55 protein-coding genes are annotated in these 55625 nt (G+C 68.3%); 21 read left to right on the plus strand and 34 right to left on the minus strand.

The window, feature by feature from the left end; all coding sequences use genetic code 11:
* Positions 1-22: 22 nt before the first annotated feature.
* From AC3A6G_RS09685 to lexA, 9 genes are all read right to left on the minus strand, one after another.
* Positions 23-1294 carry an acyl-CoA dehydrogenase family protein gene (locus AC3A6G_RS09685; RefSeq protein ID WP_487859291.1) on the minus strand — a complete coding sequence of 424 codons (1272 nt, stop codon included), beginning with the start codon at positions 1292-1294 and terminating at the stop codon, positions 23-25.
* A gap of 35 nt (positions 1295-1329) precedes the next feature.
* A complete protein-coding gene (locus AC3A6G_RS09690) occupies positions 1330-2436 on the minus strand; it encodes a phosphotransferase (RefSeq protein WP_487859290.1) in 1107 nt (368 codons plus the stop codon).
* 1 nt (position 2437) lies between these two features.
* Positions 2438-3157 (minus strand): Crp/Fnr family transcriptional regulator, encoded by a 720-nt coding sequence (locus AC3A6G_RS09695; RefSeq protein WP_487859289.1) that lies wholly within the window; start codon positions 3155-3157, stop codon positions 2438-2440.
* Positions 3158-3214: 57 nt separating this feature from the next.
* The gene (locus AC3A6G_RS09700; protein ID WP_487859288.1) at positions 3215-3994 is read right to left on the minus strand and encodes an oxepin-CoA hydrolase, alternative type; all 780 of its coding nucleotides are present in this window, start codon (positions 3992-3994) and stop codon (positions 3215-3217) included.
* Between the two features lie 48 nt (positions 3995-4042).
* Entirely contained in the window at positions 4043-5563 is a 1521-nt protein-coding gene (locus AC3A6G_RS09705) for a 3-hydroxyacyl-CoA dehydrogenase (protein ID WP_487859287.1), read from the minus strand.
* Positions 5564-5693: 130 nt separating this feature from the next.
* Positions 5694-6851, minus strand: coding sequence for an MFS transporter (locus AC3A6G_RS09710; protein WP_487859286.1), 1158 nt, complete (start codon positions 6849-6851; stop codon positions 5694-5696).
* 16 nt (positions 6852-6867) lie between these two features.
* A complete protein-coding gene (locus tag AC3A6G_RS09715; protein ID WP_487859285.1) occupies positions 6868-7875 on the minus strand; it encodes a D-2-hydroxyacid dehydrogenase family protein in 1008 nt (335 codons plus the stop codon).
* A gap of 92 nt (positions 7876-7967) precedes the next feature.
* Positions 7968-8339, minus strand: coding sequence for a hypothetical protein (locus tag AC3A6G_RS09720; RefSeq protein ID WP_487859284.1), 372 nt, complete (start codon positions 8337-8339; stop codon positions 7968-7970).
* Positions 8340-8483: 144 nt separating this feature from the next.
* Positions 8484-9167: a transcriptional repressor LexA gene (gene lexA, locus AC3A6G_RS09725; RefSeq protein ID WP_487859283.1), complete on the minus strand. Its 684-nt coding sequence runs from the start codon at positions 9165-9167 to the stop codon at positions 8484-8486.
* A 71-nt stretch (positions 9168-9238) separates the two neighbouring features.
* On the opposite strand from lexA, the gene AC3A6G_RS09730 reads away from it, so the two are divergent.
* Positions 9239-10246 (plus strand): asparaginase, encoded by a 1008-nt coding sequence (locus tag AC3A6G_RS09730; protein ID WP_487859282.1) that lies wholly within the window; start codon positions 9239-9241, stop codon positions 10244-10246.
* A 21-nt stretch (positions 10247-10267) separates the two neighbouring features.
* Here AC3A6G_RS09730 and adk read toward each other — a convergent pair whose 3' ends face one another.
* The 6 genes from adk to AC3A6G_RS09760 all read right to left on the minus strand — a co-directional run bounded on the left by adk (position 10268) and on the right by AC3A6G_RS09760 (position 14073).
* Positions 10268-10924, minus strand: coding sequence for an adenylate kinase (gene adk, locus AC3A6G_RS09735; protein WP_487859281.1), 657 nt, complete (start codon positions 10922-10924; stop codon positions 10268-10270).
* A 131-nt stretch (positions 10925-11055) separates the two neighbouring features.
* Positions 11056-11823 carry a 3-deoxy-manno-octulosonate cytidylyltransferase gene (gene kdsB / locus AC3A6G_RS09740; protein ID WP_487859280.1) on the minus strand — a complete coding sequence of 256 codons (768 nt, stop codon included), beginning with the start codon at positions 11821-11823 and terminating at the stop codon, positions 11056-11058.
* A complete protein-coding gene (locus tag AC3A6G_RS09745; RefSeq protein WP_487859279.1) occupies positions 11820-12002 on the minus strand; it encodes a Trm112 family protein in 183 nt (60 codons plus the stop codon). The genes kdsB and AC3A6G_RS09745 overlap by 4 nt, the downstream gene beginning before the upstream one ends.
* Positions 11983-12999, minus strand: coding sequence for a tetraacyldisaccharide 4'-kinase (gene lpxK / locus AC3A6G_RS09750; protein WP_487859278.1), 1017 nt, complete (start codon positions 12997-12999; stop codon positions 11983-11985). The genes AC3A6G_RS09745 and lpxK overlap by 20 nt, the downstream gene beginning before the upstream one ends.
* Before the next feature lie 10 nt (positions 13000-13009).
* Complete coding sequence (locus tag AC3A6G_RS09755; protein ID WP_487859358.1) at positions 13010-13426, minus strand: ExbD/TolR family protein; 417 nt, start codon at positions 13424-13426, stop codon at positions 13010-13012.
* Positions 13427-13440: 14 nt separating this feature from the next.
* Positions 13441-14073, minus strand: a complete 633-nt coding sequence (locus AC3A6G_RS09760; RefSeq protein ID WP_487859277.1) for a MotA/TolQ/ExbB proton channel family protein — start codon at positions 14071-14073, stop codon at positions 13441-13443.
* A 313-nt stretch (positions 14074-14386) separates the two neighbouring features.
* Between AC3A6G_RS09760 and xseA the strand changes: the two genes are divergently transcribed.
* Together xseA and AC3A6G_RS09770 are read left to right on the plus strand one after the other, a co-directional pair.
* On the plus strand, positions 14387-15697 hold the full coding sequence (gene xseA, locus AC3A6G_RS09765) for an exodeoxyribonuclease VII large subunit (protein ID WP_487859357.1): 1311 nt from the start codon (positions 14387-14389) through the stop codon (positions 15695-15697).
* A 49-nt stretch (positions 15698-15746) separates the two neighbouring features.
* A complete protein-coding gene (locus AC3A6G_RS09770; RefSeq protein WP_487859276.1) occupies positions 15747-16328 on the plus strand; it encodes a superoxide dismutase in 582 nt (193 codons plus the stop codon).
* Between the two features lie 82 nt (positions 16329-16410).
* On the opposite strand, the gene AC3A6G_RS09775 is transcribed toward AC3A6G_RS09770, so the two are convergent.
* On the minus strand, positions 16411-16872 hold the full coding sequence (locus AC3A6G_RS09775; protein ID WP_487859275.1) for a DUF192 domain-containing protein: 462 nt from the start codon (positions 16870-16872) through the stop codon (positions 16411-16413).
* 150 nt (positions 16873-17022) lie between these two features.
* Entirely contained in the window at positions 17023-17346 is a 324-nt protein-coding gene (locus tag AC3A6G_RS09780; protein WP_487859274.1) for a cell envelope biogenesis protein TolA, read from the minus strand.
* A 219-nt stretch (positions 17347-17565) separates the two neighbouring features.
* Here AC3A6G_RS09780 and icd point away from each other — a divergent pair, with 219 nt between their 5' ends.
* The 6 genes from icd (at position 17566) to AC3A6G_RS09810 (ending at position 25594) form a co-directional block, all read left to right on the plus strand.
* A complete protein-coding gene (gene icd, locus AC3A6G_RS09785) occupies positions 17566-18825 on the plus strand; it encodes an NADP-dependent isocitrate dehydrogenase (protein WP_487859273.1) in 1260 nt (419 codons plus the stop codon).
* A gap of 154 nt (positions 18826-18979) precedes the next feature.
* On the plus strand, positions 18980-19339 hold the full coding sequence (gene clpS / locus AC3A6G_RS09790) for an ATP-dependent Clp protease adapter ClpS (protein ID WP_487859272.1): 360 nt from the start codon (positions 18980-18982) through the stop codon (positions 19337-19339).
* 67 nt (positions 19340-19406) lie between these two features.
* The gene (gene clpA, locus AC3A6G_RS09795; protein ID WP_487859271.1) at positions 19407-21728 is read left to right on the plus strand and encodes an ATP-dependent Clp protease ATP-binding subunit ClpA; all 2322 of its coding nucleotides are present in this window, start codon (positions 19407-19409) and stop codon (positions 21726-21728) included.
* Positions 21729-21851: 123 nt separating this feature from the next.
* Entirely contained in the window at positions 21852-23297 is a 1446-nt protein-coding gene (gene cls, locus AC3A6G_RS09800; RefSeq protein WP_487859270.1) for a cardiolipin synthase, read from the plus strand.
* Positions 23298-24740 carry an exodeoxyribonuclease I gene (sbcB, locus tag AC3A6G_RS09805; protein WP_487859269.1) on the plus strand — a complete coding sequence of 481 codons (1443 nt, stop codon included), beginning with the start codon at positions 23298-23300 and terminating at the stop codon, positions 24738-24740.
* Positions 24741-24754: 14 nt separating this feature from the next.
* Positions 24755-25594 carry an NAD-dependent protein deacetylase gene (locus AC3A6G_RS09810; protein ID WP_487859268.1) on the plus strand — a complete coding sequence of 280 codons (840 nt, stop codon included), beginning with the start codon at positions 24755-24757 and terminating at the stop codon, positions 25592-25594.
* A 52-nt stretch (positions 25595-25646) separates the two neighbouring features.
* Here the strand turns inward: AC3A6G_RS09810 and AC3A6G_RS09815 are convergent, their stop codons facing one another.
* The 12 genes from AC3A6G_RS09815 to AC3A6G_RS09870 form a co-directional block, all read right to left on the minus strand.
* Positions 25647-27884 (minus strand): NADP-dependent isocitrate dehydrogenase, encoded by a 2238-nt coding sequence (locus AC3A6G_RS09815; protein ID WP_487859267.1) that lies wholly within the window; start codon positions 27882-27884, stop codon positions 25647-25649.
* Between the two features lie 198 nt (positions 27885-28082).
* Complete coding sequence (locus AC3A6G_RS09820; RefSeq protein WP_487859266.1) at positions 28083-29375, minus strand: amidohydrolase family protein; 1293 nt, start codon at positions 29373-29375, stop codon at positions 28083-28085.
* A gap of 32 nt (positions 29376-29407) precedes the next feature.
* Positions 29408-30331 (minus strand): ABC transporter permease, encoded by a 924-nt coding sequence (locus tag AC3A6G_RS09825; RefSeq protein WP_487859265.1) that lies wholly within the window; start codon positions 30329-30331, stop codon positions 29408-29410.
* Positions 30328-31392, minus strand: coding sequence for an ABC transporter permease (locus AC3A6G_RS09830; protein WP_487859356.1), 1065 nt, complete (start codon positions 31390-31392; stop codon positions 30328-30330). The genes AC3A6G_RS09825 and AC3A6G_RS09830 overlap by 4 nt, the downstream gene beginning before the upstream one ends.
* Complete coding sequence (locus tag AC3A6G_RS09835; protein WP_487859264.1) at positions 31392-32987, minus strand: ABC transporter ATP-binding protein; 1596 nt, start codon at positions 32985-32987, stop codon at positions 31392-31394. The genes AC3A6G_RS09830 and AC3A6G_RS09835 overlap by 1 nt, the downstream gene beginning before the upstream one ends.
* On the minus strand, positions 32978-33934 hold the full coding sequence (locus AC3A6G_RS09840; protein ID WP_487859263.1) for a 5'-methylthioadenosine/S-adenosylhomocysteine nucleosidase: 957 nt from the start codon (positions 33932-33934) through the stop codon (positions 32978-32980). Before AC3A6G_RS09840 ends, AC3A6G_RS09835 begins: the two co-directional genes overlap by 10 nt.
* The gene (locus AC3A6G_RS09845; RefSeq protein ID WP_487859262.1) at positions 33931-34935 is read right to left on the minus strand and encodes a BMP family protein; all 1005 of its coding nucleotides are present in this window, start codon (positions 34933-34935) and stop codon (positions 33931-33933) included. The genes AC3A6G_RS09840 and AC3A6G_RS09845 overlap by 4 nt, the downstream gene beginning before the upstream one ends.
* A gap of 165 nt (positions 34936-35100) precedes the next feature.
* Positions 35101-35730, minus strand: a complete 630-nt coding sequence (gene upp, locus AC3A6G_RS09850; RefSeq protein WP_487859261.1) for a uracil phosphoribosyltransferase — start codon at positions 35728-35730, stop codon at positions 35101-35103.
* Between the two features lie 37 nt (positions 35731-35767).
* On the minus strand, positions 35768-37186 hold the full coding sequence (locus AC3A6G_RS09855) for a URC4/urg3 family protein (RefSeq protein WP_487859260.1): 1419 nt from the start codon (positions 37184-37186) through the stop codon (positions 35768-35770).
* Positions 37183-38526, minus strand: coding sequence for a GTP cyclohydrolase II (locus AC3A6G_RS09860; protein WP_487859259.1), 1344 nt, complete (start codon positions 38524-38526; stop codon positions 37183-37185). The genes AC3A6G_RS09855 and AC3A6G_RS09860 overlap by 4 nt, the downstream gene beginning before the upstream one ends.
* A 100-nt stretch (positions 38527-38626) precedes the next feature.
* Positions 38627-39094, minus strand: coding sequence for a DUF6152 family protein (locus AC3A6G_RS09865; protein ID WP_487873605.1), 468 nt, complete (start codon positions 39092-39094; stop codon positions 38627-38629).
* A gap of 16 nt (positions 39095-39110) precedes the next feature.
* Complete coding sequence (locus AC3A6G_RS09870) at positions 39111-39530, minus strand: hypothetical protein (RefSeq protein WP_487859355.1); 420 nt, start codon at positions 39528-39530, stop codon at positions 39111-39113.
* A gap of 179 nt (positions 39531-39709) precedes the next feature.
* On the opposite strand from AC3A6G_RS09870, the gene AC3A6G_RS09875 reads away from it, so the two are divergent.
* Positions 39710-40291, plus strand: a complete 582-nt coding sequence (locus tag AC3A6G_RS09875) for a sigma-70 family RNA polymerase sigma factor (RefSeq protein ID WP_487859257.1) — start codon at positions 39710-39712, stop codon at positions 40289-40291.
* On the plus strand, positions 40288-40929 hold the full coding sequence (locus AC3A6G_RS09880) for an NrsF family protein (RefSeq protein ID WP_487859256.1): 642 nt from the start codon (positions 40288-40290) through the stop codon (positions 40927-40929). Before AC3A6G_RS09875 ends, AC3A6G_RS09880 begins: the two co-directional genes overlap by 4 nt.
* A gap of 36 nt (positions 40930-40965) precedes the next feature.
* Here the strand turns inward: AC3A6G_RS09880 and AC3A6G_RS09885 are convergent, their stop codons facing one another.
* A complete protein-coding gene (locus tag AC3A6G_RS09885; protein ID WP_487873606.1) occupies positions 40966-42471 on the minus strand; it encodes a helicase HerA-like domain-containing protein in 1506 nt (501 codons plus the stop codon).
* 117 nt (positions 42472-42588) lie between these two features.
* On the opposite strand from AC3A6G_RS09885, the gene AC3A6G_RS09890 reads away from it, so the two are divergent.
* Genes AC3A6G_RS09890 through fabG form a run of 10 tightly spaced genes read left to right on the plus strand, consistent with a single transcriptional unit; the run spans position 42589 to position 52087 of the window.
* The gene (locus AC3A6G_RS09890; RefSeq protein ID WP_012747776.1) at positions 42589-42900 is read left to right on the plus strand and encodes a phosphopantetheine-binding protein; all 312 of its coding nucleotides are present in this window, start codon (positions 42589-42591) and stop codon (positions 42898-42900) included.
* Positions 42901-42903: 3 nt separating this feature from the next.
* Positions 42904-43545, plus strand: coding sequence for a COG4648 family protein (locus AC3A6G_RS09895; RefSeq protein WP_487859254.1), 642 nt, complete (start codon positions 42904-42906; stop codon positions 43543-43545).
* Positions 43546-43560: 15 nt separating this feature from the next.
* Positions 43561-45270: an ApeI family dehydratase gene (locus AC3A6G_RS09900; RefSeq protein WP_487859253.1), complete on the plus strand. Its 1710-nt coding sequence runs from the start codon at positions 43561-43563 to the stop codon at positions 45268-45270.
* Positions 45270-46268, plus strand: coding sequence for a lysophospholipid acyltransferase family protein (locus AC3A6G_RS09905; protein WP_487859252.1), 999 nt, complete (start codon positions 45270-45272; stop codon positions 46266-46268). Before AC3A6G_RS09900 ends, AC3A6G_RS09905 begins: the two co-directional genes overlap by 1 nt.
* A complete protein-coding gene (locus AC3A6G_RS09910; RefSeq protein WP_487859251.1) occupies positions 46240-46878 on the plus strand; it encodes a LolA-related protein in 639 nt (212 codons plus the stop codon). Before AC3A6G_RS09905 ends, AC3A6G_RS09910 begins: the two co-directional genes overlap by 29 nt.
* The gene (locus tag AC3A6G_RS09915; protein WP_487859250.1) at positions 46875-49277 is read left to right on the plus strand and encodes an MMPL family transporter; all 2403 of its coding nucleotides are present in this window, start codon (positions 46875-46877) and stop codon (positions 49275-49277) included. The genes AC3A6G_RS09910 and AC3A6G_RS09915 overlap by 4 nt, the downstream gene beginning before the upstream one ends.
* Complete coding sequence (locus AC3A6G_RS09920; RefSeq protein ID WP_487859249.1) at positions 49277-50116, plus strand: polysaccharide deacetylase family protein; 840 nt, start codon at positions 49277-49279, stop codon at positions 50114-50116. Before AC3A6G_RS09915 ends, AC3A6G_RS09920 begins: the two co-directional genes overlap by 1 nt.
* Complete coding sequence (locus AC3A6G_RS09925; protein WP_487859248.1) at positions 50113-50889, plus strand: class I SAM-dependent methyltransferase; 777 nt, start codon at positions 50113-50115, stop codon at positions 50887-50889. Before AC3A6G_RS09920 ends, AC3A6G_RS09925 begins: the two co-directional genes overlap by 4 nt.
* Positions 50886-51359 carry a hotdog family protein gene (locus tag AC3A6G_RS09930; protein ID WP_487859247.1) on the plus strand — a complete coding sequence of 158 codons (474 nt, stop codon included), beginning with the start codon at positions 50886-50888 and terminating at the stop codon, positions 51357-51359. The genes AC3A6G_RS09925 and AC3A6G_RS09930 overlap by 4 nt, the downstream gene beginning before the upstream one ends.
* Entirely contained in the window at positions 51356-52087 is a 732-nt protein-coding gene (gene fabG, locus AC3A6G_RS09935; protein ID WP_487859246.1) for a 3-oxoacyl-ACP reductase FabG, read from the plus strand. The genes AC3A6G_RS09930 and fabG overlap by 4 nt, the downstream gene beginning before the upstream one ends.
* A gap of 25 nt (positions 52088-52112) precedes the next feature.
* On the opposite strand, the gene AC3A6G_RS09940 is transcribed toward fabG, so the two are convergent.
* From AC3A6G_RS09940 to AC3A6G_RS09955, 4 genes are read right to left on the minus strand one after another with little or no spacing between them, the layout of a single operon-like run.
* A complete protein-coding gene (locus AC3A6G_RS09940; protein WP_487859245.1) occupies positions 52113-52889 on the minus strand; it encodes a glycosyltransferase family 2 protein in 777 nt (258 codons plus the stop codon).
* Positions 52856-53659: a lysophospholipid acyltransferase family protein gene (locus tag AC3A6G_RS09945; protein WP_487859244.1), complete on the minus strand. Its 804-nt coding sequence runs from the start codon at positions 53657-53659 to the stop codon at positions 52856-52858. The genes AC3A6G_RS09940 and AC3A6G_RS09945 overlap by 34 nt, the downstream gene beginning before the upstream one ends.
* 34 nt (positions 53660-53693) lie before the next feature.
* Positions 53694-54725: a chorismate transformation FkbO/Hyg5 family protein gene (locus tag AC3A6G_RS09950; RefSeq protein WP_487859243.1), complete on the minus strand. Its 1032-nt coding sequence runs from the start codon at positions 54723-54725 to the stop codon at positions 53694-53696.
* Between the two features lie 2 nt (positions 54726-54727).
* Positions 54728-55522 carry a class I SAM-dependent methyltransferase gene (locus AC3A6G_RS09955; RefSeq protein ID WP_487859242.1) on the minus strand — a complete coding sequence of 265 codons (795 nt, stop codon included), beginning with the start codon at positions 55520-55522 and terminating at the stop codon, positions 54728-54730.
* Between the last annotated feature and the right edge of the window lie 103 nt (positions 55523-55625).

Raw genomic sequence — 55625 nt, forward strand, 5'->3', positions numbered from 1 at the left:
GGTGGCATGCAGAAGCAGAAGATCAGAAGCGCGTGACGGGCGCCTCGGCTTCGGTCTTGGCTGCCGAGTACTTGCCCAGTTCCCACTTCGCGATCGCATTGCGGTGCACTTCGTCGGGACCGTCGGCAAAGCGCAGCGTGCGTGCGCCGGCATAGGCGTAGGCGAGCGGGAAGTCGTCGCACATGCCGCCGCCGCCGTGCACCTGCATGGCCCAGTCGATCACCTGGCAGGCCATGCTCGGCGCCACCACCTTGATCATCGCGATCTCGTTCTTCGCGACCTTGTTGCCGGCCACGTCCATGAGCCAGGCGGCCTTCAGCGTCAGCAGGCGAGCCATGTCGATCTTGCAGCGTGCTTCGGCGATGCGCTCCTGCGTCACGGTCTGCGAGGCGACGGTCTTGCCGAAGGCCACGCGTGAGGAGGCGCGCTTGCACATCAGCTCGAGCGCGCGTTCGGCCAGGCCGATCAGGCGCATGCAGTGGTGGATGCGTCCGGGGCCGAGGCGTCCCTGTGCGATCTCGAAGCCGCGGCCTTCGCCCAGCAGGATGTTGTCGACGGGCACTCGCACGTTCTCGAAGTACATCTCGACGTGGCCGTGCGGTGCGTCGTCATAGCCCATCACGTTGAGCGGACGCACGATGCGGATGCCCTTCGTGTCGGCCGGCACGATGACCATGCTCTGCTGCGAATGCCGCGGCGCGTCGGGATCGCTCTTGCCCATGGTGATGAAGACCGCGCAGCGCGGATCGGCCGCGCCCGAGATCCACCACTTGTGGCCGTTGATCACGTACTCGTTGCCCTGTCGCTCGATGCGCGTCGAGATGTTGGTGGCGTCGCTGGAAGCGACTTCGGGCTCGGTCATCGCGAAGGCCGAGCGGATCTGGCCCTCGAGCAGCGGCTTGAGCCAACGCGCCTTGATGGCGTCGGAGCCGTAGCGGGCGATCGTCTCCATGTTGCCGGTGTCGGGCGCCGAGCAGTTGAAGACTTCCGATGCCCATTGCACGCGGCCCATCAGCTCGGCCAGCGGCGCGTATTCCTGGTTCGTGAGCCCCGCGCCTTCGTAGCCCGAGGCTGCGGCGCTGTCGACCGGCAGGAAGAGGTTCCACAGGCCCTGGGCCTTGGCCTTGTCCTTGAGCTTCTCAACGGTGTTGAGTGCCGTCCAGCGCTTGCCGGCCGCCGTGTTCGCGGCCAGCTCGGCCGCGTACTCGGCTTCGGCCGGAAAGATGTAGTCGTCCATGAACGCGCTGACGCGTTTCTGCAGTTCTTTGGTTTTGGCCGAGTATTCGAAGTCCATCTCTGTCTCCTTGGGTGATGGGTGATGTGGGACAGCTAGGCCTTTTGGGCAAACTGCCAGGCCATTTCGGCCATGGGACGAGCGCCGCGGGCCGATGCCACGGCTTGCTCGCTCGATGCGGTGCCGGCCTCGACCCGTTTGGCAATGCCTTGCAGGATCGCAGCCATGCGGAACAGGTTGTAGGCCAGGTAGAAGTTCCAGTCGGGCGCCAGCGCTTCGGGCGTGCCGATGCGCGTGCGCTCGCAGTAGCGGCGGATGTATTCGCTCTCGGTGGGAATGCCGAGCGCGGCCACGTCCACGCCGCCGATGCCGCGGCCGGTGGTGGGCGGCATGTGCCACGACATGCAGTGGTAGCTGAAGTCGGCCAGCGGATGGCCCAGCGTCGAGAGCTCCCAGTCGAGCACCGCGATGATCCGCGGCTCGGTGGGGTGGAACATCACGTTGTCGAGGCGGTAGTCGCCATGGACGATCGAGATCTTGCTTTCGTCGCGCGCGCTCGCCGGCATGTGCGCAGGCAGCCAGTCGATGAGCCGCTCCATGGCCTCGATGGGCCGCGAGAGTTCGCCGGCACCGTCTGCCGAAGCCTTGTACTGCTTGCTCCAGCGGCCGATCTGGCGTTCGAAGTAGTTGCCGGGCTTGCCGTAGTCGGCGAGTCCGCGCTCGGCGAACTTCACCGTGTGCAGCGCCGCGATCACGCGGTTCATCTCGTCGTAGATCGCCGCGCGTCCGGCGTTGTCCATGCCGGGAAGCGACTGGTCCCAGAGCACGCGGCCCTGCATGAATTCCATCACGTAGAAGGCGCGGCCGATGATGGCTTCGTCTTCGCACAGGCAGTGCATGCGCGGCACGGGCACGTCGGTGCCGGCCAGGCCGCTCATGACCTTGAATTCGCGCTCCACCGCATGCGCCGAAGGCAGCAGCTTGGCGACGGGACCGGGCTTGGCGCGCATGACGTAGCTGCGCTTCGGCGTGACGAGCTTGTAGGTCGGGTTGGATTGCCCACCCTTGAACATCTCGACCGTGAGCGGCCCCTCGAAGCCCTCGAGGTGCACTGCGAGCCAGGCCGCAAGGACCTCGACGTCGAAGGCATGCTGCGCCGAGACCGCGCGGGTGCCGATGAAACTGGAGAAATCCTGGCTCATGTCAATGATCTGCTTCCGAGATGCGCATCAAGGCTGCGCGGTCCAGCACCACGAGGCCGCCTGGCTCGATCCGGATCGTGCCCTCGCGCTCCATGGTCTTGAGTTCCTGGTTGACGCGCTGGCGCGAGGCGCCGAGCAGCTGCGCGAGCTCTTCCTGTGCCAGGTGCAGGCCAATGCGCGTCTGGCTGCCGTCGTCGAGGTTCGGCACGCCGTAGCTGCGCACCAGATGGATCAGCTGCTTCGCGAGCCGCGCGCGCAAGGGCAGGGTGTTGAGGTCTTCCACCAGCCCGAACAGCGTGCGGATGCGGCGCGCCTGCAGCCGCATCAGCGCCTCGTACAGCTCGACGTGGGTCGCGAGGATCTTCTGGAAATCGGCGCGCGCCACGCACAGCACCGTGCTGTCGCCATGCGCATAGGCGTCGTGCGTGCGCCGGTCCCCATCGAACATCGCCACGTCGCCGAACCAGATGCCCGGCTCGACGTAGGTCAGCGTCACCTGCTTGCCCGAGACCGCCGTCGAGCTGACGCGCACGGCACCCTTGGCACAGGCGATCCAGTGATCGGGCGGGTCGCCGCGGGCAGCGATCAGGTCGCCGTCCTTGAAGCGTTTGACGAAAGCGCATCGAAGAATGTCGTGCCGTAGCGATGGTGAGAGAGAAGAAAACCAGCGACCACTGTTGATCGCTTCACGTTCTTCGATGGTAAGAATGGGGTCGTCCATTGGTCTGTCCTGTCGGCGACTGAAAGGCTGGAAGGTGTCACGGGAGCGACGGCGCGCTTATCCGTACTGCGGAGGCTTCTTCTCGAGGAAGGCGGCAATGCCGATCCCGGCATTCGGATGATGGAGGTTGCGCACGAAGTGGTCGCGCTCCTGCGAGAGCTGCGACGCGAAGCTGGCGCCCCGCGCCTCGCTGAGCAGTTCCTTGATGCTCGCCAGCGCATTCGGTGCGTGCGCGTTGAGCCGCGCCGCCAGCGCCAGCGCGCCGGCAAGCGCCTGGCCGTTCTCGCTCAGTTCGTTGACGAGGCCGAGCGCATGCAGCCGCGGCGCGGCGATGCGTTCGCCGCACATCAGCCATTCGCTGGCAAGCTGGCGCGGCAGGGCTTGCGCCAGCTCCCAGCTCAGGCCCGCCACGGGAGACAGCGCCAGGTTGCTGTACGACGATGCGAAGACCGCATCGCGCGCGGCCACGATGAAATCGCAGGCCAGCGCCAGCGAGAAGCCTGCACCTGCCGCCGCACCTTCGACGGCCGCAATGATCGGCTTGGGAAAGGCGCGGATCGAGTCGATCCAGTTGTGCAGGCCCTCGACGCTTTCGGCCTGCACCAAGGGATCGCGCTGGCGGTTGTCGGCCAGGCGCTGCAGCGAGCCGCCGGCGCAAAACCAAGCGCCCTGGCCCACGAGCACCACGCTGCGGACCTCGTCGCTGCTCTCCGCGCCGTTGAGCGCCTCGACGCCGGCGGCGTAGATCTCGGGGGCCAGTGCATTGCGCTGGGTCGGGTTGGCGATGGTCAGCACCATGGTGCGTCCCTCGCTGGTGCTTTTCAGTTCGGCGGGCATGGCGGCGGTGCTTTCGTGGAGGATGGTCGGTTCGGCGGCTGACTACTCTTACTCTTCTTCGTGCAGCAGGCTCAGGCCGAGTGCACCACGGCGGCGCAGCCACGGGCTCGGGCGGTAGCGCGGGTCGCCATAGACGGTCTGCAGGTTGAACAACACTTCGAGCATGTTGGTCGGCCCGTGCAGGTTGCCCATGGCGAGCGGTCCGCGCGGGTAGCCGAGGCCGAGCTGGACCGCGGTTTCGAGATCGGCCGGCGAACACACGCGCTGCTGGCACATGTCGGCGGCGATGTTCACGATGGTGCCGACCACCCGTTGGGTGACGAAGCCGCCGCTGTCGCGGATCACGCTGACGGCCTTGCCGTCGCGCGCGAAGAGCGCATGCGCTGCATCGCGCATGTCGCGCCGCGTGGCCGGGTTGGTGGCCAGCACGCGGCGTCGCGTGGCGGCGTCGTCGACCAGCATGTCGATGCCGACGGTGCGCGTGGCGTCCAGGCGCTCGACGGCGGCGATCGTGGTCACGTCGAAGCCGAGCGGCGCCACGAGGATCAGCGAGCCCGGTGCCGCCGTGGCGCCGCTGTCGATCTGCGCGCCCAGCGTGTTGATCAGGCGCAGCAGTTCGGCACGGCGTGCGGCACGCGGCGAGACCCAGACCGAAGGCAAGGTGCCCACGCTCGGCGGCAGTGGTTCGGCGTCCTGCTGCTGGGCCCCGTCGGCGTAGCGATAGAAGCCCTCGCCGGTCTTGCGCCCGAGCACGCCGGCCGCGAGGCGCTGCGCGGTGATCACGCTGGGCCGGAAGCGCGGCTCCTCGTAGTACTGGTGGTAGATCGACTCCATCACCGGGTGCGACACGTCGAGCGCGGTCAAGTCCATCAGCTCAAAGGGGCCGAGGCGGAAGCCCGCCTGGTCCTTGAGGATGCGGTCGACCGTGGCGAAGTCGGCCACGCCTTCGCCGACGATGCGCAGCGCCTCGGTGCCGTAGCCGCGGCCGGCGTGGTTGACGATGAAGCCGGGCGTGTCCTGTGCCTGCACGGCGCTGTGGCCCATCTGTGCGGCGTAGCCCGCCAGCCGCTTGCAGGTGTCGGGTGATGTGCGGAAGCCGGCCACGACCTCGACCACCTTCATCAGCGGCACGGGGTTGAAGAAATGGAAGCCCGCCATCCGCTCGGGATGCGCGAGCCCGGCGGCGATCGCCGTGACCGAGAGCGACGAGGTATTGGTGGCGAGCGTGGCCGCAGGCGTGACGATCGCCTCGAGTTCGCGGAACAGCTTGCGCTTGACTTCGAGGTCTTCGACCACCGCTTCGATCACGAGGTCGCAGCCGGCCAGGGCGGCGATCGAATCGACCGCCTTGACGCGCGCAAGCTGCGCGTCGCGCGTCGGCACGTCGATCCTGCCTTTCTCGTGCAGCTTGTTCCATTGGGCCGCAAGGGCTTCGCGCCCGCGCTCCGCGGCGCCCGCGAAACTGTCGAGCAGCAGTACCTCGCTGCCGGCCTGGGCGGCGATCTGGGCGATGCCCCGCCCCATTGCGCCGGCGCCGACGACGCCGATCCGGGTGTAGTTGACTGTCATTGGAGAAGGATTTTCACTGGTTGAGAAATTCGGGCCGGCGGGCGGCTGCCCCGACCGCGGTGTTTCGAGCAGACTGCGATTTTGCCGCCATGGCCGGAACGGGCGCTGCGGGTTTCTCGCAGCAGGCGCGTCAGGCCGCCCGGCCGCTGCGGTCGATGGCCACGCTCGCGCCGATGGCGACCAGCAGCAGCGCAAGGCCGACCCAGTTCATCCATGCCGATGCGTCGTTGGCCAGCAGCCATCCGCCGAGCGCGGCACCGACGGCCTGGCCCGTGTAGATGCCCGAGCTGTTCAGCGCCACCGAGCCGGGCGCGAGCGCTGGCGCCAGGCTCACCAGCCGAGCCTGCTGCGCCGAATTGGTGGCGAAGCATCCGAGCCCCCAGGGCACGATCACCGCGGCCAGCCAGGGCAGGGTGGGCGCCCAGGGCCAGAGGAACAGACTCAGCGCGATCAGCGAACTCGTCAACAGCACCATGCGGCCTGCACCGACGCGGTCGATGAAGCGGCTCACGACCATGTTGCCCAGCACGCCGAAAACGCCGAACAGGCCCCACACCAGGCTCAACGTGGTGGGGTCTGCGCCGAAGTCCTGCTTAAGGACCGGGCCGAAGTAGCTGGACAGGACGAACTGGCCGGCACCCTGCAGCGCCGTGACCGCGACGATGCCCATCAGCACCGGGCTGCGCAGCACGCGCGACCATGCGGCCTTGGACAGTGCTGCGGGATGGATCCCCTGCGGCAGCGTCAGCCAGACCCAGGCTGCGCTCGCGACGCTCAGCACCGCGATGGCCACGAAAGCCATGCGCCATCCAAAGTGCCCCCCGATCAGCGCACCGATCGGGAGGCCCAGCACCGAGGCCAGCGACCAACCGAGAAAGACGAAGGTCACCGCACGCCCGCGCTGTTCCGGTGCCACCAGCAAGCCGGCACAGGCGGCGGCTTGCGGCGTGAAGACCGCTGGCGCGATCACCGTGAGCATGCGCACCGGCAGCAGGGCGCCGAAGCTGGGCATCGCGGCCGCAATGGCGTGCCATGCCGCGTACCAGAGGAGCGAAAGCGCGAGCAGCTGGCGGCGGTCCCAGCCCGCGACCGCGGCCGCCAGCAGCGGCGCGCCGATGCACATCACGATGGCCGCGACCGTGATGAGCTGCCCTGCCGTCGCGACGGAGACCGCGAGCGATGCGCTGATCTCGTTGAGCGTGCCGGGCACCACCATCACGCCCGTGCCAATCACGAAGTTGCCGGCCAGCAGCGCCCAGAGCGCACCCCGGGACGCCGACCGGCTCACGGAGCCGTCTCCGGACTCACCGGCGGACCTGCAGGGCGCCGGGATTCACGATGTTGGTGGGGTTGCCCTTGATGAAGCTCACGACGTTGTCGAAGGCCTGCCCGAAATAGCTCTCGTAGCTTTCCTGCTCGACATAGCCGATGTGCGGTGTGCAGATGCAGTTTTCGAGGCGCAGCAGTGCGTGGCCCTGCAACGGCGGTTCGCTCTCGAACACGTCGATCGCCGCGAGGCCCGGCCGGCCGCGGTTCAAGGCGGCGAGCAGCGCATCGGCCTCGACCAGTTCGGCCCGCGAGGTGTTGACGAAGAGCGCTGTCGGCTTCATGCGCGAGAGGTCCTCGAGCGTGACGAGGCCCACGGTCTCTTCGTTGAGCCGCAGGTGCACCGACAGCACGTCGGCCGCGGCAAAGAACTCCTGGCGGTTCTGCGCCACCTGGAAGCCGTCGGAACGCGCCTTGGCGCAGCTCGCCTCGCGGCCCCAGATCACGACCTGCATGCCGAACGCCTGGCCGTAGCGCGCCACCAGTTGGCCGATGCGACCATAGCCCCAGATGCAGAGCGTCTTGCCCTTGAGCACCGAGCCGAGCCCGAAGTTGGGCGGCATCGACGCCGACTTGAGACCCGACTGCTGCCACGCGCCGTGCTTGAGGTTGCTGATGTACTGCGGCAGCCGGCGCATGGCCGCCATGATCAGCGCCCAGGTGAGTTCGGCGGGCGCCTGCGGCGAGCCGCTGCCCTCGGCCACAGCCACGCCGCGCTCGGTGCAGGCCGCGACGTCGATGTGGCCGCCGACGCGGCCGGTCTGGGAAATGAGTTTGAGCCGGGGCAGCTTCTCGATCAGCTGCCGCGAGATGTGGGTGCGCTCCCGGATCAGCACGATCACGTCGGCGTCTTTCAGGCGCACCGAGAGCTGGCCGATGCCTTTCACGGTGTTGGTGTAGACCTTGGCGGCGTAGGCGTCGAGCTTGGCGGCGCAGCGCAGCTTGCGCACGGCGTCCTGGTAATCGTCGAGGATCACAATATTCATGGCGTGCAATTGTGCCTCGCAGCACTGGCACGGCGCGCGCCTGAACGTTTGGATACCCGGCCCCGGGGAAAGTCACCGGGGCGTGCACGGGCTCAGTGCAGGTGCGCGGACCGCGGTGCGGCACTCACGGCTTCCATGGCCTCGAGCGCGGCGAGCCGGTCGAGCTCGGCGCAGACATCGGCCATACGCCCCGAAATCACCATCCGGTTGGTGCTGCGTTTTTCGCCCTGGTGATCGACCACGCGGATCACGCGCAGCGGCCGTGCAGGCGCGGCAGCGGCCTTGGGTGCCGCCTGGGCATGGGGCCGGGCCGCGCAGGCAGGGCGAACGACGAGGCCGCCATGCAAGCCTGCGGACGCAGCACGGCCATCGCGGTGGCGGGCACTGCGCGCGGGCAGCAACCGGCTGGCCAGCGACTGCAGCGGCATCCAAAGGTCAACGATAGCGAGAAGGGCGATTCCCATGTGAACTCCAAGAAGGTTTGAGGTTGAACACAGGCAGGATTGCTTTCGCCGGACGCAACAGGGTGATGGCGCCAGTTGCGCCATACGCCCGCCACCTGTTGCGGCTGGATGGATGGTTTCGGTTGTCAGCAGCCGGTTTGGCGGCTACATCAGCATGGTGTTGCGGATCAGGCCCACGGCAAGGCCCTCGATCTCGAACGGCTCGCCGGGCTGGACCACGATGGTCGGATAGTCGGGGTTTTCAGCGTGCAGCTCGATCACCTGCTTGTTGCGCTTGAGGCGCTTGACAGTGACTTCGTCGCCGAGGCGGGCCACCACGATCTGGCCGTTGCGGGCTTCCTTGGTGGCTTGCACCGCGAGCAGGTCGCCGTCCATGATGCCGGCGTCGCGCATCGACATGCCGCGCACCTTGAGCAGGTAGTCGGGCTGCTGCTGGAACAGGGTGTTTTCGACGTAGTAGGTCTGGTCGACGTGCTCCTGCGCGAGGATCGGCGAGCCCGCGGCCACGCGGCCGATGAGCGGCAGCGCGAGCTGCGCCATGCCGGGCAGCGAGAGCGAGAACTGCCCGCCTTCGCGGTGCCGGGTCTCGTTGAGCGAGCGCAGCGCGTCGCCCTTGAGCCGGATGCCGCGCGAGGTGCCGCTGACGAGTTCGATCACGCCCTTGCGGGCCAGCGCCTGCAGATGCTCCTCGGCCGCGTTCGCGGATTTGAAGCCGAGTTCGTTGGCGATCTCGGCGCGCGTGGGTGGCGCGCCAGTGCGTGCGATGGCGCTCTGGATCAAGTCCAGGATCTGTTGCTGGCGGGCGGTAAGCTTCACGGCAAACTGCATAGTGGTTCCTTGCGGCACTGGCTAGATATCCAGTAACTGTATTTTTAACCAGTTTTTAAAAGTTGGCAAGCATGGTGAATTCATCAGGTCCTGGTGTGCGGCGTATCGTGGTGTTGGGCACGGGCGGCACCATCGCAGGCCGCGCCGCCGATGACGGCGACAACATCGGTTACACCGCGGGCGAGGTCGTGGTGGCCGATCTGCTTGGCGGCATCGGTGCCCCCGCGGGCTTTGCGCTCGTGGCCGAGCAGGTTGCCCAGCTCGACAGCAAGGACATGGGCTTTGACGTCTGGCTGCAACTCGCCGAGCGCTGCGCTGTGTGGCTCGCCGAGCCTGACGTGGCGGGCGTGGTGGTCACCCATGGCACCGACACCATCGAGGAGACGGCCTTCTTCCTCCACTCGGTGCTCGCGCCGGCCAAGCCGATCGTGTTGACCTGCGCCATGCGCCCGGCAAGCTCCCTCTCGCCCGATGGCCCGCAGAACCTGCGCGATGCCGTCGCGGTCGCCGGCGCGACGGGCGCGAAAGGGACGACTGTGGTCTGTGCCGGCACGGTGCATGGTGCGCTCGACGTCCAGAAGGTGCACACGTACCGTCCTGATGCGTTTGCATCGGGCGACGCCGGCCCGGTCGCCTACGTGGAAGAGGGTGTGGTTCGGCGCCTGCGGGACTGGCCCGGCGCCGTGCCGGGCGGCGCTGGCGTAGGGCTGCGCGCGGTCGCGGGAGCGGTCGCGGCGGCAGGGTGGCCGCGGGTCGAGATCGTCATGAGCCATGCCGGCGCCAGCGGCGCGCTGATCGACCTGCTGTGCCAGGAGCGCGCCGGCGGCGTCGCCGAGCCGGTCCGCGGACTGGTCGTGGCGGCCACCGGCAATGGCACACTGCACCAGACGCTCGAGGCTGCTGCCGTGCGCGCGGAACAGGCTGGTATCCCGGTGTTGCGCGCCACGCGTTGCGCGAGCGGCCGCATTCTGCCGCGGCCCGACGACCGGCTGCGCGATGCGGGCGCGCTGACGCCGGTCAAGGCGCGCGTTGCGTTGATGCTCGAACTGCTGGGAAGGGGAAAAGAAGACGCCGCCTGAACCGCAGCGCCGGCGCGGCGCTCAGCTGCTCAGGGCCGCCAATGCGCGCTGCGTGATCTCGTCGACCGTACCGACGCCCTTGATGGCGCGGTACTTGGGCGCATTGGCCGGGTCGGCCTTGGCCCATGCGGAGTAGTAGTCGACCAGCGGACGGGTCTGCTCGCTGTAGACCTCGAGGCGCTTGCGAACGGTTTCTTCCTCGTCGTCCTTGCGCTGGATCAGGTCTTCGCCCGTGACGTCGTCCTTGCCTTCGACCTTCGGCGGATTGAACTTGACGTGGTAGGTGCGGCCCGACGCAGGATGCGAGCGTCGGCCGCTCATGCGTTCGATGATGTCGCTGAACGGCACGTCGATCTCGAGCACGTAGTCGAGCTTGACGCCGGCCGCCTTCATGGCGTCCGCCTGGGGGATCGTGCGTGGGAAACCGTCGAACAGGAACCCGTCGGCGCAGTCGGGTTGCCCGATGCGTTCCTTCACGAGATTGATGATCAGGTCGTCGCTCACGAGGCCACCCGATTCCATGATCGACTTGGCTTGTTGTCCGAGCGGGGTGCCCGCCTTGACCGCCGCGCGCAGCATGTCGCCGGTGGAAATCTGGGGAATGCCGTACTTCTGGCAGATGAAAGTGGCTTGCGTGCCTTTGCCCGCCCCGGGCGCGCCCAGCAAAATTAGTCTCATGATGTCCTCGGACGGTTCTTAGATTTTGTGTCGCACCCCATGCGGCCCGAGGGCCGCCCAAGGCGGAATTGCTTCGAGGATAGCATGCGAGGACGGGCGAAATTCCCGCTGCCGCCCTCTGTGCGGGGGCTTCAGCGCACGCTCGCGAAGACCGCGCGGACGCGCGCGAGGTCTTCGGGTGTGTCGACGCCGGGGCCCGGCGCAGTCTGGCTCACATGCACCGCGATGCGGTGACCGTGCCAGAGCGCACGCAACTGTTCGAGCGCCTCGGTGGCCTCGATCGGCGCCGGCGGCAGCGACGGAAAACGCCGCACGAAACCGGCACGGTAGCCATAGATGCCGATGTGGCGCAGCGGCGCGGGCGAGGGCAGCACACCGGGTGCCGCGCCGCCGGCCGAGCCATCGCGCCACCAGGGGATTGGCGCCCGGCTGAAATAGAGCGCGTGGCCTTCGGCGTTGAGCACGGCCTTGACCACGTTTGGATTCACGAAGTCGGCCACCGACTCGATGGCGTGCACTGCGGTGCTCATCGCGGCGCCGGGGTGGGCCGACAGCGTGGCGGCCACGGCATCGATCAGCGCCGGATCGATCAGCGGTTCGTCGCCCTGGACATTGACCACGATGTCGTCGCCGTCGAGCCCAAGCTGTTCGCAAGCCTCGGCCAGGCGGTCGCTGCCGCTCGCATGGTCCTGCCGCGTGAGCACGGCCTCGACCCCATGTTCCCGGCAGGCATCGACGATGGACCCATGGTCCGCTGCGACCACCACGCGCGCCGCGCCCGACGCGGCGGCGCGCAGGGCCACGCGAACGACCATGGGCAGGCCGGCGATGTCGGCCAGCGGTTTGTCGGGCAGCCGCGTCGACGCCAGGCGCGCCGGCACCAGGACGGTGAAGCTCACCGCCCCAGCTCTTCGTCGGACAGGGTGCGCGCCTCGTTCTCGAGCAGCACGGGAATGCCGTCGCGCACCGGGTAGGCGAGGCGGGCGCTGCGCGAGCAGAGCTCCTGCTTCTCGGCGTTCCAGGTCAGCGGGCCCTTGGTGACGGGGCAGACGAGCAGTTCAAGCAGCTTGGTGTCCATCGAGCGATGATAGCTTTGCGTCGAGCGCAGCGAAGAACGCGGCCGACGGCGCGAAGTCGAGCGGCACCGCGAGCGCTTCCGGGGCCTTGCGCCACAGCTTGACCGCGTCCTTCTCGGTGCAGAGCAGCCGCTGCCCGGCGAGCGCGGGCGTTTCCCAATCGGCAAAATCGTGGTGGTCGGGCAGTGCGATGGTCCGGGACAGCGTGAGCCCGCGTGCGCGCAGCATCTCGAAGAAGGCTTCGGGCCGCGCAATGGCTGCAAGCGCGATCACGGGATGGCCTGCGAGCGCAGCCAGCGGAATGCGTGTGCCGTCGCGCGCCACCGTGTCGGGCGCGAGCGCACGGGTCGCGGTGTAGCCGCCCGCGAAGGCAGGCTTCGCGCCGCTGTGGAGCACCAGGTCGCAGGCGCGCGGCCAGCGCTCGCGCAGCGGTCCGGCAGGAAGCCGCCAGCCGTTGCCGACGCCGCGGTCGTCGAACACGCAGATCTCGATGTCGCGGGCGAGCGCGAGGTGCTGCAGCCCGTCGTCGCTCACGATGACCTGCGTGGCCGGGTAGCGGGCGAGCAGGGCCCGCGCGGCCTCGATGCGGCGCCGCGCCACGAATACCGGCGCCCCGGTGGCGCGATGGATCAGTGCCGGCTCGTCACCCACTTCTGCAGGTGCGCTCTCGGCGAGCACCTCGCGGCAATCGGTGGTGCGGCGGCCATGGCCGCGCGAGATCACGCCCACGCGCAGGCCACGCGCCTGAAGATGCCGCACGATGGCCATCACCACCGGCGTCTTGCCGGCACCGCCCGCGATCACGTTGCCCACCACGATGACCGGCACGCCGGCGCGCTCGGATCGGAGCCATCCCAGCCGGTAGAGCGAACCGCGCAGCGCGAAGAGCGCTGCATACAGCAGCGACAGCGGCCACAGCAGGCAGGCCGGCAGGCCGCGTCGCAGCCAGGCCCGCTGCAGCCGGGAGGCCGATGCGTTGCGCGCCTCGGGCTGCTGCACTTGGCGGCCCTCAGTGCGTCGTCGACTGCGCGGCGAAGGTGATCTGCACCAGGCCCGCGCGGCGTGCGGCTTCCATCACCGTGATCACCGACTGGTGCGGGCTGCTCGCGTCCGCGCTGATGATGACGACGCTGTCCTTGCCGCCGGTCGCGGCTGCGGCCAGGGCGGCGGCCACGGCATCCACGCCGCGATCCGCCAGCGCGGTCTTGTTGATCGAATACCGGCCGTCGGCCGACACCGCAACGATCACTTCCTTCGGATAGTCGCGCTGGGCATCGACATCGGCCGTCGGCAGCCGCAGCTGCATCTCGGTGAATTTGCTGTAGGTGGTCGACAGCATCAGGAAGATCAGCACCACCAGCAGCACGTCGATGAACGGGATCAGGTTGATCTCCGGCTCGTCGCGCGCGCCGTGGCGAAACTGCATGCGGCCGGGGCGGCTCATCTGCGCAGGGCGCTCAGATGGCGCGCGAAGCGTTCGCCCGACAGTTCGAGGTGCAGCAGGTATTCGTCGACCCGGGTGCGGAAGTAGCGCCAGAAGATCAGCGTCGGAATGGCCACGATCAGGCCGAACGCCGTGTTGTAGAGCGCGATCGAGATGCCGTGGGCGAGCTGTGCGGGATTGCCCGAACCCACCGCGCCGCTGCCGGGCGACTGCGAGCCGAAGATCTCGATCATGCCGATGACCGTGCCGAGCAGGCCGAGCAGCGGCGCCGCCGACGCAATGGTGGCCAGCGCCGGCAGGTAGCGTTCGAGCCGGTGCGCCACGGTGCGGCCCGACGCCTCCATGGCGGCGCGCAGGTCTTCCTCGGTGCACAGCGGGTTGGCATTGAGCGCCCGCAGGCCGGCGGCCAGCACCTGGCCGAGCATCGAATTCTGTTCGAGCCGGGTGACCACGTCGGGCCCCGGCACGGCGCCGTGCGAGACGGTGATGGCCTCGTCGAGCAGCTTGGGCGGCAGGACCTTCACGGTCTTGAGGTTCACGAAACGTTCGATCACCAGCGCGAGCGCAATGACGGAGCAGGCGAGCAATGGCCAGATCGGCCAGCCCGCGGCAACAATGATGGAAAACAAGAAAATCCTCCGGCCCGTAGACTGCAAATGCGCGGCGATTATCCCCCGAGCGCAGCCCGCTAAACGCGGCACGCTTCCTGTAAGCGAAGACGCACAGATTCTGTGGATAACTTTGTGACTAACCCATTGCGCAATGCGTCCGAACCCGCATGGGGCGGGCTTCTCATTAGATCGACTGAATTTTGAGCACTCCTTTTTTCAATGAAATCAAGGGCTTGCACGACAAACCGTGCTTTTGTTCCATGCCTGGTGCCGCCTGCCGGGGCCCGGCGGGCGACTGTGGAAGAGTGGCGACACGCCGCTCGTGCGCTTCGTGAGCTGGCGTGAGCCGGCTGCGGCGCCCGGGCCGCGCATCTGGGCCGTCGGTGCGCTCTGCCGTGCGGTGGCCGACGCGCTCGACGCGCGCTTCAATCCGGTCGCGGTTCGTGGCGAGATCTCGGGCTTCTCGCGCGCGTCGAGCGGCCACTGCTATTTCTCGTTGAAGGACGAATCGGGCCAACTGCGCTGCGCCATGTTCCGGCGTGCCGCAAGCCTGCTCGACTTCTCGCCGCGCGACGGCGATCAGGTCGAGGTGCGGGGCCGGCTCGCCGTCTACGAGCCGCGCGGCGACCTGCAACTTGTCGTCGAGAGCCTGCAGCGGGCGGGGCAGGGTGCGCTTTTCGAGCAGTTCCTGCAGCGCAAGGCCCGGCTCGAGGCCGAGGGGCTCTTCGACACGGCCCGCAAGCGGGCGCTGCCGCTGATGCCGCGTTCGGTCGGCCTCGTGACCTCGCTCGGCGCTGCGGCTTTGCACGACGTGGTCACGGCGCTGCGTCGCCGCGCGCCGCACATTCAGGTGGTCCTCGCGCCGGCGGCCGTGCAGGGTGCCGGCGCGCCGGCCGAACTGGTGCGCGCGCTGCAGTCGCTCTATGCGTTCACGCCCGCTGTCGACGTGATCCTGCTGGTGCGCGGCGGCGGATCGATCGAGGACCTCTGGGCTTTCAACGACGAGTCGCTGGCGCGTGCCATCGTCCAGAGCCCGGTGCCCCTGGTCTGCGGCGTGGGCCACGAAACCGACTTCACCATCGCCGATTTCTGCGCCGACCTGCGCGCGCCCACGCCCACGGCGGCCGCGGAACTCGTGAGCGCCCCGCAGGCCGTGTGGCTCGGCGCGCTCGACCTGCTCGACGAGCGCCTCGGCGATGCCCTCGGCACGCGGCTCGACGCACTCGGGCAACGGCTGGACCAGGCCGCGGCACGCCTGGGGCGGCCGTCGGGCATGGTGGCACGCCACCAGTTGCGGTTGGCTCACCATTCGCAGCGGCTGCGCTATGCGGCCATGTCCCGCATCGAGCGGCTCGGGCAAACGCCGCGCGCGATGGCGGCCGACTTTCCGCTGAAGCTCGTGCGCGTCATGGCCGAGCGCCGCGAACGGCTCGAAAGGGTTGCGGCGCGCCTTCGGCTGCTCGACCCGGCGCTCGTGCTGCAGCGCGGCTATGCCCTGCTCAGCGACGCCAGCGGCCGCACGGTCGTCAGCGCGAAGAATCTCCACGCCGGCGACGCGGTGTCGGCACGGCTCGCCGACGGTACGGTCGACCTGACCGTCGCACCCGACGAGACGGGAACGCGTCCGACGCCAGGCCGGTGATTACTTCCTAGAATCGTCGATTCCCACAACCAACCACGAGAAAAAAACCATGGAACATGTGCTCCCACCCCTGCCTTACGCCCTCGACGCGCTGGCACCCGAGTACTCGAAGGAAACGCTCGAGTACCACTACGGCAAGCACCACAACGCCTACGTGGTGAACCTCAACAACCTGCAGAAGGGCACCGAGTTCGAGTCGATGCCGCTCGAGGAGATCGTCAAGAAGTCGAGCGGCGGCATCTACAACAATGCCGCGCAGATCTGGAATCACACCTTCTTCTGGAACTGCATGAAGCCCCAGGGCGGCGGCACGCCCACGGGCGCGCTGGCCAAGGCGATCGACGCCAAGTGGGGCAGCTACGACGCGTTCAAGGAAGCCTTCGTCAAGTCGGCCGTGGGCAATTTCGGCTCTGGCTGGACCTGGCTGGTGAAGAAGGGCGACGGCTCGCTCGACATCGTGAACATGGGCGCCGCAGGCACGCCGCTGACCACGGGCGACACGCCGGTGCTCACGGTCGACGTCTGGGAGCACGCCTACTACATCGACTACCGCAACCTGCGCCCGAAGTTCGTCGAGACCTTCCTGGCGAAGCTGGTCAACTGGGACTTCGCAGCCAAGAACTTCGGCTGAGCAAACACGTACAGCTGAACGCAGAAAAAGCCCGGGCGGTCGCCTGGGCTTTTTTCTGCCTGCGTCCGGTTGATCGTTCCCGTCAGCGCCGGGCCGCAGCGAACAGCTCGCCGCCGAGCTTGGCGCCTTTCTTGATGTTCTTCTTGGCGAACCAGCCCTGGTTCATTTCGAGCACGTAGCGCACGGGCTCTTCGGAGCAATGCGATTGTTCGGTCATCGGCTGCATGTCGACCAGATTGACGATGCGGCCATCGTCGGCCACGAACGCCGCGGTCAACGGCAGCAGCGTGTTGCGCATCCAGAAGCACTGGGTGGCTGGCTGGTCGAAGACGAAGATCATCCCTTCGGACTGCGGCATCTCCTTGCGGAACATCAGGCCGATCTCGCGTTGGCGAGGGGTCTGCGCCACTTGCGCGTCAATCTTGTAGAGCCCCACCGAGAGCTGCGTGCGCTGGAGGTCGGTCTGGGGTTGTTGCTGGGCATGCGCGGCGCCGGCAAGGAACATGGCGGCAAGCAGGAGCAGGGCGGCGAAACGCTGAAACATCGAGAGCCTCTCTGGCGGGGACGGGGTTCGGGGCAGGGCAACAAAAATGCCAGCCGATGCGGGCGATGCCGGTGCGCTAGAAAGCTTACACCTTCTTCGAAGGCAAAAAAAAGCGCCCCGTCGGAGCGCTTCTTCTGCAGGGACGGGCCCTTACTTGGGCGTGCTGCCCTGGTTCGACTTGCGCTTCACGCTGCCGTCTTTATTGCGGCGGCGGTCGTCGCGCGTTGCAGCGCGCTTCTCGCCAGCCACTGCGGCCTTGTCGGCACCAAAGGTGCCGCCTTCGGGCGTCTTGGCGATGTCGCCGGCGGGAGCTGCCACTTGACCGGCGGGGCGGCTTTCCTTGGTGGCTTCGGCACGGGCTTGCGGCTTGCTGCCGGTGGCGTTCCCTTGCTCGGGCGTGGCGCCGGTGGGGTTCTGGGCGTAAGCGCCAGCGGCGAACAGGCCTGCAATCATGACTGCGAGAATTTTGCTCATTGATGATTCCTCTATTCGAGAATTGGTTGGAAACGCCCCCCGGCTGGCAGAAGGTCAGTCCCTAACGAGGCCGCGGTCTCATCGGTTGACAAATGTCAGCGTACGGGTTGCGTCTAAAATGTACCGTGATTTGTTCGCTAGCTGTACAGCGATTCCTTTCGCTGTCTGAATTCGCAGACGGTCGTCCGAACTACGTCACTCCCGGAGTCATTTCCCCTCATGTCCAGCTACCAGCACATCAAAGTCCCGGCCGAAGGCCAGAAGATCACGGTCAACGCCGACAACTCGCTCAATGTGCCTGACCAGCCGATCATTCCCTTCATCGAAGGCGACGGCACGGGCATGGACATCACCCCGGTGATGCTCAAGGTGGTGGACGCTGCCGTGGCCAAGGCCTACGGCGGCAAGAAGAAGATCCACTGGATGGAGGTCTTCGCCGGCGAGAAGTCGACCAAGGTCTACGGTCCCGACGTCTGGCTGCCCGAAGAAACGCTGCACGCCGTGCGCGACTACGTCGTCTCGATCAAGGGCCCGCTGACCACGCCCGTGGGCGGCGGCATCCGCTCGCTGAACGTTGCACTGCGCCAGGAACTCGACCTGTACGTCTGCCTGCGCCCGATCCAGTACTTCGAGGGCGTGCCCAGCCCGGTGCGCGAGCCGCACAAGACCAACATGGTCATCTTCCGCGAGAACTCGGAAGACATCTACGCCGGCATCGAGTTCGAAGCCGAGAGCGACAAGGCCAAGAAGCTCATCAAGTTCCTGCAGGACGAGATGGGCGTCAAGAAGATCCGTTTCCCCAATACCTCCGGCATCGGCGTCAAGCCGGTCTCGCGCGAAGGCACCGAGCGCCTGGTGCGCAAGGCCCTGCAATACGCCGTCGACAACGACAAGCCCAGCGTGACCCTGGTGCACAAGGGCAACATCATGAAGTTCACCGAAGGTGGCTTCCGTGACTGGGGCTACAACCTCGCGGCCAAGGAGTTCGGCGCCGAGCTGATCGACGGCGGCCCGTGGATGAAGTTCAAGAACCCCAAGACGGGCAAGGAAATCACCGTCAAGGACAGCATCGCCGACGCGTTCCTGCAGCAGATCCTGCTGCGCCCCGCCGAATACAGCGTGATCGCCACGCTGAACCTCAACGGCGACTACGTGTCCGACGCGCTCGCCGCACAGGTGGGCGGCATCGGCATCGCCCCGGGCGCGAACCTCAGCGACACCGTCGCGATGTTCGAGGCCACCCACGGCACGGCGCCCAAATACGCCGGCAAAGACTACGTGAACCCCGGTTCCGAGATCCTCTCGGCCGAGATGATGCTGCGCCACATGGGCTGGACGGAAGCCGCCGACCTGACCATCAGCTCGATGAAAAAGTCGATCGCCAGCAAGAAGGTCACCTACGACTTCGCGCGTCTGATGGACGGCGCCACGCAGGTGAGCTGCTCCGGTTTCGGCCAGGTGATGATCGATAACATGTAATCTCGCCCAGCAATTTCACGGTGCCTTCGGGCTCTCGAAAAAAGAACCCTCAAGATCGCCCGGTCTTGGGGGTTTTGTACTTGATTTGTCGAATACTCGCCACCACATCTTCCTGCGTCGGCACGGTGCTTGCACGCTCTATAGAATCTTTTTTATGGCAACGAGAATTCCCAAGACGCCGACCAAGCCGCCGGCGCAGAAACCGGCCGGAGACGACGGAGATTCGGTCGTCCTGGAGCGTCGGCCGCAAAAAACAGCGCCACCCCAGATGTACCAGGTGGTCATGCTGAACGACGACTTCACACCGATGGAGTTCGTGATCGTCGTGCTGCAGGAATACTTCAACAAGGATCGCGAGACCGCGACCCAGATCATGCTCAAGATCCATCTCGATGGCCGCGGTGTTTGTGGGGTCTATTCCCGCGACATGGCTGCCACGAAGGTCAATCAGGTGATGGAAGCGGCGCATCAGGCCGGGCATCCGCTCCAATGCGTGAGCGAACCCGTTGCATGAGCCTGTTGAATTGCGCAAGCTCCAACCCATCTGAGAACTTATTTACAGCAAGGCAAAAGGAAATCACATGATTGCCCAGGAACTGGAAGTCAGCTTGCACATGGCCTTTGTCGAGGCCAGGCAGCAGCGCCACGAGTTCATCACCGTGGAGCATCTGTTGCTCGCTTTGCTGGACAACCCGAGCGCCGCAGAGGTCCTGCGCGCCTGCTCGGCGAACGTCGACGACCTGCGCGCGTCGCTCACCAACTTCATCAAGGACAACACGCCCCAGGTGGCGGGTACCGACGATGTCGACACCCAACCCACGCTGGGTTTCCAGCGCGTGATCCAGCGTGCCATCATGCATGTGCAGTCCACCGGCAACGGCAAGAAGGAAGTCACCGGCGCGAACGTGCTGGTCGCGATCTTCGGCGAGAAAGACTCGCACGCGGTGTACTACCTCCACCAGCAGGGCGTGACGCGCCTCGACGTGGTGAACTTCATCGCCCACGGCATCAAGAAGAGCGATCCGCCGGAGGCCGTCAAGGGCAGCGGCGATGCACCTTCGAGCGAAGGCGAGGAGGGCGGCGGCGAGAAGAACGAGAAGGCTTCGCCGCTCGAACAGTTCACGCAGAACCTCAACCAGATGGCCAAGGACGGCAAGATCGATCCGCTGATCGGCCGCGAGTACGAGGTCGAGCGCGTGATCCAGATCCTGTGCCGCCGGCGCAAGAACAACCCGCTGCTCGTGGGCGAGGCCGGCGTGGGCAAGACCGCGATCGCCGAAGGCCTAGCGTGGCGCATCACCCAGGGTGACGTGCCCGAGATCCTCGCCGAGTCGAACGTATTCTCGCTCGACATGGGCGCACTGCTCGCGGGCACCAAGTACCGCGGTGACTTCGAGCAGCGCCTGAAGGGCGTGATCAAGTCGCTGAAGGACAAGCCCAACGCGATCCTGTTCATCGACGAGATCCACACGCTGATCGGCGCGGGCGCGGCCTCGGGCGGCACGCTCGATGCATCGAACCTGCTGAAGCCGGCGCTCTCGAGCGGCCAGCTCAAGTGCATCGGTGCCACCACCTTCACCGAATACCGCGGCATCTTCGAAAAGGACGCGGCCCTGTCGCGCCGGTTCCAGAAGGTCGACGTGGTCGAGCCGACGGTGCAGGAAACCGTCGACATTCTGAAGGGGCTGAAGTCGCGCTTCGAAGAGCACCATGGCGTGCGTTACGCTGTCGCGGCCCTGCAGGCCGCAGCTGAACTGAGCGCCAAGTACATCAACGACCGCCACTTGCCCGACAAGGCCATCGACGTGATCGACGAGGCCGGTGCCGCGCAGCGCATCCTGCCCCCGAGCAAGCGCAAGAAGACCATCAGCAAGACCGAGGTCGAGGACATCGTCGCGAAGATCGCGCGCATTCCCCCGGCCAATGTCAGCAACGATGACCGCAGCAAGCTGCAGACCATCGAGCGCGACCTCAAGAGCGTGGTGTTCGGCCAGGACAAAGCGCTCGAAGTGCTCGCTTCGGCGGTCAAGATGGCGCGTTCGGGCCTGGGCAAGGGCGACAAGCCGATCGGCTCGTTCCTGTTCTCCGGCCCCACCGGCGTCGGCAAGACCGAAGCTGCCAAGCAGCTCGCCTACATCATGGGCATCGAGCTGATCCGCTTCGACATGTCGGAGTACATGGAGCGCCATGCCGTGAGCCGCCTGATCGGCGCGCCCCCGGGCTACGTCGGCTTCGACCAGGGCGGGCTGCTGACCGAGGCTGTCACGAAGAAGCCGCATGCGGTGCTGCTGCTCGACGAAATCGAGAAGGCGCATCCCGACATCTTCAACGTGCTGCTGCAGGTCATGGACCACGGCACGCTGACGGACAACAACGGGCGCAAGGCCGACTTCCGCAACGTCATCATCGTCATGACGACGAACGCGGGTGCCGAGGCCATGAACAAGGCGAGCATCGGCTTCACGAACGCGCGGCAGGCCGGCGACGAAATGGGCGACATCAAGCGCCTGTTCACGCCCGAATTCCGCAACCGTCTCGACGCCATTGTCAACTTCAAGGCGCTCGACGAGCAGATCATCCTGCGCGTGGTCGACAAGTTCCTGCTGCAGCTCGAGACGCAGCTGGCCGAGAAGAAGGTCGAGGTCACCTTCTCCGACAAGCTGCGCAAGCATCTTGCGAAGAAGGGCTTCGATCCGCTGATGGGCGCACGCCCGATGCAGCGCCTGATCCAGGACACGATCCGTCGTGCGCTGGCCGACGAGCTGCTGTTCGGCCGCCTGACCGAAGGCGGGCGCCTCGAAGTCGATCTCGACGAGAAGGACGACGTGCTGCTCGATATCCAGCCGCTGCCGAAGAAAGAAGGCAAGTCGAAGCCCGAGCCCGAGGAAGCCGCCGCAGGCTGACCCTCCGGTCGATGCCGTGGGCCGGCAAAAGCTGGTTCCGAGGCCAACCTGGAACGAAGTCAAAGGCCGGTAGCATTCGCTGCCGGCCTTTTTTGCGGCCACCCGAAACCGAACACATCCACCTTGACCCTCCCCGAGCTCAGCCAGGAATGGAAAACCGGCCTCTCCCTGGCCTGGAGCGGCTACATCGCCGTGCTCTCGGTCTGGATCGTGATGCAGAAGCGCGCGCCGGTCTCCACGATGAGCTGGATCCTGTCGCTAGCGCTGGTGCCGTTCGCGGGGTTCCTGGTCTACTACTTTCTCGGGCCGCAGCGCCTGCGCAAGCAGCGTCAGAAGCGCCTGCACAGCCGTGCCAGCGCGCACATCCAGGCCGATCTCGCGCGCGTGCGCGATGCGGCCCAGAAGGCGCCGCCGGCGCTGCAGCAGATGGCGCGGCTCGGCACCGCGGCCTGCGGCCTGCCGGTCTCCAGCGCGACCGCCGTCGAGCTGCTTTCGGGCGGCGCGCGCACCTTCGACGCGATCTTCGATGCCGTGCGCGCGGCACGCCATCACATCCACCTCGAGTACTACATCTTCGAGCCCGACCGGATCGGCACCGCTCTGCGCGACCTGCTGGTCGAACGCGCGCGTGAGGGCGTAGCGGTTCGGCTGCTGCTCGATGCGCTCGGCTCCAAGCGCATCGGGCGCAAATTCATGGCACCGATGGTCGCTGCGGGGGTCCAGATCGCGCTCTTCCACGACACGCGTATTGGCCGCCGCCTGCGGCCGGTGACCAACTACCGCACCCACCGCAAGATCGTGGTGTGCGACGGGCGCGTGGGCTTCACGGGCGGCGTCAACATCACCGATGAGGAAGACAAGCGCACCCGGCCCGATGCGTACCACGACGTGCACCTGCGCATCGAGGGCAGCGCGGTGCGCTGGCTCCAGACCACCTTCCTCGAGGACTGGGCCTATGCCACCGGCGAGAGCCTGCGCCACCTCGACGACCAGATGGACGCCATGCTGCCGCAGGTGAAGGCGGGCGACATCCCGGTGCAGATCGTGACGAGCGGCCCCGACAATGCGCTCGAGGCCATTCACCGCATGCACGTGGCGGCGATCCATTCGGCGTGCGAGCGCGCCTGGCTCACCACGCCGTACTTCGTGCCCGGCGAGCCCGCGATGATGGCGCTCACCAGCGCGGCGCTGCGCGGCGTCGACGTGCGCCTGCTGGTGCCGCGGCGCAGCGATTCGGCGATCGTGAGCGCTGCCGCCCGCTCGTACTTCGACGAACTGATCGCCGCCGGCGTGAAGGTCTGGGAGTACGAGGCGCGCATGCTCCATTCCAAGACCCTGGTGGTCGACGATGATTGCGCGATGATCGGCACCGCGAATTTCGACAACCGCAGCTTCCGGCTCAACTTCGAGGTTCTGGCCGTGGTCTACGGCCCCGCGCTGACCCGGCCGCTGGCGGCACAGTTCGAGACCGACCTGCACAGTTCCGGCGCGGTGCGCGCCAACCGGCCGCAGACATTCTGGCGCCGGCTCGTCGATTCCGTGGCACGCCTGTTTTCACCATTGCTCTGAATGAACCACACTTTTCTCTGGCACGACTACGAAACCTTCGGCGCCGTCCCGCGGCGCGACCGCCCGTCGCAGTTCGCCGCCATCCGCACCGACGCAGAACTCAACGAGATCGGCGAGCCGCTCATGGTCTATTGCAAGCCGGCGCCCGACTACCTGCCGAGCCCCGAGGCCTGCCTGATCACCGGCATCACGCCCCAGCTCTGCGTCGAGCGCGGCATTCCCGAGCATGCCTTCGCGGCGCAGATCGAGCAGGTGTTCTCGCAGCCCGGCACCATCGGTGTGGGCTACAACACCATCCGCTTCGACGACGAGGTCACACGCTTCCTGTTCTGGCGCAACCTGATCGATCCCTATGCGCGCGAATGGCAGAACGATTGCGGACGCTGGGACCTGCTCGATGTCGTGCGCCTGACCTACGCGCTCCGGCCCGACGGCATCGAATGGCCCCTGAAGGAAGACGGCAAGCCGAGCTTCAAGCTCGAGGACCTTGCGCGCGCCAACGGGCTGCTGCATGAATCGGCGCACGATGCGCTGTCCGACGTGCGCGCCACCATTGCGCTGGCGCGACTGATCCGCGAGCGCCAGCCGCGGCTGTTCGACTTCGCGCTCGGCCTGCGCAAGAAGGAGCGCGTGGGCGCCGAGCTCGGCCTGCCGGCCATGCGCGAGACGGCCAAGCCCTTTCTCCACGTTTCGGGCATGTTCCCGGTCGAGCGCGGCTGCCTCGGCGTGCTGTGGCCGCTCGCGAGCCATCCGACCAACAAGAACGAGCTGATCGCCTGGGACCTTGCCCACGATCCGAGCGAACTGCGCGACCTCGACGTCGAGACCCTGCGCCTGCGCCTGTTCACGCGCTCCGCCGACCTGCCCGAAGGCGTGGTGCGCCTGCCGGTGAAGGGCATCCACCTGAACAAGTCGCCGATGGTGGTCGGCAACCTGCGCACGCTGGTGCCCGCCATGGCCGAGCGCTGGAGCATCGACCTCGACACCGCGATGCGCCATGCGGCGATCGCGCGCGACCTGCCCGACATGAGCGCCATCTGGTCGCAGGTGTATGCCCGGCCGCCGCAGGAGGTCGCGCCCGACGTCGACGAGGACCTCTACGGCGGCTTTGTCGGCAACGCAGACCGCCGCCGGCTGAACCAGCTGCGCGCGCTCTCGCCCGAGGAACTCGCCAAGGACCGCACCGGTTTCGACGATGGGCGGCTCGATGAGGTCCTGTTCCGCTACCGCGCGCGCAACTGGCCCGAGCTGCTGAGCGAAGCCGAAGCCGAGCGCTGGGAGGCGCTGCGTGCGGCACGGCTTTTCAAGGGCGAGGGCGGCGCGCGCACGATCGAGGCGTTGTTCGCCGAGGTCGATGCGCTGTCCGAAACCGCGGACGAGCGCGGCGAGGAGATCCTCGGCGCGCTCTACGAATACGCCGAGGCGATCGCGCCCGAGGTCTGAGCGAAGGTCGCCCCATGCCAGCAGACGCTGCCGCGCTCGCCGACTTCGTCGGCCGCCACCGCTCGCTCTTCGTGCTCACCGGCGCGGGCTGCAGCACCGAGTCGGGCATTCCCGACTACCGGGATGCCCGGGGCGAATGGAAGCGCCCGGCGCCGGTCACGTACCAGGCCTTCATGGGCGACGAGGCCACGCGCCGCCGCTACTGGGCGCGCAGCCTGGTCGGCTGGCCGACGATGGCGGGTGCGCGTCCGGGCGCGGCCCATCGCGCACTGGCGCGGCTCGAGGCGGCCGGCCAGGTCGGGCTGCTGCTCACACAGAACGTGGACGGGCTGCATGCGGCGGCGGGAAGCAGAGGCGCGATCGACCTGCATGGCCGCATCGACACCGTGCGCTGCATGGGTTGCGAGCGGCGATCGCCGCGCGCCGAACTGCAGGTGGCGCTGCGCGAGCGCAACCCGCGCTTTGCCGCGCTCGAGGCGCGCGCAGCGCCCGACGGCGATGCTGACCTCGAGGGCCAGGACTTCGGCACCTTCGACGTGCCGGTCTGCGTCCATTGCGGCGGGCTGATCAAGCCCGACGTGGTGTTTTTTGGCGAAAGCGTGCCGCGCGACCGCGTGGCCGCCGCCTTTGCGGCGCTCGGCGAGGCCGACGCCGTGCTGGTGGCCGGCTCGTCGTTGATGGTCTATTCCGGGTTTCGCTTCGTACAGGCCGCGGCTGCTGCTGGTAAGCCCATCGCGGCCGTCAATCTGGGGCGCACGCGCGCCGACCACTTGCTGACCTTGAAAGTCGAACAGCCCGTAGGTGAAACGCTGGCGCTGCTGGCCGCGCGGTGGGAGCCGGCAAGTCCCGGGTGAGCGGCGCGGCGCGGCGCAGGGCGATGCGCCCCGCGCCGGACCTGTCAGAGACTCAACTGGCGACCGCTGCGAGTGCCGCGTTGAAGGTGGCGCTGGGGCGCATGACCGCTTCGGTCTTGGCCGTGTCGGGCTTGTAGTAACCACCGATGTCGGCCGGCTTGCCTTGCACCGCCGCCAACTCGGCGACGATCTTCTGCTCGTTGGCCGCGAGTGACTTGGCCAACGGTGCGAAGTGTGCCTGCAGCTCGGCATCTTCCGTCTGTGCCGCCAATTCCTGTGCCCAGTACAGCGCGAGATAGAAGTGGCTGCCGCGGTTGTCGAGCTGGCCGGTTTTGGCCGACGGCCCCTTGTTGTTGTCGAGCAGCTTGCCGGTGGCTGCGTCGAGCGTTTTGGACAAGAGCTTGGCCTTCGCATTGTTGTTCTTGAGGCCCAGGTCTTCCAGGCTCACCGCCAGCGCGAGGAATTCGCCCAGCGAGTCCCAGCGCAAATGGTTTTCTTCCACCAGCTGTTGCACGTGCTTGGGCGCGGAGCCCCCGGCACCCGTTTCGTACATGCCGCCGCCCGCCATCAGCGGCACGATCGACAGCATCTTGGCCGAGGTGCCCAGTTCCATGATGGGGAACAGGTCGGTCAGGTAGTCGCGCAGGATGTTGCCGGTCGCGCTGATGGTGTCCAGCCCGCGCACCACGCGTTCGAGCGTGTAGCGCATCGCACGCACCTGGCTCATGATCTGGATGTCCAGGCCCGAGGTGTTGTGCTCGTGCAGGTACATCTTGACCTTGGTGATCATCTGCGCTTCGTGCGGGCGGTACTGGTCGAGCCAGAACACCACCGGCATGCCCGAGTTGCGCGCGCGCGTGACCGCCAGCTTGACCCAGTCGCGGATCGCTGCGTCCTTGACCTGGCACATGCGCCAGATGTCGCCGGCTTCCACTTCCTGGCTCAGCAGGACTTCGCCCGTGTTCAGGTCGGTGATGTTGGCGACGCCGGCTTCTGCGATCTCGAAGGTCTTGTCGTGCGAGCCGTATTCCTCTGCCTGCTGCGCCATCAGGCCCACGTTGGGCACCGTGCCCATGGTCCTCGGGTCGAATGCGCCGTGCCACTTGCAGAAGTTGATGATCTCCTGGTAAATGCGCGCGAAGGTCGATTCGGGCATCACGGCCTTCACGTCCTTCAGGCGGCCGTCGGCGCCCCACATCTTGCCGCCGTTGCGGATCATCGCGGGCATCGAAGCGTCCACGATGATGTCGTTGGGCGAATGGAAGTTGGTGATGCCCTTGGCCGAGTCGACCATGGCCAGTTCGGGTCGGCCTTCATGGCAGGCGTGCAGGTCGCGCTTGATCTCGTCCTGCTTGCTTTGCGGCAGCGTGCTGATCTTGTCGTACAGATCGAGCATGCCGTTGTTGACGTTGACGCCCAGCTCTTCGAACAGCTTGGCGTGCTTCTCGAACGCTTCCTTGTAGAAAATCTTCACGCAGTGGCCGAACACGATGGGGTGCGAGACCTTCATCATCGTGGCCTTCACGTGCAGCGAGAACATCACGCCAGTCTTGAACGCGTCGTCGATCTCCTTTTCGTAGAAGGACACGAGCTCCTTCTTGCTCATGAACATCGAGTCGATGATCTCGCGGTCGAGCAGCGCGACCTTGGGCTTGAGCACGATGGTCTTGCCGCTCTTCGTGATGAGCTCCATCTTGACCTCGCGTGCGCGGTCCAGCGTCATGGACTTTTCGCCGTGATAGAAATCGCCGCCGTGCATGTGCGAGACGTGCGAGCGCGAGGCCTGGCTCCACTCCGCCATGCTGTGTGGGTTCTTGCGCGCGTAGTTCTTGACGGCGGCAGGCGCGCGACGGTCGGAGTTGCCCTCGCGCAGCACCGGGTTCACGGCCGAGCCGATGCACTTGTTGTAGCGCGCGCGGATGTCCTTTTCTTCGTCGGTCTTCGTGCTCTCGGGGTAGTCGGGGATCTTGTAACCCTTGTCCTGCAGTTCCTTGATCGCCGCCTTGAGCTGGCCAACCGAAGCACTGATGTTGGGCAGCTTGATGATGTTGGCCTCGGGCTTGAGCGTCAGCGTGCCCAGAGCAGCCAGGTTGTCCGGTGCGCGTTGGTCTTCGGCCAGAGCTTCAGGGAATTGGCCAAGGATGCGGCCGGCCACGGAGATGTCGCTGGTCTCGACTTCGACGCCCGCGGCTTCCGCGAACGTGCGCACGATGGGCAGAAGCGACGCCGTCGCCAGCAGCGGCGCCTCGTCGGTCAGGGTGTAGATGATCTTGGATTTTTCGGCTGCCATGGGGGGACCTCTTCAGCACAAAGGAATGAACGATGCCGCTCACGAAGCCTTCGAATTTATCATCCCGCAAGGGCATCGGCCCTCCTTGAATGCCGGCATGGTGGTCTGGCCGCTCGGAAGCCCGTCCACATCGCCAGTCCGCCGGTCCGACAGCGCCCGCAGGTTGGCCTGCCTGGGTTTAAGCGGCGACCATGATGTCTAGCCGCCACGGTTCGGCCGACCGCTCATCCATTCGGTCTGCCCATCCCGCCCCGGCAGGTGCAGCGCTGCCCGCGCGGCAGGCGTCTCGGCCAGCAGGCGCCCGCGGCGAAACACCTTGAGCCGCGCGGCACGCAGCCGGATTGCCTCGATCGGATCGCGCGCCTGCAGCAGCACGAAGCTCGCGTCGCAGCCGGCCTCCAGGCCGTAGCCCTCGAGGTGCATCACGCGCGCGGCATTCGTGGTCACGGCCTCGAAGCACTGGCGGATGCCGGCCTGGCTGGTCATCTGCGCCACATGCAGGCCCATGTGCGCCACCTCGAGCATGTCGCCCGAGCCCATGCCGTACCACGGGTCCATCACGCAGTCGTGGCCGAAGGCGACGTTCACGCCCGCGGCCATGAGCTCGGGCACGCGCGTCATGCCGCGGCGCTTTGGATAGCTGTCGTGGCGGCCCTGCAGCGTGATGTTGATGAGCGGGTTCGACACCACGGCCACGCCGCTCTCGGCGATGAGCGGCATCAGCTTGCTCGCGTAGTAGTTGTCCATCGAATGCATCGAGGTGCAGTGCGAGCCCGTGACGCGGCCCTGCATGCCGAGGCGGAACGTCTCCGCGGCCAGCGTTTCGATGTGGCGCGAGAGCGGGTCGTCCGACTCGTCGCAGTGCATGTCGACCAGCTTGCCGCGCTCGGCCGCGATCTCGCACAGCAGCTTCACGCTGACTGCGCCGTCGGCCATGGTGCGCTCGAAATGCGGAATGCCGCCGACCACGTCCACGCCCTTGTCGAGGGCGCGCCGCAGGTTGTCGAGTCCGCCGGGCGAGCGCAGCACGCCGTCCTGCGGAAAGGCCACGAGCTGCAGGTCGAGGTATGGCGCCACCCGGCGCTGCACTTCGAGCAGTGCGTCCACGGCCAGCAGGCTCGGGTCGCTGGTGTCGACATGGGACCGGATCGCGAGCAGCCCCTTGGCCACCGCCCAATCGCAGTAGGCGAGTGCGCGCTCGATCAGCGCCTCGGCCGTGAGCAGCGGCTTGAGCTCGCCCCAGAGCGCGATGCCCTCGAGCAGCGTGCCGCTCTGGTTGACGCGCGGCAGGCCGTAGCTCAGCGTCGCGTCCATGTGGAAATGCGGATCGACGAAGTGCGGCGCGAGCAGCAGCCCCTCCGCATCGAGCTTTTCATGGGCCGGGGCGTCGAGGCCTTCGCTCACCTCGGTGATGCGGCCGGCCTGTACCGCCACCGACATGTGGGTGCGGCCGTCGGTGAGGGTGGCGTTGGTGACGAGGAGATCGAGCATCGTGGAACGGTTTTTGGGGGCGCCGCGCAGGCTCAGCGCTCGCCCTTGCGGTACGGCTTCATGAGTGCCTGCGGATAGCTGGCCTTGCGCGCGACCAGCACCAGCGCCAGGATCGACAGCAGGTACGGCAGCATCAGGTAGACCTGGTAGGGCAGCACGGCATCGCCCGATTGTTGCAGCCGCAGCTGCAGCGCGTCGAAGAACGCGAACAGCAGCGCCCCGAGCAGGGCCTTGCCGGGCCGCCATGAGGCGAACACCACGAGCGCGACGCAGATCCATCCGCGCCCGTTCACCATGTTGAAGAAGAAGGCGTTGAAGGCCGACAGCGTGAGGAACGAGCCCGCCACGCCCATAAGCGCCGAGCCCGCCACGATGGCGCCCGTTCGGGTGGCAGCGACCGACACGCCCTGGCTTTCGGCGGCCTGCGGGTTCTCGCCCACCATGCGCAGGGCGAGGCCGAGCGGCGTGCGGTACAGCAGCCAGCCCACCGCCGGCACCAGCAACAGCGCGAACAGCGTCAGCGCGGTCTGCGCGTTCAGTACCGGCACCGGCAGCCAGTCCATCGGCGCGAACGGCGTGATCGTCGGCGGCGTGTCGACCTTCGGAAAGCTCACGCGGTAGCCAAAGTAGCTCAGCGCCGTCGCCAGCAGCGTGATGCCGAGGCCCGAGACATGCTGCGACAGCGCCAGGCCCACGGTGAGGAACGCATGCAGCAGCCCGAACACCGCGCCGGTGACCGCCGCCACGCCCACGCCCGCCCAGAGCGGCGCACCCGCATACACCGCGAGCCATCCGCTGAAGGCGCCCGCGACCATGATTCCCTCGATGCCGAGGTTGAGCACGCCCGCGCGTTCGCACAGCAGCACGCCGAGCGTGCCGAGGATGAGCGGCGTGGCGATGCGCAGCACCGCAACCCAGAACGAGGCATTGGCGAGGATGTCGAGGAGGTCCGTCATTTCGCGATCCGCACCCGGTATTGCGTGAGCAGCGTCGCCACCAGCACCGCGATCAGCGAGGCCGCGACGATCACGTCGGCGATGTAGGTCGGCACGCCGACCGCGCGGCTCATGGTGTCGGCCCCCACCAGCACGCCCGCGACGAACACGCCCGCCGCCACCACGCCGAGCGGGTGCAGCCCCGCGAGCATCGCGATCACGATGCCGGTGTAGCCGTAGCCTGGGGACATGTCGAGCGTGACGTAGCTCGTGCGCCCCGCCACCTCGATGGCGCCCGCCAGGCCGGCCAGCGCCCCCGAGAGCAGCGCCACCATCACCACCGTGCGCGTGACCGGTACGCCGGCGAAGGCAGCCGCGCGCGCGTTGGCGCCCACAGCGCGGATGTCGAAACCTAGCACCGTGTGCTTGAAGATGGCCCACACGATGACTGCGAGCGACACGGCCCAGACCAGGCCGGTGTGCACGCGCGTCTGCACGATCAGCTTGCCGAGCTCGAGGTCAGGATTCAGCGAGACGCTTTGCGGCCAGCCCATCGCGGCCGGGTCCTTCATCGGCCCGTCGAGCAGCGCCGAAACGCCGAGCAGCACGATGAAGTTGATCAGCAGCGTGGTCACAACCTCGTCGACGCCGAGCCTGTTCTTCATCAGCGCGGGGCCGAGCAGCAGCAGGGCGCCGGCCGCCGCGGCGGCCAGCATCATGAGCGGGAACAGCAGCCATGGCGGCAGCGCGAGGCCCGTTCCGCCGTGCATGCCGCCCACCGCGACGGCGGCCAGGGCGCCCGCGAACAGCTGGCCTTCGGCGCCGATGTTGAAGAGCCTGGCCTTGAACGCCACCGTGGCCGCCAGGCCCGTGAGGATCAGCGGGATCGCGCGCGTCAGCGTTTCGCTCCAGGCGAACACCGAGCCGAAGCCGCCTTCGAGCAGCAGGGCATAGGTGCGGCCCACCGGCGCGCCGGCCCAGCGCACGAGCAGGGCGCTCACTGCCATCGTGAAAAGGACGGCACCGATGGGCGCCAGCACCAGCGCGGCGCGCGAGCTCTGGTGGCGTCGTTCGAGCCGCATCATGCTGCAACTCCTGGGGGATGCGCCGCTGCCGCACCGGCCATCGCGAGTCCGATGGCCTCGCGCGTCCATGCCGCTGCGGGGCGGGCCTCGCCGAGCCGGCCGCCGTGCATCACTGCCACGCGGTCGCCGAGCGCCAGCACTTCGTCGAGGTCGTCCGAGATCACCAGCACCGCCGCGCCGGCGTCGCGCGCGGCAATGAGCTGCTGCTGCACGTAGGCCACGGCGCCGATGTCGAGGCCCCAGGTCGGCTGGTGCGCGACGATCAGGCGCGGCGGCTGAAGCGGCTGCTTTCCGGTGCCGGTGCCTTCCGCCGAACCGGGCGGCAGCAGCGCGCGGCCGAGGATCAGCTTCTGCATGTTGCCGCCGGAAAGCGAGCGGGCTGGCGACATCAGCCCCGCACCGCGCACGTCGAACGCCTTCTCGATGCGCCGCGCATGCAGCCGCGCGGCCGCACGCCGCACGAACATCGCGCCGCGTGAAAAGGCGGGGCTGCGCAGCCGCTCGGACACGGCGTTCTCCCACACCGGCAGGTCGCCGACCACGCCGACGGCGTGCCGGTCCTCGGGGATGCGCGCCACGCCGCGCTGCACCAGCCGGGCGGGCGAGGGCGGCAGCGCGCGGCCCATCAGCTGCACCGTGCCGCTGGCCGCGCGCCGGGTGCCGCAGAGCAGCTCGGCCAGCGCCACCTGGCCATTGCCCGAGACGCCCGCGATCGCGGTGATCTCGCCCGCGCGAAGCGTCAGCGAGACCTCGCGCAGCCGGTCGTAGGCGCCGTGCTTCTCGGCCGCGGTGCTCACATGGTCGAGCACGCAGACCGCGTCGCCCACCGAGCGCGGCGGCCGGCGCTCGGGCGCCTCGACCGCATGCCCGACCATCCACAGCGCAAGTTGCGACTGTGTGGCGTCGGCCGTGCGGGCCTCGGCCACGAGCTTTCCGCCGCGCAGAACCGCCACGCGGTGCGACACACGCAGCACCTCGCCGAGCTTGTGGCTGATGAAGATCACCGACAGGCCCTGCGCCACCATCTGCGCGAGCGTGGCAAAGAGCGCCTCGCTCTCCTGCGGCGTGAGCACCGCCGTCGGCTCGTCGAGGATCAGGATGCGCGCGCCGCGGTACAGCGCCTTGAGGATCTCCACGCGCTGCCGCTCGCCGACCGACAGGCTGCCGATCCGCGCATCGGGCTGCACCGGCAGGCCGAAACGCTCGGCCACCTGCAGCAGCCGCTCGCGCGCGGCCGCGCGGCGTGACACCGGACGCCACAGCGGCTCGGTCCCCATCATCACGTTGTCGAGCACGCTGAGGTTGTCGGCCAGCGTGAAGTGCTGGTGCACCATGCCCACGCCGGCGGCCAGCGCGGCCTTCGGGTTGCCCGGCGGAAGCGGCGTGCCGAACACCTCGATGCGGCCCGCGTCCGCGACGTAGTGGCCGAACAAAATCGACATCAGCGTCGACTTGCCCGCGCCGTTCTCGCCGAGCAGCGCCAGCACTTCGCCGGCGCGCAGTTCGAGGGAGATGCCGTCGTTGGCGACGAGGGCGCCGAAGCGCTTCGTGATGTCCTGCAGCCGCAGGACCGTCGCGCTGGTCACTTCCATGCCGCCAGGAACGCCAGCATGACCTTGGCCGAATTGTCGGCAGCGATGTTCATGAAGGTGCCCATTTCGTTCTCGCCGTCGCCGCCGCCCGCGAGGTCGCTGAGCGAGCGGAACGCGATGTAGGGCACACCGTTGCTGTAGGCCACCATGCCGACGGCGGCGGTTTCCATGTCGAGCACGTTGGCCTGGAAGGTGCGATGCGTGTATTCGCGGAAGGCCTTGTTGTCCATGAAGGCCTGGCCCGACACGCCGTTGCCGCCCACCACCAGCTGCGGCTTGCGCGACAGGCACCGGCCGGCGCTGCTGCAATGCGCGAGGTCGACACTGCGGATGCCGCGTGCCACCTCGAGCATCTTCGGATCGGCCTCGAACCAGAACTTGCGGTGGACCTGCGGCATGGCCGCCGAGCGCACCTCGACCGGCCGCGGATGCAGCATGCCGAAGTTCGGCAGCGTGGCATCGGTGATGAAGGGCGGGGCGGTGAACTTGCCCGGTGCGGTCTCGCGTGCCATCAGCACCTCGAGGTACTGGCCCCACTGGGCCGGCACCGTGACGTCGCCCACGTGCAGCTGCGGGTTCACGCCCCCCGCGATGCCGCTGAACACGATGCCGGTGACCCGGAAGCGGTCGAGCGCGAGTTGGGTGTTCATGGTCGCGTTCGTCATGCTGATGCCCGAGAGGAACAGCACCACCGGCTTGCCCTCGAGCGTGCCGGTGGTGAACTGCACCCCGTTCACGCTGTGCCGGGCCGCGCCCTGCACGCGCGGCAGCAGCAGCGTGAGCTCGGGTTCGAAGGCCGAGATCACCGCGAGGCGCGGCGTGTCGTCGAGCCGCGTTCCGCCGGCCGCACCGCCCTTGTTGATGCCGGCGCAGCCGCCGAGGCCCAGCGCCAGCACGCCGGCGGCGAGAAGAACGCGCCAGCGTCGGGTCGTTGTCGCCGTGCTCATTTCGCGGTCGACTTGGGCTGGCTGTCGTCCACCTTCACGGTGAACTTGCCGGCCAGGATGTCGGCCTGCTTCGCCTTGACCTTGGCGACGATGTCGGCCGGCACCTTCTTCTCGAAGGTGCCGAGCGGCGCGAGCTCGGAGCCCTTGTGCTTCATGTGCGAATAGACGCCGTAGTCCTCGGCCGCGAACTTGCCTTCCTTCACGAGCTTGATGGCGCGGTCGGCCGAAGGCTCGAAGTTCCACAGCGCCGAAGCCACCACCGTGTCGGGGTACTGCGCTTGCGTGTCGATCACGTTGCCGATCGCGAGCTTGCCCTTTTCCTTGGCCGCGTCCGAGACGCCGAAGCGCTCGGCGTACATGATGTCGGCGCCCTTGTCGATCATCGCGAAGGCGGCTTCCTTGGCCTTGGGCGGGTCGAACCAGCTGTTGATGAAGCTCACGCTGAACTCGACCTTCGGGTTCGTTTCCTTCGCGCCGGCCATGAAGGCGTTCATGAGCCGGTTCACCTCGGGGATCGGAAAGCCGCCGACCATGCCGATGCGGTTCGTCTTGGTCATGCCGCCTGCCACCATGCCGCTCAGGTAGGCCGGCTCCTGGATGTAGTTGTCGAACACGCTGAAGTTCGGCGCCTGCGGCTTCAGCGACGAGCCCATGAGGAAGGCGACCTTCGGGAAGTCTCTCGCGACCTTGCGCGCCGCGGCCTCCACGCCGAAGACCTCGCCGAGGATCAGTTGGTTGCCCGCGGTGGCGTATTCGCGCATCACGCGCTCGTAGTCGGCGTTGCTGACGTTCTCGGTGGCCTTGTACTCGATCTCGCCGCGCGCCTCGGCGGCCTTGAGCGCCTTGTGGATGCGGCCCACCCATTGCTGCTCGAACGGAACGGTGTACACCGCCGCCACCTTGAGCTTGGCTTGCGCGAGCGCAAGGCCAGGGAGGCCGACCGCCAGAGCGGCGGCGGCAAGGGCGGCGGAACGGATGATGATCTGGCGGCGTGCTGTCACGGGTCTTCTCCTCGATCGTAAAAAAACTGGCGCTGCAATCCCCGTGCCATGGTCCCAGCCTGGCCCCTACCAGGAACACCGCGGAACCGGCTTTGCCGGGCCGCCGGTGTTGCCCTCTCGAGAGGGAGTCGAGCTACACGCAGTGAGCGAGGGACGGGGGTGGTTTTACTTCGTGCCGAAGATGCGATCGCCGGCGTCGCCCAGGCCGGGCAGGATGTAGCCGTGGCTGTCGAGTTCGCGATCGATCGCAGCGGTGTAGATCGGCACGTCCGGGTGCGCCTTCTGCATGGTCGCGACGCCTTCGGGGCAGGTCAGCAGGCAGACGAACTTGATCGACTTCGGGTTGAGCTCTTTCAGTCGCTCGACCGCCGCCACGGCCGAGTTGCCCGTCGCGAGCATCGGGTCGACCACGATCACGTCGCGGTTCTCCATCTCGCCGGGCATCTTGAAGTAGTACTCGACCGCGGTCAGCGTCTTCGGGTCGCGGTACAGGCCGATGTGCCCGACGCGGGCGCCCGGCACCACCGTGAGCATGCCGTCGAGGATGCCGGTGCCTGCGCGCAGGATCGACACCAGCACCAGCTTCTTGCCGTCGATGACCTTGGCCTGCATCGTTTCGAGCGGCGTCTCGACCTCGATGTCCTGCATCGGCATGTCGCGCGTGACCTCGTAGGCCATGAGCATGCTGATTTCGTTGAGGAGCCGGCGAAAGCTGTTGGTGGAAGCGTCCTTGCGGCGCATCAGCGTGAGCTTGTGCTGGACGAGGGGGTGGTCGAGGAGGTGGACGTTGCTCATTGGTATTTTTCGCCGTTGCGGGAGTGAACCCTCGAGTCTAAAAGACGGTGCCGTCGCTTTCGATCAGGAGCGGCGGGGCGCCGTCGCGCAGGCGCTGCGCCAGCGCACGCCCCGCGGCCCAGGTGCCGCCCTCGAGCACGCAGGCGAGTGGCAGTTCTTCTTCGGTGCGGTCGAGCACCTTGCGCACGCGCGGCGCCACTTCGTCGAGCAGCGCCACGGTCAGCGCGCGCCATTCGACGATGAATTCGTCGCTGGCCTTCCAGCGCCGCGCGAGGAAAGCGGGGTCCTTCGGCACGATCACGCCGCTGTCGATCAGCAGGCCGCCGTTGCGGTACTCGGGCAGGGCGGTCAGCGCGCCGACCTGGCGCACCTTCACGCCCGCCCACTCGAAAGGTTCGAGCAGCGAATAGGTGAGCCACTGCGACAGCTTGTGGAACGGCATCCATCCGTTGGTGAGGCCCGGCCCGGTCACCGCACTGTGGCGCCAGCAGTCGCCGAGCGCGAGCGCCGGGTCGTTGGCGCCGATGCCGCCCAGCACGTCGCTGCCGTCGGCGGCGATGCTGTCGACGGCATTGGCCGCAGGCCAGATGCGCGAGAGTGCGTCGAGCAGCAGCGTGAGCATCTGGTGCGCCGTCACCTCGGCGGTCGGTGGCGCGGCCGGACCGAAGGGGCCGACCAGCGCATCGAACAGGTTGCCGGGACGGCCTTCGTCGCCGAAGTACTCGGGTTGATCGGCCAACGCCTCGCCGAGCCGGCGCAGCAGCGTGGCCCGACCGGCAAGCCCGACCAGCGGGTTGACCTCGCTGACCTGGAAAGCCGCGCCGAGCCGGTCGGTCACCAGGGCGCGCAGGCCCGCGGCATCGACCTGCAGCGGATGGCCGTCGCGCGACGAGAACATGCCGCTCGTGAAGGCATGGAAGCTGGCGATCCCGAGGCCCTCGGAGCGCGTGAAGCGCTCGCCGCTGGCCGGCTCGGTGTAGTGCCAGTCGGGTCCGGCGCCGGCGTCGAGCAGCACGCTCACGAGCACCAGGTCGATGTGGGCGCGGGCGCGCTGGCGCGCGTCGGCATCGCCGAGCATCTCGTTCAGGCGGGCCAGGCGATCGACGCCGCCGGCCTCGAAATGGCGCCAGCGGCTGTGGTACGGAATGCTGTCCCACGGATAGCGCTCGCGCGTGACCTCGGCCACGCTGCGGGCCGCGTCTTCGAGCGCATCGTCGGCGCCGATGCGGAACCATGCCGATTCGCCGCGGCGCGCTCGCGCCAGCAGGCCGGACGCGCGGCGGCGGATCTCGTCGGTGCTGCGCAGCAGGCGTGCGGCGCCGGCCGGGTTGCTGGTGTCGACCGCGAATTCGATGGCCGGGTCGACCTCGCCCGCGGCGCCCGGCGCCAGGCTGCCCGAACCGTCGACGGGAAGATGATCGTTGGGGTTGTCGTCGTCGTGTCGGCTGTCGTTCATTCGCTCAGTCCCCGGCCCTTGGCCTTCTTGAGTTCGTCCGCGTCGGGCACGGGGCCCGGCGTGAAATAACCGGCCGCCATCTTGGCGTCCATCTCGACGCGCGCGTCGGCCGGGATCAGTGCGTCGGGAATGTTCACCCGCTCGCCGATCTCGATGCCCGAGCCGGTGATGGCGTCGAACTTCATGTTGCTCATCGACACGAGCCGGTGGATCTTCCGGATGCCGAGCCAGTGGAAGACGTCGGGCATCAGCTCCTGGAAGCGCATGTCCTGCACACCGGCCACGCATTCGGTGCGCGCGAAATACTGGTCGGCCGTGTCGCCGCCCACTTGCCGCTTGCGCGCGTTGTAGACCAGGAACTTGGTCACTTCGCCGAGGGCGCGGCCTTCCTTGCGCGAATAGGCGATCAGCCCGACGCCGCCGCGTTGCGCGCCCTGGATGCATTCCTCGATGGCGTGCGTGAGGTAGGGACGGCAGGTGCAGATGTCGGAGCCGAAGACGTCGGAGCCGTTGCATTCGTCGTGGATGCGCGCAGTGAGCTCGACCTCGGGGTTGGCCAGGTCGCGCGGGTTGCCGAAGATGTAGAGCGTCTGCCCGCCGATGGGCGGCAGGAACACCTCGAGGTCGGAGCGCGTGACGAGTTCGGGGTACATGCCGCCCGTTTCCTCGAACAGCGTGCGGCGCAGGTCGGTCTCGGAGCAGCCGAAGCGCCGCGCCACTTCGGGCAGGTACCACACGGGCTCGATGGCGGCCTTGGTCACCAGCGCGGCGCCGCCCGCGGTGAGGAACTTGCCGTCGGCCTGGAGCCGGCCCGATTGCAGCGCCTCGATCACCTCGGGCAGGATCACGTGCGCCTTGGTGATCGCGATGGTCGGGCGGATGTCGTAGCCCGCCGCCAACTCGGTGGAGAAGACATCGGCCACGAGCGCGCCCCACGGGTCGAGCGAGACGATGCGCCCCGGCTCGCTCCACTGCGGATAGGGGCCGATCACGTCGGTCGGCGAGGTGTTGGTCAGGTCGGCCTTGTGCTCGCGCTTGAGGGCGCCGGCCGCCACGGCCAGCGCGCGGTAGACGCTGTAGGAGCCGCTGTGCGTGCCGATCACGTTGCGGTGCGCTCGCTTGGTCGTGGTACCGACCACCGGACCGCGCTCGGTGGGGGTGGCCGCGGCCCAGCGGATCGGCAGCGCGCCGAAGCCGCCCGCATGCGAGGTCAGCCGGATGTGGCCGGCCGGTGGCAGGGACGGGATCGGGGCAAGGGGGGAAACGGGAGGAAGGGGCGAAACGGGAAGCGCCGGCGTCGCGGGGACTGCGGCAGAGGTCGCTGTGCTGTCTGCTGGCATTGGAGGCCCTCAAAAAATGCAATGTACCGATCCGTCGCGCGGCTGGCAAGCCGGCCGCGCGCGTCATCGGTCAATGCCCTTTCGGGCCGCAGCCCCGGAGTCAGGCCGGCGAGGAGCGCAGGCCGTAGACCTTGCCGCCGACGAACAGGTATTCGGCGCGCAGCACCGGATCGCCTTTCTCGCCCGTGAACGTGAAGCCGATCACCTCCACGGGCGTGCCGGGCTTGATCTCCTCGACGCGCCAGGCCGAGAGTCGCGTGAGCGGCGCGAGCTCGACCAGCCACTTGCGGTCGCGCCGGGTTGGCAACTGCGCCTTGGCGAGCAGCGCCGGGCCATCGACCGCGGCGCTTTGCGGCGGCAGCGTGCGCTGCTTCAGGTCGGCTGGCAGGCTCGGGCTCTCGGGCCGCTCGAGCTCGAGCTCGCCGTGCGGGTTGCGCCACACGACCTTGGTCGCGCGCCCCGCGAGGTAGAGCGGCCGGTCCTGGTCGAAGCTGCTCCAGCCGTGATGGGCCCAGGCCGGCAGTGCGAGCGCCAGCGAACCGGCGGTGAACATGCGTCTCGGAATCATTTCTCGGTCTCCTTGCTCAGACATAGGCAATCCAGCGCCCGCAGATGATGACAGCGAGCCAAAACCCCAGCGACAGCAGGCATTGCGTCCGGCCCCGGGTGCCGTCCGCGGCCAGCCCGCCGCGCAGGTGGAACCAGAGCGCATTGGCGCCCGCCAGGCCGATCAGCAGGAGCTTGATGCGAAACGCGGCATTCGACAGCAATTCGTCCGGCTGGGTGGCAAACATCGTGAGGCCGGTAGCCGCGCAGAGCAGAAAGCCCGCCAAGGCCGGAACGAGGGTGATGCGCGCAAGCTGCGGCACCGGCAGGCCGCGGCCCAGTCCGAGCACCCGCAGCTCGAACACCACGAGCCCGCCGAACAGCAGCGCGATGCCCACGATGTGTACCGCCTCGAGCGCGGGATACGCCCAGGGGTGGGATGCCAGTCCGGCGAACATCGGCATCAGGCCCGGGCCAGCGGCGAAAAGCGGTCAGGCGGGCGGGAATCGGGCGGTGGCATGAAGCGCTCCTTCCACGGGTTGGCGGCGAGCTTAGCCGACGGCCGACCGGGGGCGCCGGTCGGGCAGGGCACAATCCGCAACATCTTTTTTCGACAAGGCTGTAACTGGCCGGTCCGATGGCACGAAACACAATGGACAGCGGAATGCGAATGAGGGAGGCGGAGATGGCGCTGCGAAGCCTGTTTCTGCGCGGGCTCGACGGTGACGCCGCAGCCTATCGCGAATTCCTGCAGAAGCTGAGCGCGCATTTGCGCGCGTTTCTGGCCAGACGGCTCTTCGGTTGGCCCGATGAAGTGGAAGACCTCGTCCAGGAATGCCTGCTCGCCATGCACAACCAGCGCCATACCTACCAGAGCGACCAGCCGCTGACGGCCTGGGTACACGCCATTGCGCGCTACAAGATGATCGACCTGCTGCGCTCCAAGTCGGTGCGCGAGGCGCTGCATGACCCGCTCGACGACGAACTCGAGGTGTTCGCGGCCTCGGCCACCGACGCCAGCGACGCCCGCCGCGACCTCCACGGGCTGCTGCAGACGCTGCCCGAGCGCCAGCGCCTGCCGATCGTGCACGTGAAGATCGAAGGCCTGTCGGTGGCCGAGACGGCCGGGCTGACCGGCATGTCCGAATCGGCGGTGAAAGTGGGCATTCATCGCGGGCTGAAGGCGCTCGCCGCCAGGATCAGGAGCAAGACAGAATGAAGACCGACGATCTCGTCGCCATGCTGGCCTCAGGGCCCACCGCCGTGCCGCGCCGCGCTGCTGCGCGGCGCATGGAATTCGCGCTGCTTGCGGGCCTCCCGGTGTCGGCCGCCATCGTGCTGATTGGTTATGGCGTGCGGCCCGACCTGGTGCAGGCGATGTTCTGGCCCATGTTCTGGATGAAGCTGCTGTTCCCGCTGTGCATCGCGGTGGGGGCCTTCGTCGTGGCACAGCGCGTCGCCCGCCCTGGCGTGCGGGTGCGCGGCGCATGGCTCGGCATCGCGCTGCCGGTGCTCGCGCTGTGGGTGATGGCGGCCATGAGCTGGTTCGCCGCGCCCTCCGGGGAACGCATGCCGCTGCTGATGGGCGAGACATGGCGCATGTGCCTGGTCAGCATCGGGGTGATCGCGCTGCCGGTCTTCATCGCCACTCTGGCGGCCATGAAGAGCCTGGCGCCCACGCGGCCCGCGCTGGCCGGCGCTGCGGCCGGGGGGCTCGCCGGCGGCGCCGGCGCCGCGCTCTATGCGCTGCACTGCGTCGAGTTGACCGCGCCGTTCCTGGCGGTCTGGTATGTCGCCGGCATGGCACTGCCGGTGGTGGTCGGCGCGCTGATCGGGCCGCGGCTGCTGCGCTGGTGACACGAGGGCCGGCGCCGCCGGCCCTGCAACGCCTGGCTACCGTCGCTTCTTGGCGCCGAAAATCCCGCCCAGCACGCCGCGCAGAATCTCCCTGCCGACCGTGGTGCCCATGGTCCGGACTGCGGACTTGGCCATCGTCTGCACCAGGCCGTCGCGCTTGCCGCCGCGCGGTCCGGTGCTGCCGAACAGCAGGTCGTTGAGCATGCCGCCCGAGCCCGAAGCCGATTCCTCCGCGGCCTTGCCGGCAGCGGCGGCATCCGGTGCGCTTTCGGCGCGCCCCTTGAGCTTTTCGTAAGCCGATTCGCGGTCCACCGTCTTCTCGTAGGTGCCGGCCACGAGCGAATTGGCGATCACCGCCTGGCGCTCGGCCGGCGTGATCGGGCCGATCTGGCTGCCCGGCGGCACCACGTACACGCGCTCCGTCACGCTCGGGCGCCCCTTGGCGTCGAGAAAGCTCACCAGCGCCTCGCCCACGGCGAGTTCGGTGATGGCGGTCTCGATGTCGAGGCCAGGCTTCTGCCGCATGGTGGAGGCGGTGGCCTTCACCGCCTTCTGGTCGCGCGGGGTGAAGGCGCGCAGCGCATGCTGCACCCGATTGCCGAGCTGAGCCAGCACCGAATCGGGAATGTCGAGCGGGTTCTGGGTCACGAAATAGACGCCCACGCCCTTCGAGCGCACCAGCCGCACCACGAGCTCGATGCGCTCGACCAGCGCCTTGGGCGCCTCGTTGAAGAGCAGGTGCGCCTCGTCGAAGAAGAAAGCCAGCTTGGGCTTCTCCGGGTCGCCGATCTCGGGCAACTGCTCGAACAGCTCCGACAGCATCCAGAGCAGGAAGGTCGCATAGAGCCGCGGCGAGTTCATGAGCTTGTCGGCCGCCAGGATGTTGACCACCCCCTTGCCGTCCACCGTCTGCATGAAGTCGGCGATGTTGAGCATCGGTTCGCCGAAGAATTTGTCGCCGCCCTGGGTTTCGATCTGCAGCAGCCCGCGCTGGATCGCACCCACGCTCGCGGCGCTGATGTTGCCGTATTCGGTGGTGAACTGGCTCGCGTTCTCGCCCACATGCTGCAGCATGGCGCGCAGATCCTTCAGGTCGAGCAGCAGCAGGCCGTTGTCGTCGGCGATCTTGAAGACCAGATTCAGCACGCCGGCCTGGGTCTCGTTCAGGTCGAGCATGCGGCCGAGCAGCAGCGGGCCCATGTCGGAGACGGTGGCGCGCACCGGATGGCCCTGTTCGCCGAACACGTCCCACAGCGCCACGGCGCAGGCGCCGGGCGCGGGCAGTTCGATGCCGCGCTCCTTCAGCGTGGCCGCCATCTTCTCGCCGATGCTGCCCTTCTGGCTCATGCCGGTCAGGTCGCCCTTGACGTCGGCCATGAACACCGGCACGCCGATGCCCGACAGCTTCTCGGCGATGGTCTGCAGCGTCACCGTCTTGCCGGTGCCGGTGGCGCCGGTGATCAGTCCGTGGCGGTTGGCAAGGCTGGGCAGCAGGGCGCACTCGATGGCGTCGTGGCGTGCGATCAGGAGAGGGTCGGCCATGAAAAGGGGCTCCGGAACTTGTGGAAGCGGGCAGTTTAGGGCCGCGGGCCCTTGGGCCGCGCTCCTATAATCCACGGCCCCCAAGGCAGTAACCCAAAAAGTTTCAGGAGGTTCTCTTTGTCATCGACTGCTCAGCCCCCCATCCCCGCCGCCGGCGATTCACCTGAACAGTCGCCGATCGAGAAAGAGCTGGCCGTCCTGCTCGTGAACGCGCTCAACCTCGAGGTCGCGCCCGAAGACATCGTGCCGACCGACCCGCTGTACGGCGAAGGCCTGGGCCTCGACTCGATCGACATCCTCGAGGTCGCACTCGAGGTGTCCCGCCGCTACGGATTCCAGTTGCGCTCGGACGACGAACGCAACCAGCAGATCTTCCAGTCGCTGCGAACGCTCGCGACCCACGTCGCCCAGCACCGCAGCGCTTCCTGATCCATGTCTCGATGGCGACTGGCGCTCCTGTTGCTCGCGGGGGTGGCGTATGCCGGCCTCTCGCACTGGATGATGCTGTTCCACGCCACCGAGCCGTGGGCCGTGCTGGTGCTGCTCGGCCCGCTCTGGCTCGCCGCCATGGGCTTCGCCGCCAGCAAGCTCGGCCGCTGGGGCTTTGCCGCCGCGCTGCTGCTCGGCGCGGTGGGCTTCGCGCTGGTGTTCATGGGTGAGGCGGGCGATCCCAATCGGCTCTACGTGTTCCAGCATGTCGCCATCAATGGCCTGTTGGGTGGCTGGTTCGGCGCTTCGCTGCGCGGGCCCGGGCTGCCGTTGATCTCGCAGTTCGCGCAGCGCGTGCATCCGCTCAAGGGCCACATGCTGGCCTACACCACGCAGCTCACGCGCATCTGGACGGTGTATTTCGCGCTGGTGGTCACCTCCTCGGTCGTGGTCTACCTGACGCTGCCTTTCTCGGCCTGGTCGCTGCTCGCGAACGTGCTCACGCCGCTGTCGGTGACGCTGCTCTTCGTCGGCGAACACCTGTTGCGCTATCGGCTGCACCCCGAATTCGAGCGCACGCGGCTGATCGATGCGGTGCGCGCCTTTCAGGGCAGTTCGATCGGCGAGGGCAGCGGGCATCGCTGAACGCGGAGGCGCTTCTTGACTGCCGACAACCGATTGCTGCCCCTCGTGGCCGACCGCGACCTCGACGCCCCGCTGGCGTGGCGTGCGGGCGTGCCCGTGAGCACGCGCCAGTTCCTGGCCGACGTCGCGCGCTTTGCGCCGGTGCTGCCGGCGCAGGGCCCCGCCGTCAATCTCTGCGTCGACCGCTATGCCTTCGCCGTCAGCCTCGCGGCCGCACTCGTGCGCGGCCATGCGAGCCTGCTGCCGCCCGATGCGCGGGCCGACACGCTCGAGCGCCTGCGCGGATCGGCCGCACCCGGCCTGTTTGCACTGACCGACGATGCCGACCAGGCCACGCCCGGCATGCCGCGCGTGCTGATCGAAGACCGCTCCAGCCTCGACGGCGGCGAGCGCCTGGCGATCCCCTCCATCGACGCGAAGCTGCATGCGGTGAGCCTGCTGACCTCCGGCTCCACCGGTGCGCCGCAGCCGCATGCCAAGCGCTGGGAGACCCTGGTCGGCGATGTGGCGGTCGCGGTCGAGCGGCTCGCGAGCCTGCTCGGCAGGCCGTCGCTTGCTGGTCTCACGCTGGTCGCGACCGTGCCGGTGCAGCACAGCTACGGCCTCGAGTCATCGGTGCTGCTGGCGTTGCTGGGCGGCGCCGCGTTCGACAGTGGGCGGCCGTTCTTCCCGGCCGACGTGGCGCGCACGCTGGCCTCGGTGCCGCGGCCGCGCGCACTCGTCACCACGCCGTTCCACCTGAAGACGCTGCTACTCTCGGGCATCGAACTGCCGCCGGTAGACCTGATCCTCTCGGCCACCGCGCCGCTCTCGCCGCAGCTCGCTGCCCAGGCCGAGCAGATGCTCGGCGGCGTGCTGATCGAGATCTACGGCAGCACCGAGTCGGGCCAAGTCGCCACGCGGCGCACCACGCAGAGCGAGGTCTGGGAGAACCTCGGCCAGATCCGCGTGCATGCCGAGCCGGGGGAGGGTGACGGTCCCGAGCGCTTCATCTTCAGCGGCGACTTCCTGCCCGAGCCGACGCCGATGGCCGACGTGCTCGAACTGCTCGACGCGCGCCGCTACCGCCTGCTGGGCCGTGCCAACGACCTGATCCACGTGGCAGGGCGGCGCAGTTCGCTCGCCCACCTCAACTACCACCTCAACAGCATCCCGGGCGTCGAGGACGGCGCCTTCTGGCTGCCCGACGAGGTGGCCGACGGCGTGGTCCGCCCCGTGGCCTTCGTGGTGGCGCCGACGCTGTCGGCCGGCGAGATCATTGCCGCGCTGCGGCAGCGGCTCGAGGCGGTGTTCGTGCCGCGCCGGGTGGTGCAGGTCAAGGCCTTCCCGCGCGAAGGCACCGGCAAGCTCACGGCACGCGCGCTGCGCGAGTTCGCCCTTGCACAGGTGGCCGGCGACGACACGCCGGTGCAGCTCGCGCATCAGGTGCCGGCCGATCATCCCGCCTTTGCCGGCCATTTCCCCGGCCAGCCGCTGCTGCCGGGTGCCCTGATCCTGGCCGAGGTCATGGAGGCCGTGCAGCGGGTGCCGGCCCTGGCCGCGCGGCTCGGCAGCCATCCCATGCTGGCGGCCGCCAAGTTTCTCGCGCCGGTGCGCCCGGGCAGCCTGCTGTCGATCGACCTGCAACCCGAAGCCGGTGCCGCGCGCGGTGTGCGCTTCGACGTGCGCTGCAACGGCGTGGTGGCCGTCACGGGCCGCTGGACCGCCGCGCCAGGATCGGTGTGATGAAGCACACCGGTGAAGAAACGCGCGCCGTGGACGAGGCCGCGCAGGCCGGCCAGCGCGGCAACTGGGCGCATGCGCCCGAGCGCAGCAACATGCTGGCGCTGCGCTTCATCTGCTTCATGGCGGTGGTGTTCGGGCGCCGCATCACGCGCTTGCTGCTGGCGCCGATCAGCCTCTATTTCCTGCTGTTCGCGCCGACGCCGCGCCGGCACATCAAGCGCTACCTGTTCAGGGCCATCGGTCCGCGTGCGGGATGGGTCGACGGCTACCGACTGCTGCACGCTTTCGCGTCCACGGTGCTCGACCGCGTGTATTTCCTGCGCGGGCGCATGGACCTGTTCGACGTGCGGGTCGAAGGCAGCGTCCCGCTCGAGGCCGAGGTGCTCTCGGGCCGCGGCGCCTTCCTGCTCGGGGCCCATTTCGGCAGCTTCGAGGCGATGGGTGCCTGCAAGCAGCACAGCGCGCACCGGCACAAGCTCGGGCTGGCGATGCTGATGTACCCCGACAACGCGCAGCGCATCACGGCCATCCTCAACGCCATCAGCCTGCCCGAGCTTCGGCCGCACGTGATCGCGCTCGGGCGGCCGCATTCGATGCTGGCGCTGCGCGACTGGCTCGACGGCGGCGGCCTGGGCGGCATGCTGGCCGACCGTACGCTGCCGGGCAGCGACGAACAGCCCGCGCAGCAGCGCGGCAAGCAGATCGTGCTGCCGTTCCTCGGCCATCCCGCGCGCTTCGACGACGGACCGTTCCGCCTGGCGGCGCTGCTGCGGCGCAAGGTGTTCTTCATGGCCGGCATCTACGGCGGCGGCGCGCGCTACGATGTCCGCTTCGATCCGCTGGCCGACTTCAGCGAGCGGATCGCCGATCCCGCCGAGCGGGAACGCCGCATCCACGCGGCCGTCGAAGCCTATGCGGCGCGCCTCGAGGCGCTGTGCCGCGCCCATCCGTACAACTGGTTCAACTTTCATGATTTCTGGCTCGAAGACTCGCATTGACCGGCTTGGCAGGAGCCTGCTGCTCGCACTGGCCTGCTGCGCCGCGCCGGCGTGGGCTTTCGACCTGCCTGAACTGATGGGGCTGCTGTCGAAGCAGAAGAGCGGCGAGGCGCGCTTCACCGAGCAGCGCTTCGTACACGGCCTCGAAGGACCGCTCGATGCGCGCGGCACGCTGAGCTTCGAGGCGCCCGATAAGCTGGTGCGCCGAACGCTGTCGCCGCGCGTGGAGACCATGGCGGTCGAAGGCAACACGCTGACGCTCTCGCGCGGCGGCCGCAACCGCGTGCTCACGCTCGACAGCATGCCCGAGCTGCTCGGCCTGGTGGAGGCCATGCGCGGCACGCTCACGGGCGACGGCGCCACGCTGCAGCGCTACTTCCGCAGCACGGTTGGCGGTTCGGCCGCCAACTGGACGCTCGACCTCACGCCGCTCGACAGCCGGCTCGCGTCGCAGATGCGCAGCATCCGCATGACTGGGCGCGCGAGCGAGGTGCTCGGCCTCGAGATGGAGTTCGTCGGCGGCGATCGCTCGGTGATGAACATTTCGCCCGAGCGCGCGGGCGCCGCACCCTCCGCGCCGGCCGGCGCTGCCGGGCGCACCACGCCGTGATCGCGGGCGGCTCGCCTGCGGGGCCGCCCAGCCGCCAGCGCCGCGCGCTGGTGCTGCTGGTGTGGCTGCTGGTCGTGCTTGCGGGCGCGCTGCAGATCGCCCGCACCACGTTCAGTGCCGACCTCTCGGCCTTCCTGCCCCAAAGCCCCGACGCGCGGCAGCAGGTGCTCATCGAGCAGCTGCAGAGTGGCGTCGCCTCGCGCACGCTGATGCTCGGCATCGAGGGCGGCGCCAGTGCCGAGCAGCGTGCCGACGTGTCGCGCGCAGTGGCCCGCACCATGCGCGAGAGCCGGCTCTTCGACCTGGTGCAGAACGGCGACACCGGCGACTGGAGCGAAGCCGGCACCTGGGTCTTCACGCACCGCTACCAGCTGTCGCCGGCCGTGCGCCCCCAGCACTTCACGGTCGAGGGCTTGCGCGATGCGATCAACGAAACCCTTTCGGCGCTTGGCACACCGGCCGGCAACGCGATCAAGCCCTTGCTCGACCGCGACCCGACCGGCGAAACACAGCGCATCGCCATGGAACTGGTGCCGGCCAGCGCGCCGCGCAGCGAGGGCGGCGTCTGGATGTCGCGCACCGCGCCGCGCGCGCTGCTGATCGCCACCACGCATGCCGCCGGCAGCGACCTCGACGCCCAGGCCGTGGCCATCGGCCGGGTGCAGACAGCGTTCGATGCGGCCACGCGAGACATGGGCGAAGCGAAGCCGACGCTGCTCCTGAGCGGACCGCCTGTGTTCTCGGTGCTGAGCCGCGACAAGATCAAGACCGAGGCGGTGAACCTTGCGATCGTCGGCGGCATCGTCATGGGCATCCTGCTGCTGCTGGCTTTCGCATCGCCGCGCGCGCTGGTCATCGCCTTCCTGCCCGTGGCCACGGGCGTGGTGGTGGGCACGGCCGCCGTGAGCCTGGTGTTCGGCTCGGTGCACGGCATGACGCTGGGCTTCGGCAGCACGCTGATCGGGGAGACGGTCGACTACGCCATCTACTACCTGATCCAGGCGCGCGGCGCGGCCGTCGCGGGCACCGGCTGGACGCGCTGGCGCGCAGTGCACTGGCCCACCGTTCGGCTCGGCCTGCTGACCTCGGTGTGCGGCTTCGCCGCGCTGGTGTTCTCGGGCTTTCCGGGGCTCGCGCAGCTCGGCGTGTTCTCGATCGCAGGGCTCGTGGCGGCGGCGCTCGCCACCCGCTATGCGCTTCCGATGCTCGCGCCCGACGGCGCGAGCGGCATGGGCATGCGCAAGTACATGGCGCTGGCCGCCGGCAAGCTCGTTCGCGGCCTGCCGCGCCTGCGCTGGGCCCTGGTCGGGCTCGGCGCGGCGGCGTTCGCGCTCGTCGTCTGGCAGGGCGGCCATCTCTGGCGCGCCGATCTTGGCGCCATGAGCCCGGTGCCCAAGTCGGCCCAGCAGCTCGACGAGATGCTGCGTGCCGATATAGGCACGGGCGACGGCGGCACGCTGGTCGTGGTCCATGGCGCCGACGAGGAAACCGCGCTGCGCAACACCGAGGCCGCGGCCTTACGGCTCGAGGCGCTGGTCGACAAGGGCGAGCTCGGCGGCTTCGAGTCGGTGACGCGCGTGTTGCCGAGCGTGGCGACGCAGGCGGCACGCCTGGCCAGCATTCCCGATGCCAAAACCCTGCGCACGCGGCTCGCCGAAGCCGCAGAGGGTTCGCCGCTGCCGGCGTCGCGCCTCGGGCCGTTCCTGGCCGAGGCCGAGGCGGCGCGCCAGCTCGCGCCGCTACGGCGCGCCGACCTGGCCGGTGGTCCGCTGGGCTCGGTCGTCAACACGCTCATGTACGAACGCCCCGGCGGCGGATGGTCGACGTTGTTGGTGCTGCACCCGGGCCCCCGTTTCGACGCCACGAGGCTCGAGCAGGCCCTGGCCGACGCGCCGCAGGTGCAGGTGGTCGACGTCGGCCGCGAACTGGCCGGGCTCTACAAGCGCTACCTGCACGAAGCCTTCGTGCAGGTGCTGCTCGGTGCGCTGGCGGTGGTGGTGCTGCTCGGCCTCTACCTGCGCTCGGCGTCGCGCCTGATCGCCGTCTGCCAGCCGCTGGTGTTCGCCGTGGTGCTCGTGCTGGGCGGCATGGCCGTGCTGCAGGTGCCGCTCGGCATCCTGCACCTGGTCGGCCTGCTGCTGATCGTGGCGGTCGGTTCGAACTACGCGCTGTTCTTCGACCAGCTGCGCGTGGCCGGACGCGCCGACGAGGACACGCTGGCCTCACTGATGCTCGCCAACCTGACAACCGTGGTGTCGTTTGGGTTGATCGCGATCTCGGACATCCCGGCACTGTCGTCGATCGGCCGCGTGGTGGCGCCGGGCGCCTTGCTCGCGCTGCTGCTGTCGGCCGCGTTCGCGCGTCGGCTCGCGCCGTCGCCGTCATCCGTGCAAGTCTGATGGGAGAATCGCGTCCCATGCCCGCCGCCGCCGTCGCTCGCGAATCCTGGCCCCTGCCGCTGTCCATTCGTGCCAGCGTCGCGCTGCACGTGGCAGCCTTCGGCGCGGGCGCGCTGGTGCCCGGCGCCATGCCCTGGGCCGTCGGCGCCGTTGTGTTGAACCATGCGCTGATCACCGGCGCCGGGCTCACACCGCGCAGCAGCCTGCTCGGCCCGAACGTGACGCGCCTGCCCGAAGCTGCCGGCGTCCGGCGCGAAATGGCGATCACGATCGACGACGGGCCCGACCCCGAGGTCACGCCGAAGGTGCTCGACCTGCTCGACGCGCACGGGCAACGCGCCACGTTCTTCTGCATCGCCGAGCGCGTGCGCGCGCATCCGGCGCTCGCGCGCGAGATCGTGGCCCGCGGCCACAGCATGCAGAACCACACCGCGCGGCACCGTCACAATTTTTCGTTCCTCGGTCCGCGCGGCTTCGCGAGCGAGATCGCGCGGGCGCAAGACATTCTTTTCGAGACCACCGGCGAGCGCCCGACCTGCTTTCGCGCGCCGGCTGGCTTGCGCAATCCGTTTCTCGCGCCCGTGCTGCACCGCCTCGGCCTGTCGCTCGTGAGCTGGACGCGGCGCGGCTTCGACACGCGCGAGGGTGATCCGGTCAAGGTGACGGCGCGCCTGGCCCGCAACCTGCAAGCGCGCGACATCCTGCTTCTGCACGACGGCAACGCCGCGCGCACCGCTTCGGGAAATCCTGTGTTGTTGGAGGTACTGCCCTTGTTGTTCGAACGCCTGCGCGCCGATGGACTGCGCGCCGTGACCCTGCCGGAAGGGCTTCAGTCATGAGCGCAGTGCTGCCTTCGTCGCCCTCGACGACGACCGACGCCGCCTGGCGCGAATTGCACGAGGCCGCCACCGTTCCCTACAAGAAGGGCGGCAGCTTCGCCTGGCACTTCGCACGCGGCAAGCTCGGGCGCGACCCGGTGTTCCGCGGCCTGCTCGAGCGCGGTCTCATCGGCGAGGCGCACCGCCGCGTGGTCGACATCGGCTGCGGCCAGGGCCTGTTCGCGAGCCTGCTGTCGTCGATGAGCCGCATGCAGGCGGCTGGGCGCTGGCCTGCGGCGTGGAAGCCCACCCCGGCGGCGGCCGAGTACACCGGCATCGAACTCATGCCCAAGGACGTGGCGCGCGCCGAAGCATCGATAGGCCACCTGCAGCCTGCACCCCGGCTGGTGTGCGTCGACATGTGCTCGGCAGCGCTGCCGGCCTGCGACCTGGTGGTGATCCTCGACGTGCTGCACTACGTGAACATCGAAGCACAGAACGACGTGCTGCAGCGCGTGCGCGATGCGCTGCGCCACGGCGGCAGCCCCGAAGCCCGGCTGCTGCTGCGCGTGGGCGATGCATCGAGCAAGCGCGGCTTCGCGATCAGCCAGTGGGTCGATCGCACCGTCACGCGCATCCGCGGCCACAAGGTCTCGCCCACCTGGGGCCGGCCGCTGGCCGACTGGGTGGCGGTGCTGCAGCGGCTCGGCTTCCGCGTGCAGAGCATTCCGATGAGCGAAGGCACGCCCTTTGCCAACGTGCTGCTGGTGGCCGACCTGGAGCCCGCGGCATGACGCAGGCACCGGCGACGCTCGACCGCGCCGGCGTCGCGGCGCGCATTCCGCACAGCGGCAGCATGTGCCTGCTCGACCGGCTCGAGCGCTGGGACGCCGAGTCGATCCACTGCAGCACCCGTTCGCACACGCTGGCCGACAACCCGCTGCGCACCGCGGGTGGACTGCTTTCGCCCAATGCGATCGAATATGCGGCGCAGGCCATGGCGCTGCACGGCGGGCTGCTTGCGGCCGAGGGCAGCACGCCATCGGCCGGCTTTCTCGCGAGCGCGCGCCAGGTGCGCCTCGCAGTGGCGCGGCTCGACGACGTGGCCGGGGCGCTGCAGGTACGGGCGCGGCGGCTGTCGGGCGATGCGAACCAGGTGCTTTACGAATTCGCGGTCACGAACAGCGACGACCACGTGCTCGCCGAAGGCCGCGCAGTGGTGGTGCTGAACACGCCGCTCGCAACCGGAGCCAATGCCTCATGAGCCTCGAAGGAAAACGCGCACTGATCACCGGCGCCAGCGGCGCGCTGGGCGCTGCGATGGCCGAGCGCTTGGCGCGCGACGGCGCCACGGTGCTGCTGCACGCGAACTCGCGCCCCGAAGCGGTCGAGCAGCTAGCCGCATCGATCACGGCGGCTGGCGGCAAGGCCGAGTGCCATGTGTTCGACCTGCGCAGCGACGAGGCGTCAGCGGCCGCGTGCGCGCGCATCCTCGAGGCCGGCCCGGTCCAGGTGCTGGTCAACAACGCGGGCGTCCATGACGACGCGGTGCTGCCCGGCATGCGCGCCGAACAGTGGCACAAGGTCATCGATGTCTCGCTCAACGGCTTCTTCCGGGTGACGCAACCCTTGCTGCTGCCTATGATGCGCACGCGCTGGGGCCGCATCCTGAACATCTCTTCGGTGGCCGCGCTCACGGGCAACCGCGGCCAGGTCAACTACGCGGCCGCCAAGGGGGCGCTCAACAGCGCGACCAAGGCGCTGTCGCTCGAAGTGGCGTCGCGCGGCGTGACGGTCAACGCCATCGCGCCGGGCATCATCGCCTCGCCGATGGCCGATTCGGTGTTCGATCCCGAGATGGTGAAACAGATGGTGCCGATGAAGCGCGCCGGCACGCCGCAGGAGGTGGCGGCACTCGCGGCCTTCCTCGCGAGCGACGAGGCGGCCTACATCACGGGGCAGGTGATCTCGATTAACGGCGGGATGATCTGAGCACCGCCGGGCCGTCCTGGAAAAACTAGGGCTGAAAGGGCGCCTTGCCCCGCATCTTGCGAAGCAGCAGCGCCGGCAGCCGCAGCACGAACTCGACCATCAGCCGCGTGTGCATCCACGTCAGCAACAGGTTGTCGCGCCCGTAGCGGAAGTGCGAAACCCCGCCTTCCTCGGCGGTCAGGTACTTGACCGGGGCGTCGATGTTCACCGGCTTGACGCCGCGCCAGGCCAGGCGCACCACGGCCTCGGTATCGAAGTCGAAGCGCCGCATCCATGGCTGGCGCACCATCACGGCGATCAGGTCGGCCACCGGATACACGCGAAAGCCGTAGAGCGAATCGCCGACGCCCGCGAACAGCGTCTCGAGCTGCGTCCAGCCATTGGACACACGCCGCCCGCGCACGCGCAAGAGCGGTGCAGAAGCGTCGAACACCGGCCGCCCGAGCACCATGGTCTCAGGCCGGGCCTGAGAGGCGGTCATGAAGGCTGGAATCAGGTCGGCCGGGTGCTGGCCGTCGGAATCCATGGTGAGGGCATGCGTGAAGCCGGCCTCGCGCGCGGCCTGCAGCCCGTGCAGCACAGCCGCGCCCTTGCCCTGGTTCTCGGGCAGCAGCGACACGCGCAGGCCCGGATCGTGCGCGGCCATCTGCTGCAGGCGCTCGCCGGTGCCGTCGGTGCTGCCGTCGACCACCACCCAGACCGGATTCCACTGCGCGCGGGCCGCTTCAACGGTCGAGAAAAGGCGTTCGCCCGTGTTGTAGCTGGGAATCAGGACAAGGTGTGTGCGCGAGGCGTCTGGCATGCGGGGGACGCGTCGGAGGCGCGCTGTTCCATATGTTGGCGAAAGTACTGCTCGAGTTCCGCTTGCAGCGCGTCGCTGTTCTGCGTGGGTGCAAAGCGCTGCCCGAGGCGCAGCGTGAAGACGATCGGGAAAGGCGGCAGCCGCCAGAGGGGCCAGCCCTTGCTCAGGTACGGCGAATCGGTGTCGATGAACACGGTCTGGATCGGCGCCTGCGCGAGCTTGGCGATCAGCGTCACGCCGGAGCGGAACGGATTGAGCGGCGGCGTGACCGTGCGCGTGCCCTCGGGAAAGATCACCAGCTGGCCACCGTTGCGCAGGTCGGCCACCGCGAGCCGCACCATCGTGCGCGCCGACTCGTTGCTGATGTAGCGCGCGAGCCGTGCGCCCGCCCCGAGGAAGATGTTGCGCAGTAAATCGGCTTTCATGATGCAGGCGCTGCGCGGCAGCCGCGCCACTAGCAGCAGGGCGTCGAGCATGGTCGGGTGATTGGCCACGAAGATCACGCCGGGCTCGTCGCGCATCGAATCGAGGCAGCTTGCGTCGATGCGCATCATGCCGGTCGCCGAGGCCACGCCCCAGAACATGCGGTAGGCCCGGGCGATGGTCGCGCGGCCCAGCGTGCGCGCCGGCGCCTCCGGCAGCACCGGATAGAGCAGCATCGCGATCACGTTCCAGGTCAGCGAGACCAGCCCCAGGAAGAACAGCTGCACATACAGCATCAACGCGAGCGGAATGGCCGTGAGAATGCGCAGCACGCGGTTCATCGACATGGTGGAGGTCGCTGGTCCCGTCGGTCGCGCGGACTCAGGCCCGCAGCCGACCTGGGGCCACCGCATGCGCCTCGATCTCGACCAGCAGGTCGCTGCGGCAGATGTCCGCCTCCAGGTAGACCGCGTGGCGAACCATCGGTGCGTCAGGGCCGAGAGCCTGCTCGATCACGCCGCGCACCTTGTCTGCATCAGCCGGATGGCGCACGTAGACGACGCAGTCGAGCATCGCGAGCGAGAACCCGGCGTTCGCCTGCCCGTTGGCGGCCGCGATCACGGCCTCGAGGTTGCGCAGCGTCTCGCGCGTCTGCTCGAACACGTCGCCCGGGTGCACGGTTTCGTGGCCCACGATGCTGGCGGTGCCTGAAATGAAGAGGGCCACGTCGCCGTTGCCGATCTCGGCCAGTGCGGCCCGCGAGAAGGTGGGCGAACGCGGGCCGTAGGTGTCGGGGTAGCGGTAGGCCGAGACCTGGCGCGGGTTCTCGACCGGCAGCGGCGCGGTCTGGCCGGCCAGGAAGCGGATCGACAGCGCGCCCTGGTGGATGCCGAGCGCGCAGGCCGCCGGGGCGCCCTCGAAGGCGGCGCGGCCGGCCTCGAGGAAAGCCTCCTGGCGCCCCAGGTTGAACTGCCGGTAGCGCTCGAGCCCGCCGCCGTCGGCGTTGATCTGGGGCAGGTAGTTCCAGATGCGCAGCAGGTGCGGCGCGCCGGCCTGCGCGAGGGTCTTGAACAGGTCGCGGTAGGCCCGGTGCGCGAGCTCGGCCAGGCCTTGTTTCTCGGTCGCCTCGTCGAGGTCGATGGCGCCGAGCAGCCATTCGCCGTCGCTGCGCCAGCGCGCAATGCCGGTGGTGCCCGATTCGACCGGGCGCGCGCCGCCCACATGCCAGACGTCGGCCATCGCGCCGCGCTCGGAGAGCACGCGGGCGTTCACGGTCGGCATCCAGGCGACGCCGTGCGGCGTGCCGTAGCCGAGCGCGGCGAAGGGGGCGCTGCCGCTGGCGGCCAGCGCGAGGCTGTCGGGCAGCGAAAGGCGCTCGACGCGCAGCGGGGAAAGAGGGCTTTCTTTCTGCATGCTCAACCGGCCTTTTCGACAGCGTCGCCGTCGGGTTTGCGTGCCATGTACTCGGAGAAGACGCCCAGGCTCGCATGGCGGCGCACGTCGGTGAAGCCGGCGGCGCACAGAGCCTCGAGCACGCGCTCCGGCGGAATGCAGGCCTCGATCGTGTCCCAGTAGTAGCGCCACAACTCCGAGGTGTTGCTGCGGCGGCCGACCACGCGCGCGATCAGCGGCACCACCGCACGCATGTAGCCCTTGAGCAGAGCGGTCGCGATGCGGCCGCGCGGCTTCGTGATCTCGAGCACCACGACGCGGCCGCCGGGACGCAGCACGCGGTGGAATTCGCCGAACGCGGCTGCCACGTCGCTGATGTGGCGCATGGCATAGCCCATGCTCACGAAGTCGCAACTCGCATCGGGCCGGGGCAGGGCTTCCGCCACGCCCGGTACCAGTTCCACGCCCGGCAGGTCGATCTGCGCCATCATGCCCACGCTCGGGTCGACGCCGACCAGCCGCCCGGTGGGGCCGATGATCCGCAGCGCCTCGCGGGCGACCAGTCCGGTGCCGATGCCGACGTCGAGCACCTCGGCGCCCGGCACCAGGCCGGCCTGCGACAGGGCGGCGCGCCGGTACGACGGACCGGTGCCGAAGGCGAGCACGCTTTCGATGCGGTCGTAGTCGGCGGCGGTGCTGTCGAAGATGCGCCGCAGGAACGCCTGATGCTCTGCCTCGTTCTTGTAGTAAAGCGGCAACGGGGTGTGCGGCGGCAGGATGGTCGGATTCCCGGGCCCGACAGAAGGCGATGGCGTCATCGAGGGATTATCACCAAAAGACACGGCCGCTTTTTGGCACGGTCGTGCGGGCCGTTGTGTTCGGCGGACAGTAAACTCGCAACCTGCTTTGAAAACACAAGAT

The organism is Variovorax sp. Soil_C_26, from assembly GCF_057657075.1.

Coding starts and splice junctions, on each gene's coding strand:
- AC3A6G_RS09715 (WP_487859285.1), bottom strand. CDS start 7,875: ATGAATATTGTGATCCTCGACGATTACCAGGACGCCGTGCGCAAGCTG.
- AC3A6G_RS09880 (WP_487859256.1), top strand. CDS start 40,288: ATGAAGACCGACGATCTCGTCGCCATGCTGGCCTCAGGGCCCACCGCC.
- AC3A6G_RS09690 (WP_487859290.1), bottom strand. CDS start 2,436: ATGAGCCAGGATTTCTCCAGTTTCATCGGCACCCGCGCGGTCTCGGCG.
- AC3A6G_RS09950 (WP_487859243.1), bottom strand. CDS start 54,725: ATGCAGAAAGAAAGCCCTCTTTCCCCGCTGCGCGTCGAGCGCCTTTCG.
- AC3A6G_RS09860 (WP_487859259.1), bottom strand. CDS start 38,526: ATGCCAGCAGACAGCACAGCGACCTCTGCCGCAGTCCCCGCGACGCCG.
- AC3A6G_RS09945 (WP_487859244.1), bottom strand. CDS start 53,659: ATGTCGATGAACCGCGTGCTGCGCATTCTCACGGCCATTCCGCTCGCG.
- AC3A6G_RS09870 (WP_487859355.1), bottom strand. CDS start 39,530: ATGTTCGCCGGACTGGCATCCCACCCCTGGGCGTATCCCGCGCTCGAG.
- AC3A6G_RS09745 (WP_487859279.1), bottom strand. CDS start 12,002: ATGGACACCAAGCTGCTTGAACTGCTCGTCTGCCCCGTCACCAAGGGC.
- AC3A6G_RS09825 (WP_487859265.1), bottom strand. CDS start 30,331: ATGACGGACCTCCTCGACATCCTCGCCAATGCCTCGTTCTGGGTTGCG.
- AC3A6G_RS09770 (WP_487859276.1), top strand. CDS start 15,747: ATGGAACATGTGCTCCCACCCCTGCCTTACGCCCTCGACGCGCTGGCA.
- sbcB (WP_487859269.1), top strand. CDS start 23,298: ATGAACCACACTTTTCTCTGGCACGACTACGAAACCTTCGGCGCCGTC.
- AC3A6G_RS09720 (WP_487859284.1), bottom strand. CDS start 8,339: ATGGGAATCGCCCTTCTCGCTATCGTTGACCTTTGGATGCCGCTGCAG.
- clpS (WP_487859272.1), top strand. CDS start 18,980: ATGGCAACGAGAATTCCCAAGACGCCGACCAAGCCGCCGGCGCAGAAA.
- AC3A6G_RS09885 (WP_487873606.1), bottom strand. CDS start 42,471: ATGGCCGACCCTCTCCTGATCGCACGCCACGACGCCATCGAGTGCGCC.
- AC3A6G_RS09780 (WP_487859274.1), bottom strand. CDS start 17,346: ATGAGCAAAATTCTCGCAGTCATGATTGCAGGCCTGTTCGCCGCTGGC.
- AC3A6G_RS09895 (WP_487859254.1), top strand. CDS start 42,904: ATGTCTCGATGGCGACTGGCGCTCCTGTTGCTCGCGGGGGTGGCGTAT.
- upp (WP_487859261.1), bottom strand. CDS start 35,730: ATGAGCAACGTCCACCTCCTCGACCACCCCCTCGTCCAGCACAAGCTC.
- fabG (WP_487859246.1), top strand. CDS start 51,356: ATGAGCCTCGAAGGAAAACGCGCACTGATCACCGGCGCCAGCGGCGCG.
- AC3A6G_RS09810 (WP_487859268.1), top strand. CDS start 24,755: ATGCCAGCAGACGCTGCCGCGCTCGCCGACTTCGTCGGCCGCCACCGC.
- AC3A6G_RS09930 (WP_487859247.1), top strand. CDS start 50,886: ATGACGCAGGCACCGGCGACGCTCGACCGCGCCGGCGTCGCGGCGCGC.
- AC3A6G_RS09855 (WP_487859260.1), bottom strand. CDS start 37,186: ATGAACGACAGCCGACACGACGACGACAACCCCAACGATCATCTTCCC.
- clpA (WP_487859271.1), top strand. CDS start 19,407: ATGATTGCCCAGGAACTGGAAGTCAGCTTGCACATGGCCTTTGTCGAG.
- AC3A6G_RS09925 (WP_487859248.1), top strand. CDS start 50,113: ATGAGCGCAGTGCTGCCTTCGTCGCCCTCGACGACGACCGACGCCGCC.
- AC3A6G_RS09705 (WP_487859287.1), bottom strand. CDS start 5,563: ATGACAGTCAACTACACCCGGATCGGCGTCGTCGGCGCCGGCGCAATG.
- AC3A6G_RS09920 (WP_487859249.1), top strand. CDS start 49,277: ATGGGAGAATCGCGTCCCATGCCCGCCGCCGCCGTCGCTCGCGAATCC.
- AC3A6G_RS09755 (WP_487859358.1), bottom strand. CDS start 13,426: ATGCAGTTTCGCCACGGCGCGCGCGACGAGCCGGAGATCAACCTGATC.
- AC3A6G_RS09875 (WP_487859257.1), top strand. CDS start 39,710: ATGGCACGAAACACAATGGACAGCGGAATGCGAATGAGGGAGGCGGAG.
- AC3A6G_RS09700 (WP_487859288.1), bottom strand. CDS start 3,994: ATGCCCGCCGAACTGAAAAGCACCAGCGAGGGACGCACCATGGTGCTG.
- AC3A6G_RS09910 (WP_487859251.1), top strand. CDS start 46,240: ATGATTTCTGGCTCGAAGACTCGCATTGACCGGCTTGGCAGGAGCCTG.
- AC3A6G_RS09830 (WP_487859356.1), bottom strand. CDS start 31,392: ATGCGGCTCGAACGACGCCACCAGAGCTCGCGCGCCGCGCTGGTGCTG.
- adk (WP_487859281.1), bottom strand. CDS start 10,924: ATGAGACTAATTTTGCTGGGCGCGCCCGGGGCGGGCAAAGGCACGCAA.
- AC3A6G_RS09730 (WP_487859282.1), top strand. CDS start 9,239: ATGGTGAATTCATCAGGTCCTGGTGTGCGGCGTATCGTGGTGTTGGGC.
- AC3A6G_RS09865 (WP_487873605.1), bottom strand. CDS start 39,094: ATGATTCCGAGACGCATGTTCACCGCCGGTTCGCTGGCGCTCGCACTG.
- AC3A6G_RS09685 (WP_487859291.1), bottom strand. CDS start 1,294: ATGGACTTCGAATACTCGGCCAAAACCAAAGAACTGCAGAAACGCGTC.
- AC3A6G_RS09905 (WP_487859252.1), top strand. CDS start 45,270: ATGAAGCACACCGGTGAAGAAACGCGCGCCGTGGACGAGGCCGCGCAG.
- AC3A6G_RS09840 (WP_487859263.1), bottom strand. CDS start 33,934: ATGAGCACGGCGACAACGACCCGACGCTGGCGCGTTCTTCTCGCCGCC.
- AC3A6G_RS09940 (WP_487859245.1), bottom strand. CDS start 52,889: ATGCCAGACGCCTCGCGCACACACCTTGTCCTGATTCCCAGCTACAAC.
- AC3A6G_RS09835 (WP_487859264.1), bottom strand. CDS start 32,987: ATGGAAGTGACCAGCGCGACGGTCCTGCGGCTGCAGGACATCACGAAG.
- AC3A6G_RS09695 (WP_487859289.1), bottom strand. CDS start 3,157: ATGGACGACCCCATTCTTACCATCGAAGAACGTGAAGCGATCAACAGT.
- AC3A6G_RS09955 (WP_487859242.1), bottom strand. CDS start 55,522: ATGACGCCATCGCCTTCTGTCGGGCCCGGGAATCCGACCATCCTGCCG.
- AC3A6G_RS09775 (WP_487859275.1), bottom strand. CDS start 16,872: ATGTTTCAGCGTTTCGCCGCCCTGCTCCTGCTTGCCGCCATGTTCCTT.
- icd (WP_487859273.1), top strand. CDS start 17,566: ATGTCCAGCTACCAGCACATCAAAGTCCCGGCCGAAGGCCAGAAGATC.
- AC3A6G_RS09815 (WP_487859267.1), bottom strand. CDS start 27,884: ATGGCAGCCGAAAAATCCAAGATCATCTACACCCTGACCGACGAGGCG.
- AC3A6G_RS09820 (WP_487859266.1), bottom strand. CDS start 29,375: ATGCTCGATCTCCTCGTCACCAACGCCACCCTCACCGACGGCCGCACC.
- lexA (WP_487859283.1), bottom strand. CDS start 9,167: ATGCAGTTTGCCGTGAAGCTTACCGCCCGCCAGCAACAGATCCTGGAC.